We start from the raw sequence: 57,671 nt of genomic DNA, 5'->3' as shown, positions 1-57,671 counted from the left end.
AGATCAGCAGCCTGACCACCACCCAGATCAGTCATTTGGCGGTGACCGAACTGGATGCCCTGACCTCGACGCAGATTGCCACGCTGAGCGATAGCCAGATTGATGCCCTGACCACCACCCAGTTGCAGGCCCTGTCCACCACCGGTCTGTCCGGTCTGACGGCAGCGCAGGTTGCCGAGCTGAGCAACACCCAGTTGGCGGCGTTGAGCACCAGCCAGATTGCCGCCCTGACGGCAACGGCGGTCAGCGGGCTGACAGCGACGCAGATTTCGTCGCTGAGCACCGCCCAGTTCACCAGCCTGTCGGCAACCGGGGTGGCTGGTCTGACCGCGACCCAGATGCAGGCCCTGACCACCACCCAGATCGGCCTGCTGAGCACCACCGAACTGAGCGGTCTGACCGCAACGCAGGTGGCGGCGCTGAGCACCACCCAGTTCTCGGCGCTGAGTGCGACGCAGATTTCGGCCCTGTCCACCTATGGCATTTCGGGTCTGACCACCTCGCAGATTGATGCGATGACCATGACCCAGATGGCCGGTCTGACCTCGACCCAGATCGGCAGCCTGACCACCACCGCCCTGTCTGAACTGGACAGCACGGATATTGCTTCACTGACCGCCACCCAGCTGGCCGGTCTGGTGCGCCTGCAACTGCGCTCGCTGAGTGTGGCTCAGGTGCTGTCGCTGACCACCAGCCAGATGGCGGCGCTGAGCGAAACCCAGATGGGGGCCTTTACCGCCACAGAGCTGAATGCCCTGACCACCAGCCAGTTGTCGGTTCTGACCTCGACGCAGATTGCGGGTCTGAGCCACGCCCAGCTGGACGGACTGTCTGAAACGACGGCCCAGTCCCTGAGCGGCGTGCAACTGAGCGGGATGACCACCACCACCATGGCCGGACTGGGAACCACCTTCCTGTCCAACCTGACTGAAACCCAGCTGGACGCCCTGAGCGCAACGCAGATTGATTATATCTCGTCTGACACGCTGGCCGGGCTGTCTGCTGAAGACCTTGCCGCCCTGCAACGGGCCTATGCCTGATCCACGGGTGCCTGAAGAGAGAGTTCTGGTATGACTGATGTTTTAGCGCCTTCCGTTATTCGTTCCATGGCGCGTGGCTTTAGCGTTTTTGACCTGATCAAGACTGCCGAAACGATGAAGGTGAGTGGTCAGGATGCGTCGGTTGAACTGCTGTATGCCTCGTGGATACAGCAGAACCCCGACAACCCACTGCTGTATGCGGTGCTGTTCAACTATTCGGTGGTGCTGTCGGATCTCGGCAAGCTGCAACCGGCCAGGGAATGCCTCGAACGGGCGATTGTCCTTAATGCCGACTTCATGCCGCCCTACATCAACATGGGGCGTCTGTACGAACGGACCGGTGCCATCGGTATGGCGGTGGTGCAGTGGTCGGCGGTGCTGAGCAAACTGCCGCAGATCAACGGCGGCGGCATCACCTACAAGACCACCGCGCTGAACCAGATTGCCCGTACGCTGGAATCGACCAACGAGGAAGAGTCCGCCGAAGACATGTTGCGCCAGAGTCTGGAAATCGACCCGCGCCAGCGCGAAGTCGCCCAGCACTGGCTGTCGTTGCGTCAACGGCAATGCAAGTGGCCGGTGGTGTCTCCGTGGGACCGGGTTGATCAAAAGACGCTGATGGCGGGCATGTCTCCGCTGTCGGCTGCGGCCTATACCGACGACCCGATGCTGCATCTGGCGATGGCATGGAACTATAACCTGCTGGACGTTGGCACACCGCCGCAGGCGATGGACCAGTGGCCGCTGGTGGAGCAGAAACCGGCCCGCCTGAAGATCGGCTATCTGTGCTCGGATTTCCGTGAACATGCGCTGGGCCACCTGCTGGCCGAAGTGCTGGCCCTGCACGACCGCTCGGCGGTCGAGGTCCATGCCTATTACTGCGGCCCGCAGGCGTCGGAGACCGATCCGCTGCATGGCGGATTCAAGGAGACTGCCGACCACTGGGTCGACGTCAGCCTGATGGACGATGCCACCGCCGCCCAGCGGATCGCCGCCGATGGCATCCACATTCTGGTTGACCTCAACGGTTATACCCGTGAAGGCCGTACCAAGGTGATCGCCAGCCGTCCGGCGCCGGTGATCGTCAACTGGCTGGGCTATCCGGGGACCATGGGCAGCCCCTACCATCATTACATTGTCGCTGACGAGTGGATCATTCCCGCCGACTCCGAAAAATACTATTCCGAACAGGTGGTGCGGGTGCCGTGCTATCAGCCGACCAACCGCAAGCGGAAGATCAGCGAGAAGGCTTATACCCGCGCCGATGCCGGACTGCCGGAGGACAAGGTGGTCTATTGCTGCTTTAACGGCAGTCACAAGATCACCCGCTTCACCTTTGACCGCTGGCTGACCATTCTGGGGATGGTGCCGGACAGCGTGCTGTGGTTGCTGGGCAGCACCGAGATCAACGACAAGCGTCTGATCGACTATGCCGTCCAGCGTGGCATCAGTGCCGACCGGATCATCATTGCCGCCAAGTTGCCGAACCCCGAGCATCTGGCCCGCTATCCGCTGGCCGACCTGTTCCTCGATACCACCCCCTATGGCGCCCATACCACCGCTTCGGATGCCCTGTGGATGGGGGTGCCGGTGCTGACCTACAGTGGCCGCTCGTTTGCCTCGCGGGTGTGCGGCAGCCTGCTGCAGGCCGCAGGCCTGCCCGAGCTGGTGGCAACCACCGAAGACGAGTTCCTCGACAAGGCGGTCGAACTGGGGCGGGACCGGGCGGCGGTGCAGGCCCTGCGCGACCGGCTGAAGGCCAACCGCGACAGCTGTACCCTGTTCAATCCGCAAATCCTGATCGCCGAGCTGGAACAGCACTATCGCCGCATGTGGCAGGCCCATGTCGATGGCACCCTGCCGCAGCCCGACCTGCGCAATCTGGATGTCTATCTGGATGTTGGCAGCAGCGTGAAGCACGAAGAGCTGGAAATCCAGACCCTCGACGATTACGAAGGCTGGTGGCGCGAGCAGTTGCAGAAGCGTCACCGTTTCCGGCCGATTCCGCCGGATAACCGGCTTTTTCAGGGCTAAATTCTGCGGACTGTCCGTTATGGTAGGGGGATACTGTCTCCCCCTGCCATAAGGACGCCCCCGACCATGAAGGCCATTCTCGTCGACTGCACCCCGGAACTGCGTACCGTGATGGCGCGGCGTGGCCTGACCATTCCGACTGGGCTGACGGTCAATGATGGCACGCCATCCGAAGACGAGCTGAAAACGCTCTGTCAGGGGCAAGAGGTTCTGCTGGTCGAACATACGGTGGTGCCGCCCTCGGTGTTCGATGCCTGCCCCAGCCTGCGCCATGTGGTGTACATGGGGACCGGCGTTGGCAGCTATATCGACCTTGCCGACGCTGAACGGCGCGGGGTCAGTATCCGCATTGTTCCCGGCTATGGCGATCAGGCGGTGGCTGAACATGCTTTGGCCCTGCTGTTTTCTGCCGTGCGCAACATCGCCCGCATGGACCGTGACCTGCGTGCAGGCCGCTGGGACCCGATCGGCGGAACGCAGTTGAAAGGCCGCCGGGTGGCGGTGATCGGTCTGGGCGGGATCGGCACCACCTTTGCCGGGCTGGCGCAGGCGTTGGGGATGGAGGTGGTGGGCTGGAACCGCACCCCGCGCGATCTGCCATGGTATCAGCCCGATCTGCGCGCCGCCTTGCGCGGGGCGGATGTGGTGTCGCTGCATCTGTCACTGAACGACCATACCCGCAACCTGCTGACTGCCGAGCATCTGGCCTTGCCACGTGCGGGCTTTGTGCTGGTCAACACCGCCCGCGCCGGGCTGGTGGAGGAGGGCGCCTTGCTGGCGGGCCTCGCCAGCGGGCAGATTGGTCATGCGGCGCTGGATGTGTTCCCGCAGGAACCGTTACAGCCCGGCTCGCCCTATCCGGCGCTGGAAAATGTCACCCTGACCACCCACGCTGCCTATATGACGGAAGATGCCTATGCCGAACTGTGGCTGCGCGGGATGGCGGTGCTGGCCGAGGTGCGGGGGTAGATACGGAGCAGTGAGCGCAAAAGTTACTCCCGGTCCGAAAAGGCACTGCTGTGCAAAATGTGCTCGCCGCCGCTGAGGATGTCGGCCTGAATGGCGGCGGCGGCGGCGGCAGGGTCGCGATTTTTCAGTGCGGTGAGCAGCGGATAATGGGGGTCGATCATCGTCCGCCCCCCGGCGCTGTAGGCGCTGGCCACCAGTGGCCCCATCTGCAGCCACAGGCGGCGCAGGGTGCCGTACAGCACCGGCATTTGGGCGATGGCCGGCAATTCAAAATGAAAGGCCTGATTCAGCTCCAGCCCCAGCGCGGTGTTGCCGCTGCTCAGGGCCTGTTCGTTACGCGCGATCAGGTCTTGCAGGCGGGCGAGATCGGTGTCGGTGACAAGCCGGGCAGCGGTTTCTGCCGCGAGAGACTCCAGCCGCAGGCGGATGGTGCGGATTTCCAGATAACGGGCGCGGCTGATCATCGGTATACGGATATCCCGGGGTGACAGGAAAATCAGCGCCTCGTCATGGGTCAGGCGCAGGATTGCATCGCGCACCGGCGTGACGCTGGTCCCCAGAGTCTGTGCCAGATCGCGGATTTTCAGTCGGTCGCCGGGCTGGAATTGCCCCTTGATGATGGCATCACACAGCGCCCCATAGACTTTGCTCGACAAGTTCTCGTGTTCGATGGTTTGCAGGCCATTGGTCATCGGGGCACCTTGGGCAGAGGAACATATGGGGGCTTGTGTGTTTCGAAATATGATGCATCATATCTCATCTGCTGTCAAAGAGCCTGCTGCAAGGACGCTCCCCCATGGACACATCGCCTTCGTCCGCCTGTCCCGGCCTGCTGTCACTAGCGCGCCCCCTGTTTGAAACGCCACCGCCTGCCGTCAGCCCGGACGATGCGGTGAGGATTGCGCGTGATGTGTACGGGATGGAGGTGTCGGTCAAGCTGCTGTCCGGTGAGCGCGATACCAATTACCGCCTGACGGCCAGCGATGGCTCGCGCTGGGTGCTGAAGCTGATCAACCCGATCGAACCGGATGACGACGCCGACATGCAGGTGCGGGTGCTTGACCATCTGGCACCGCAGTCTTTGGAACTGGCATTGCCACAGCCGCGCCTGACGCTGGACGGGGGGGCGATCTTCCGGCTGACCCTGCCGTCGGGCGAGGCGGTGCGGGGCCGCTGTTACAGCTATGTCGAGGGCGAACCGGCGCTGCTGCATCCGGTCACCGACCGCTTGCGCCGCTCGGTCGGGCGCACGGTGGCGCTGGTCGGCAAGGGGCTGCAAGGCTTTCAGCATCCGGCGATGGGGCGGCTGAACCTGTGGGATTTGTGCAAGATTGGTCATCTCGACGAGTTGATGGCCCACCAGTATGATCCGCAGATCATCGCCATGTTGAGCGCGGTGATGGAACGGTTCCGCAGCGAGGTTCATCCCCGCCTGTCCAGCCTGCGCCAGCAGGTGATCCATAACGATCTGTCCCGTACCAATACGGTGGTCTCGCCGACGGACCCGGAGCAGATTTGCGGCGTGCTGGATTTCGGCGACATGATTTACGGGCCGTTGCTGAGCGAACTGGCGGTGGCGGCGTCCTATCAGCTGGAGCTGGAAGACCCGCTGCGGGCGCTGAAAATTGTGGTGGCTGGCTTTGTGGAGGTGACACAGCTTCTACCCGAAGAGTGCGCCTTGCTGATGGATTTCCTGCTCGCCCGTCTGGTCGGGCGCATCCTGATCAGCCAGTGGCGCGCCGAGCAGTTCCCCGACAACAAGGACTATATCCTGCGCAGCAACAAGGAGGCCCAGGCCCTGCTGACCCGTCTGTTCCCGCTGTGGCAACAGACGCCGGAAGAGGCTTGGCAGGGTTTGCTGCTGTCCGACATTTAATTCCCCCCCAAACAGGAGACCGGGTGATGACGCTGTCCGCAAACACCCAGACCTTGCTCAACCGGCGCGCGGTGTTGGGCGCAGCCTATCGTTTGTTCTATGCCGAGCCGCTGAATCTGGTGCGCGGGCAGGGTGTCGAACTGTTTGATGGCGATGGCCGCCGCTATCTCGATGCCTATAACAACGTGCCAGTGCTGGGCCATGCCCATCCGGCGGTGATCGAGGCCTTTACCCGCCAGGCGTCGCAGATCAACACCCATACCCGCTATCTGCATGATACCATTCTCAGCTATGCCGAAACGCTGGTGGCGACCTTTCCGGCACCGTTGCGGCAGGCGATGTTCACCTGTAGCGGCAGCGAAGCCAACGATCTGGCCTTGCGGATTGCCATGACCGCCACCGGCGGCAGCGGGGTGATTGTCACCAGTAACGCCTATCACGGGGTGACGGCCCTGCTGGCCGGAATGTCGCCGTCGCTGGGGCTGGGGGTGGCTCCGGCGGTGCGCACCGTGCCGCCGCCGGACAGTTACCGCACCAGCGGGGATGTCGGGGCTGCCTTTGGGCAGGCGGTGGCCGAAGCGATCGCCGACCTGCAGCGCGAGGGCATTCAGCCGGCGGCCCTGCTGGTCGACACCACCTTTGCCAGTGATGGCATTTTTGTCGGTCCGCAAGGCTATCTTGATCAGGCGGTGGCGGCCATTCGGGCCGCTGGCGGTCTGTTCATTGCCGATGAAGTGCAGGGGGGCTTTGGGCGCTCCGGCCAGTTGTGGACCTTCCTGCGTCAGCCCGGACTGGTGCCGGACATGGTGACGCTGGGCAAGCCAATGGGCAACGGTCATCCGATTGGCGGGGTGGTCACGCGCCCGGATCTGCTGGATGTGTTCGGCCAGCGGTCGCGCTATTTCAACACCTTTGGCGGCAACACCGTTTCGGCGGCGGTCGGGCTGGCGGTGCTGTCCACCATCCAGCAGCAGGACCTTCCCGGCCATGCGGCTTTGGTCGGGGCCGAACTGGCCGCAGCCCTGAACAGCCTGAAAGACGTCTCGCCACTGGTCGCCGATGTGCGCGGGGTAGGCTTTTATTATGGCGTCGAGCTGGTCACCGATCACCAGCAGAAGACCCCGGCGACCGCCGAGGCCAAGGCGGTGGTCGATGCGCTGGCGCAGGCCGGGGTGCTGGTCGGGGTCTGTGGAGCCGCCTCGAATGTGCTGAAAATCCGTCCGCCACTGGCCTTCCAGAGTGAGCATATCGACGAACTGATGCAGGCGTTGCGCGGGGTTCTGTCGGGGATGCCGGGGCAGTAACCAACAAAACAGGGCAGGCGGGGCGGTTGCATGCTGCCCTGCCTTTTGTGCCTGCGGTGTTACGGGATGATCTGGACGCCGAGCAGGGATAATGCCGGTTTGGTCTCCAGCTCCATGGAAACCCTTGATCGGACCAGCAAGGCAAATGAATCTGCGTGGTAATGGCCAAGGGTCATGTAGAGCAGGCCAAAGCGGAAATCGACGACAAAGCGTGCTTCCTGGGCTAGGTCATCGCCAAAAGTGTATTCCTGAAACTGGCCACGATCTTTCTGATTGGCCTGTTTCTGGTTGTTCGGAAGCTCACCGTACTTGATGGCATCCATATACATATAGGGGGCGGCGCTCTGTCGGCGGGTTGCCGTGCCGCCGGTATAGGGCAGGTATCCATATTCGTTTTGATGGATGGAGCGAATGCTGTTCAATGTGGCCCCGGTATGGTCCATGTCGCCCCTGACCATCTTCCATAGTTTTTTCATCAGGGTATAGCTCTGGGGCTTATCTTCGAGACAATCGTCAAGAAAGATCGGAACCAGACGGGCATTGTGTTTTGCATCCTGAAAAGAAAGGCTGCCACAATAGCTGAGGCGTCCACAGAAATTGTAGAATTGTCTGTTCCGTGTCGGGAAATTTCCCCCGCTACCATGGTCTTCATGTTCGCTGACAGGCTGGAAGGGCATAGTGTTCCTCGCGCATGTTCCACCGCATCGCTGGTGCGGGAACCGGGGAAAGGGGCAGAACGCGGGGCGTGCCCCGAATTCTGCCGTTCATGCTGCGGTAAGCGGAGTGTCTTTACAATGTTTGCGGGAGTGGTGTGTCAGTTCCGACAGATAAAACCGGCCCCTGTTACCGCCTGGGCGTTTCCCTGCTGCCAATATCGGCAATGTCGAACGGCGTGCTCTGATAGATCTCGTTGATCCAGTTGCCGAACAGCATGTGCGCATGGCTGCGCCAGCGGTTTTCCGGCGGCAGGTGCGGGTTGTCGTCGGGGAAATAGTGCTGCGGCAGATAGGTTCCGCCGTCCCGGTGATATTCATCGGCCAGGGTGGTTGAATCATATTCAAAGTGATTGAAGACGTGCAGGGCGCGATGGGTCGGGTCATCGACCACGCAGGGGCCGGTCTGTTCGCTGCTGGCCAGCACCTGCACGGCGCTGGTGGCGTCGAGCGTATCCGGGCAGACCTCGGTCCAGCGGGACACCGGCACGTCGAACACGTCGGAAAAGCCGCGCAGATAGGGCGACGGTGTCAGCACCCGGTGACGGAACACGCCGGTGGCCTTGGCAGGCAGTTCCTGTTTGGGGACACCGTGGAAATAGTACAGCGCCGCCTGTGCTCCCCAGCAGATGGTCAGGCAGCGGTGGACGTGGGTGCGGGTCCAGTCAAGGATCGAACACAGTTCGGGCCAGTAGCGGACCTCCTCGAACGGCATCCGTTCGACTGGTGCGCCGGTGATGATGAAGCCGTCAAAGCGTTCGGCGCTGACATCGCTCCACGGACGATAAAAGGCTTCCATGTGATCGGCCGAGGTATGGCGCGGCACATGGTCGGTGATCCGCACCAGATGCAGTTCGATTTGCAGCGGCGTTGCTCCCAGCAGACGGGCGAGCTGGGTTTCGGTGCTGATCTTGTTCGGCATGAGATTGAGCAGGCCAATACGCAGCGGCCTGATATCCTGACGGATCGCATCGGTTTCGCCCATCACGATCACGCCTTCTTTTTCAAGGGCGAGGCGGGCGGGCAGATCGTCAGGAATTTTGATTGGCATGGTGTGTCGTTCCCTAAACTATGGACCGACGCAGTGTGGCTTGATCCGTCTGATTGCCGGTTCGGCCACATCCCCCGTGCAGGGAGCCACCTTGCCCGGATATGGCAGGTTGGCGTTGGGCGTCGCCCCAACTCTTGATGCGGGGCGGATGATACAGGGGTCTGTCAGACTTGCCAAGCCCGGAATGGAATCATTCGTAACAGAAAACGCCCCGGTTCCGAAGAACGCGGGGCGTTTTCTGAGTGGTCGGAGTGAGAGGATTCGAACCTCCGGCCCCCGCCTCCCGAAGACGGTGCTCTACCAGGCTGAGCTACACTCCGTCACAGGTACAACAGCTTTGAGTGGGAGGCTTTCGGGAGAAGCGTTCCCGCTGTCGTGGGGCGCTTTATAGCGGCTGCCCGAGGGGCTGGCAAGCAAAAAAACGTAGTCTTGTGACGATTCTGTTGCCGCTCTGCCTTTGGGATGCGCGATGGAAAAGGACTGTGATTGTAACGGCTTGGTCGCAGCCCTTTTCTCCGGCAGCAAAACCTGGAGCGTTTTCACACCGAGCGAAAACGCTCTTCCCTTTTAGTGCCGCATTTTCCGAGCCGTTGACCGGAGACGGTCAACTTGAAAATGCTCTAATAGGCGCGCTCGATGCAGAAATCGACCACCTCGGCCAGCGCACGGCGATAAGGGCCGTCAGGGAAGCCGCTCAGCGCCTGATGGGCCCTGGTGCCATATTCGCGGGCGCGAACGCGGGTGGCTTCCAGCGTGTCATAGGCCTTCATCAGGCTCAGGGCATGGGGCAGGTCGTCGTCGGTCTGCTCCAGGTGCTCCATGGTGCGGTTCCAGAATGCCAGCTCGTCGTCCTTGCCGGTCGTCTTGGCGGCAGCAATGGCCAGAATGATCGGCAGGGTCATCTTGCCTTCGCGGAAATCGTCGCCAACGGTCTTGCCGAGGGTTTCCTGATCAGCGGCATAGTCAAGGTAATCATCGACCAGCTGGAAGGCGATGCCGAGGTAGTTACCATAGTCATAGAGCGCCTGCACCTGATCGGCCGGGCTGGCCGAGACTTCGCCGCCGATTTTGCAGGCAGCACCGAACAGCTCGGCGGTCTTGCCCTGAATCACCTGCAGGTAGGCGTCTTCGTCGGTGGTGGTATCGTTGGCGGTCAGCAACTGCAACACTTCGCCCTGGGCAATCACCGACGAGGCGCGGGCCAGAATGCCCAGCGACGGCAGGTGGCCGACTTCGACCATCAGTTCAAAGGCGCGCGAAAACAGGAAGTCACCGACCAGCACCGGGGTCTGGTTGCCCCAAATGGCGTTGGCGCTGGACTTGCCCCGGCGCAGGTCGCTTTCGTCCACCACGTCATCATGCAGCAGGGTGGCGGTGTGCAGGAATTCGATGCAGGTGGCGAGCTTGATGTGATCGCTGCCCTGATAGCCGCACAGGCGGGCGGTGGCCAGCGTCAGCAGGGGACGCAACCGCTTGCCGCCCGCCGAAATCAGGTGGTGGGCAATCTGGGGGATCAGGGCGACCGGGCTTTGCATCCGTTCGATGATGGTTTCGTTGACCTGCTGCAAATCCTGCTTCACCAAAGCCAGCAGGGTCTCCAGCGGGGCGGCTTGCGGAGCGGTGCTTGAAGTGGTGTCGGCGGAGGATTGGCTGTGCGCAGCGTTGGTCACGGTTGCATCCCTAATTGTAACGAGCCAGAAAGGCCGGTGCCGGAAAAGGCAAGTTCAGTCGTGTTTGCAGGAGAGTAAACGCCATCCGGACCCGCAGGGACTACTGAAAAAAAACGCAGTCGTCGGAATCAGGAGCGTTGACACAACCCGAGCCTTGCCCCATGCCTAAACGGTTCGGACAGGCGTCGCGAGCATAGGTGCGGCCCTATCGAATGGTCAAGGCTTCACGCGCCGTTCAGACCGGAATTTGGCGGCTAATTTGACGGCAAGGGCGATCAGGACCACCTGATGGTGAAAAAATAAATGGAAGAAGTTCTGCGGACCAGTGATGGCATCGCGTTGTCCACCTATCGAGCCGTCCTCAAGGCTGCGGGGATCGCCACGTATGTTTTCGAGGTCAAGCCTCCGCTGAACGAAAGCTCGACGGCTGCCAAGGTCTGTCGGGTGATGGTGTCGCCCGCCCATACCGAGCGGGCACGGGCCCTGATCAGCGAATATCACCGCGCCCTTGGTGATTCCTTTGCCGACGTTGATCTGTCCACCGACGTCGAAGACACCCAGCCCGAACCCGAACCTGCTCCGGCCCCTCGTTCGCTGTTGCGCAAGGAACCGGAAACCTTCTGGTGGCAGGAAGAGGACGACGAGGAGGAGAGTGAGGAAGAGGAAGCCTTTGTCTCCTATGGTCAGGAGCATGGCTATCGGGATGATGACCCGGACGAGGATGATCCGGTCGATGAGGAACCGGAGGACACACCCGCCCCCGCCGAACAGCGTCACAGCTTTACCTTGTCGGTCGGGGAAAACCAGGTGGTATCCCGTCCGCCAGCGTTGCCTGCGGTCTATGACGAGCTGTTGTCCGACACCGACGAGGCCGTCGACGAGGACGACCTGCCGCCTGATGAGGAAGAGGAAAGCGACGACTCTCCCGATGATGACCGCAGCCCGGCGATTGATGACGGCGTGCTGCCTGATGGTGTGTCGCTGACCACCCTGCTGGGCGGGCGGGTGCAGTTCCTGCAGCCGGATCACGGCTATCGGGCGGCACTGGATCCGGTGCTGCTGGCGGCGGCGGTCCCGGCCGGGCCGTGGAAAGTCGGGCTGGATGTCGGGGCCGGAACCGGGGCCGCCATGCTGTGCGTGCTGGCCCGCTGCCCGGACAAGCATGTGATCGGGCTGGAGGTGCAGGACGAGCATTCGCATCTGGCCCGTCGCTCGATTGCGCTCAACCGCTGGCAGAAACAGGCCCATGTGGTGGCCGGTGACATTCGCTGGCGACCGTCGCTGACCGCCAACGCCTTTGATCAGGTGTTCAGCAATCCGCCGTTCCATGGTCCGGGCACCCGTCCACCCCATGCTGGCCGGGCAACGGCCCACATGGAAGACGTGCCGCTGGAGGACTGGCTGGGCTTTTGCCTGAAAATGCTCAAGCCACGCGGGACGCTGACCGTCATCCACCGGGCCGATCGTCTTGACGAACTGTTGGCCTGCCTGTTTGGCAAGGCCGGGGCGATCGAGGTCATTCCTCTGTGGCCCAAACGAGGGGTGGCGGCGCGACGGGTGATCGTCCGCGCACGCAAGGGCATGAAAACGCCGATGAGCCTGTTGCCGGGGTTGGTGCTGCACAACCGCGATGGCAGCTTTACCGACACCACCGAGGCCATTCTGCGGCAGGGAATCAGCCTGGATGATGCCCTCGCCGGAACGGCGTACAGCGTATAGTCTGCGGAACGGCGTACAGCGTATAGTCTGCGGAACGGCGTACAGCGTATAGTCTGCGGAACGGCGTACAGCGTATAGTCTGCGGAACGGCGTATAGCGTATAATCTTTTGCCAGGGATCGTGTTGATGTTCGGACTGTCGTTATCCAAAATCCTGCTGACGGCTCTGGTGATCTGGCTGGTGTGGATGCTGTTCAAACGCATTGGTGGCGTGGCGCGTCAGGGGGCTGCCCGTCCGTCACCGGCAGAACGGGCCCGCGCTGCCGCTGAAGAGGTGACCCGGCGGCAGTCTGCGGAAACGGAAAAGGCAGCAGGAGCGGCGCTGGAGCTGCAGGCCTGCCCGACCTGCGGCAGCTATGGCACCCCCGGCAGCACCTGTCATTGCGGCTATAAACATCCCTCTGCCTAGAGCAGTGTGCGAAAAGTGGGAACCGATTTTCGCATAAACAATGCGACATAACAGAAGCTTAGAGCAGCGTGCCTGCGTCAGCCCACAGGACACGACAGTTTGAAAACAAAAGCGGGCTGCCGCCCGGACCGCTCGGGGCCTGAGGCCCCGAACCCCCATTTTTTCTTTGAATTCAAATTAATGGGGTCCGGGGCCTAAAGGCCCCGGCGAGGTTTGGAGCAGCGCTCCATGATCTTTTTGTTTTGTGTCGTGTACTGTGTCATCCGGTTTAATGCACGCTGCTCTACGGATTCTTGGCCGTTGTTCAGCGGGTCCGCTTGAGCACCGGGGGTGTCACGATCCGCCATTCCCCCGGTGCCAGACCGTCAAGGGACAAATCTGCCATCTGCACGCGCACCAGCCGCAGGGTCGGGAAGCCGACGGCGGCGGTCATTTTGCGCACCTGCCGGTTTTTGCCTTCGCACAGGGTCAGGCGCAGCCAGCGGGTTGGAATGGCGGCGCGATAGCGGATTGGGGGCGTCCGCGCGGGCAGGTCCGGGTCTTCCGCCAGCAGCTCGGCTTGACAGGGGCGGGTTCGGTACATGTCCTTGCCAACCCGGATATCGACCCCCGCTTGCAGGGTTGTCAGGGCTTCGGGGGTCGGGATGCCCTCGACCTGTGCCAGATAGGTGCGGGGATGACCATGTTCAGGATCAAGCAGCCGTTTGATCAACGGGCCGTCATTGGTCAGGAACAACAATCCCTCACTGTCCCGGTCCAGTCGTCCGGCGACCGACACGTCGGGGGGCAAGCCGAACTCGGCCAGGGTCCGTTGCCCGGAGTCTTCGGCGGTAAACTGGCTGAGGACATCATAGGGCTTGTAGAGGACGATGGCGCGCCGTTCGAGCGGGGGAGGCTTGCGCGGGCCACGGGCTGGCGCAGGCGTGGAACGGAGGGCGGGACGATGGGGGGGCGATGGTTTTTTCATCGGCTGATGAGAGGGGATCGGCAGAGGGTGGTCAAGGGGTTTGTATAACGGCTATTCTGTCGGGGAGATGTCAGCGGTTTCTGGAAGGATTTTAAAGCTGGTCGAGAAGTATGTCTGATTGGTTAACCTTGTTCGGACATGTATTTTTATGCTGATTTCATGCCACCGTTTCAAGGATATCCAAGGTCTATTGAAGTGTAACTTTAGGATAGGGTCTTGTAAAAAATATCGCTACTTACTGTCTTTTGTCGGGAAAACCTGATCGTATCATTGACTCTGACGGAGGGCCTTTCCTGATAAATCCGATTTCTCTGCCCGTTTTTTATGGTTTCTCCTGCAAAATATGGATATTTTCCTCTGATAATTCTTTTTTCTTGTCGCAAATTCTGCGCTCTGTATCATCGGCTCCGCACAAGAGCAGTGAGCGCAAAAGTGGTTCCGGTTTTGCGCGCTGTCACTGCGACAGATTAAAAGGTTAGACCAGCGTGGCTGTGTCAGGTTTAACGCACGCTGGTCTAGAGGCATTCCGTCTGCGGGCGTCCCGTTTGCCGGGGCAGGTGGTCCTTAAGACTCATCTTCCAGGGAAAGAGCGGTATGGTGTTCTGCTTCAAAACCGAGACCGGGTCTCCGTTGTCCGCCATTCTGATGGCGGAGAGATGAAAGGCTGCCGAGGCTTGATGCGCCGACTTTTGTTGATAGAGCCCAATCCGGTGTATGCCCGCCTGATCGACGCGCTGGTGTCGCGGTGTGGCGGGGCGTTCGTGTTGGAGGTGAGGGACTCTCTTTCTGCCGCCGTACAGGCCCCTGCGGTGTGCGATCTGATCCTGCTCAGCCTGATGCCGCCGGTCGACAGTCTTCTTGCCCTGCTGCCGTCCCTGCGCGCCGCCTATCCCGACCAGCCGTTGATCACGCTGGGCGATGATGATGATGCGGAAATACGGCAGCGGGCCTTGCAGGCAGGCGTTTTTCGGTGTCTGCCCAAGGGGGCGCTGTCGATGGATCAGCTGCAGGATGCCTTGCAGCAGGCCCTGCTGTGCCACCGTCCCCCGGTCAGCGAGAGCTTGTGGCTGGGGGTGCTGAACAACCTGCCGGCCGCAGCCGGGGTCTTGCGCCCTGTGCGGGATCAGGATGGCCTGTGCCATGATTTTCTGTGGCGATGGGGCAATGCGGCCTGTGCCACGGTGCTGGGGCAACGGGCGGAAATCCTGGTCGGACGGGCGCTGTCCGAGACCTTGCCGGTTTTGCTCGGTCCCGACAGTCTGGTCGGTCTGGCGGCCCTGCCGGGAAACGATGCACAAACGGCGGTCAGCCCGTTTGAAACCGAGGTCTGTCGTGCCCATGACGGCGGCGTCCAATGGCTGGCTGTCACCGCCAATCGTCTGGGGGATGACATTACGCTGGTGATCAGCGATGTTTCGGCCAACAAGGCGCAGGAACAGGCCCTGCTGGCCGCCAGACGCCATGCCGAAGCGGCTGACGAGCTGAAAAGCCGGGTCTTGCGGGCGCTCAGTCATGAAATGCGCCAGCCGTTGAATACAATTGTCGGCTTTAGCGACATGATCGACAACGAAGTGTTCGGTCCGCTCGCCCATCCGCACTACAAGGCCTACATCAAGGACATTTGCTCGGCATCACAGCACCTGTCGCAGCTGCTGGAAAACCTGCTGGAACGGTCGCAACTGGACGAGATGGCAAAGTCCGACAGCGGCTATCGCCAGATGTTCGATCTGGCCCCGGACATGATGTGCGTCCTGCGCGACGGGGTGGTCGTGATGATGAACGCCGCCGGTGCGGCGTTGCTGGAAACCAGTGCCGAGGCCTGTGTGGGCAAGCCACTGGAGCTGTTCGTCGCCCCGGAAAGCCTGCCGCTGGTCCATGGTGGTCTGGCGGAACTGGCCAACAGTCAGGGACGAATCCCGCTCAAGCTGTGTACGGCTGACCAGCGGCTGATCGATGTTGAAATGGCGGCGACGCCGTTTTCCCATCAGGATGTCGGGCAGAACGGGGTGATTGTGGTTGCCCGCGATGTGACCCAGCGCCAGACCGCCACCCGGGCCATTTTGCAGCGCGAAGAGCGTCTGCGCAAAATCATGGAAACGATGGTTGATGCCCTGATCATCATCGACCAAAAAGGCTTGATCGAAACCTTTAATCCGGCTGCCGAGCGTATTTTCGGCTATCAGGCCAGCGACGTGATCGGGCAGAACGTCAGTCTGCTGATGCCCCGGTCGCAAGGTGTGGTCCATGACGGCTACATTCATGGCTACATGCAGTCCCGCCACAGCCGGGTGATCGGCATTGGCCGCGAGATCGAGGGCCAGCGCAAGGACGGGACGGTGTTCCCGGTCGAACTGGCCCTGTCGGAAATGCATGTGGGGGACCAGTGCTATTTCATCGGTGTGCTGCGCGACATTGCCGAACGCAAGCAGGCCGAGGAACGGTTACGCTTTCTGGCCACCCGTGACCATCTGACCGGGCTGCCCAATCGGGCGATGTTCCGCGACAGTCTGGAACAGGCCGTGGTGCAGGCGGAAAAAAGTGGCGAGATGGTCGGGGTGCTGTTTGTTGACCTTGACCATTTCAAAAACATCAATGACACGCTGGGGCACCAGATCGGCGACCGGGTGTTGCAGGCTGTCGCCCAGCGGCTGGGGGACAGTCTTCGTCCCCATGACATGGTGTTTCACCTGTCCGGTGACGAATTCACCCTGATCCTGCACGGGCTGGACAGCCCGGAGGATGCCGCCAGAATGTCGCAGGAGGTTCTGGACCGCCTCGCGCTGCCCTTTGATATCGACGGGCGGGAAATCTATACCTCGGGGTCGATCGGGATCGTCATCTATCCGGAAAATGCCGAAAGCATTGGCAACCTGCTGAAAAACGTCGATACCGCTGTACACCATGCCAAGCGGCAGGGACGAAACACCTATTCGTTCTATTCGGAAAACCTGTCGCAAACGATGATCCGCCGTCTACAGGTGGAAAATGGCCTGCGGCGGGCGCTGGAACGGCGAGAGCTGGCGGTGGTCTATCAGCCAAAAATCGACCTTGCCAGCGGGGAATGCACCGGGGCCGAGGCCCTGCTGCGCTGGAATTCCGAGGAACTGGGGTTTGTTTCCCCGGCGGAATTCATTCCGGTGGCCGAGGAAACCGGTCTGATCGTTGCCATTGGCGATTGGGTGTTGCTGCATGTTTGCCAGCAGATCCGCGCGTGGGTGGAGCAAGGGCGGCCCGCAATGCGGATTGCGGTCAACCTGTCGGCCCGCCAGTTCCGCGAGCCCAATCTGGCCCAGCGGATTGTCGAAATCCTGCACCTGACCGGTATTTCTTCCGGCTTGCTGGAGCTGGAACTGACCGAAAGCATGCTGGTGGAGAATGCGGAAGAGGCCATCGCGGCCCTGCGTTCGCTGAAAACCCTAGGGGTCACGCTGTCGATTGACGACTTCGGGACGGGCTATTCCTCGCTCAGTTATCTGAAACGGTTCCCGATTGATGCGCTGAAAATTGATCAGTCCTTCGTCCGGGATATCCCGGAAAGCAGTGATGACATGTCGATTACCAAGGCGATCATCTCGATGGGGCGGTCGCTGGAATTGAAACTGGTGGCCGAGGGGACCGAAACCCTGGAGCAGATCGAGTTCCTGCAGGCCAATGGCTGCCATATTGCGCAGGGGTACTATTTTTCCAAGCCTGTGCTGCCGCACTTGTTCGAAGCCTTTCTTGACCAGCGGCAGAGCCTGGCCCGGTTGACCGGATCGTAGGGCAGGAAGCCTGCGTCGCATCACGATCTGTTGCTGTGTATATGACGCAAATACGGGCGTGGCTGCGCATGAATGCCTGTGGATTGTGCAGCGCAAGGGATGGTTGACAGCGCCGCCCGGCTTGCTCATAACCGCTCGTAACATTCACCACGTCACCCCGCCGCTGGCGAGAGGAGGATTTGATGACCACCCGGAAAACCATTCTGTCTCCCGCTGATGCCCTCGCCATGCTGGACACCGCCCTGTCAACGTCGCGGCAGGCGATGGAAACGGTGACTCGTGCCAGCGCGCACGCCGGGGAAGAGTCTCTGGCACGTTATGGCGAGGTGATGGCCGTCTCGAAAGACGGGGCCGATGCCGTTATGGCCGCTGGCAGCGAGTGGATGAAAGGCATGCAGGGCCTGAGCCGGGCGATGATGGGACTGGCGCACGAGTCCGTTGAAAAGGCGGTTGCCCACGGCAAGGCAACGACGGCCGTCAAGAGCGTGAATCAACTGGTGACGATGAATCGGGCCTTTGCCCGTTCCGGCGTTGATCAGGCCCTGAGCGAGGGGGCTCGTTTGTCTCAACAATCGCTGCACGTTGCCGAAGCGGTGGCCCAGCCGCTGAACCAGCAGGTGGAAAAGACCTTGCGGGTGCTGATGAAGCCATTGTCCCGTTAAGAAAGTCCCTGCGAGCGTCTCACGCCACCATGAAACCCCACATCCATAAATGGTGTGGGGTTTTTCAGTATCATTTTGCCTGAGGCATACCCACTTTTGTGCACTCTGCTCCGCATTTTGCAACGATGGGTCGTTCGGACAGGGCCGGGAGTGGATCAAAAACCACACAGGGCGTGTCGGTTCGGTAACACCTAAGTATATGCCCCTCGCGCTTGCTGCGCTGCGGTCCTATGTTGGTGATAGAATGATTACAAGGTTATGCTTCCCGCTCTCCCTTTCCACGGTTTTCTGGCCACGCTTTTCTGGCATTCGTGCCTGATGGTTGCACGGTCACCGACGGGGCTCTGTCACCGGAACAATCCGGCAAACAGGTGATCTGGCCAAAAAAAGGAGGCGTAAAGATGTGGCACTCTGTTGACGGGCTTTGCGTTCTGACAAGGCAGCCCATAAACTTGGGTCTTCTTTCACGGCCAAGGGGCAGAAATGCCCTGAACGCTTCAGAGGGTCTTTTACAGGTTTAAAGCACAATGAGCGACCACGACAAGGATGATGACCAGAACGGCTTTGGTACCGGGTTGATGACCCGCCCGACCGTCAAAAAGCCGTCGATGTACAAGGTGTTGATGCTGAACGACGACTATACTCCAATGGAGTTTGTCGTGCATGTTCTGGAACGGTTTTTCAGCAAGAACCGTGACGAGGCGACCGAAATCATGATGCATGTTCATCAGCGTGGTGTCGGGGTCTGTGGCGTCTATACCTATGAAGTTGCTGAAACCAAGGTGATGCAGGTGATGGATCTGGCCCGCCAGAATCAGCACCCGCTGCAGTGTACGATCGAAAAAGACTAAAACTGTCCGGGCGTCTCCCCCTGACGCTGTTTTTGAGACAGAAGGGTTGTTTTTCAATCGGTTCGACAGAACTCATCGTCTGAAGAACAGCCCTTGGATGATGTGTGTGGTAATGTGATGTGTACGGTGGCGACCGCACCCGCCGTTTCTGGCTCCAGAGACTGGCACGCACTTTGCTTCAATCGAAACTGTCCCACAAGCGTTGATACACTTGCTTGGCAATAACGGCAGAGGGGTACCGACAGATGTTGTCCCGGAATCTGGAAAAGACGCTCCACAAGGCCCTGTCGCTGGCTGGCGAACGGTCGCACGAGTATGTGACCCTTGAACACCTGCTGCTGGCTCTGGTCGAGGACCCTGACGCTCTGGCGGTCATGCGTGCCTGCGGGGTTGACCTGGAAAAGCTCGGCGCTGACCTGCGCCGCTTCATTGAAACCGAACTTTCCGGCCTGTCGTCACCGACGGCGGGCGATCCGACACCGACCGCTGGTTTCCAGCGGGTGGTGCAGCGTGCGGCGATCCATGTGCAGTCGTCGGGCCGCGAGGAAGTCACCGGTGCCAATATCCTGGTAGCCCTGTTCTCTGAACGGGAGAGCCATGCGGTTTATTTCCTGCGCCAACAGGACATGACGCGTCTGGATGCGGTGAATTTCATTTCACACGGCATCGCAAAACGCCCCGGTTTCACCGAATCCCGCACCGTGCATGGTGCCGAGGAAGGGTCGGCGGAGGAGGAAGTCGTGAAAAAAGGTCAGGAAGCTCTGGACGCCTATTGCGTCAACCTCAACCGCAAGGCCACCGAAGGCAAGATCGACCCGTTGATCGGGCGTGAAGCCGAGGTCGAACGCACCATTCAGGTGCTGTGCCGCCGGTCGAAAAACAATCCGCTGTACGTCGGTGATCCCGGCGTCGGCAAGACCGCGATTGCCGAAGGTCTGGCCCGCCGGATCGTGCAGGGCGAAGTCCCGGAAGTGCTGCTGGATGCGATCATCTATTCGCTCGATATGGGCACCCTGCTGGCCGGAACCCGCTATCGCGGTGACTTTGAAGAACGCCTGAAGCAGGTGATGAAGGAACTGGAGGCGATGCCGAACGCCGTCCTGTTCATCGACGAAATCCATACGGTGATCGGTGCCGGGGCGACCTCGGGCGGATCAATGGATGCCTCGAACCTGCTGAAACCGGCGCTGGCGTCGGGGGCCATCCGTTGCATCGGCTCGACCACCTACAAGGAATTCCGCAGCCACTTTGAAAAGGACCGCGCGCTGGTGCGCCGGTTCCAGAAAATCGACGTCCCCGAACCGTCGATCGAAGATACCGTCAAAATCCTGCGCGGCCTGAAGCCCTATTACGAAGAACACCACAACGTCAAATACACCGCCGAAGCCATCCGTTCGGCTGTCGAGCTGTCGGCCAAGTACATCGGCGACCGCAAGCTGCCTGACAAGGCCATCGACGTGATCGACGAAGTCGGCGCGGCCCGGATGCTGTTGCCGGAAAGCAAGCGGCGGAAGACCGTCACGGTCAAGGATATCGAAGACGTGGTGGCCAAGATCGCCCGCATCCCGCCAAAGTCGGTGTCCACCGACGACCGCGAGGCGCTGCGCAACCTGGAACGCGACCTCAAGACAATGGTGTTCGGGCAGGACGAAGCCATTGTGGCCCTGTCCAGTGCCATCAAGCTGGCTCGCGCCGGGCTGCGGACTGGCGACAAGCCGATCGGGTCGTACCTGTTCTCCGGCCCGACCGGGGTGGGCAAAACCGAAGTGGCCCGCCAGATGGCGCGCTCGCTGGGGGTGGAACTGCTGCGCTTTGACATGTCGGAATACATGGAACGGCACACCGTTTCCCGCCTGATCGGTGCCCCGCCGGGCTATGTCGGCTTTGATCAGGGGGGCCTGCTGACCGATGGCATTGACCAGCATCCGCACTGCGTGTTGCTGCTCGACGAAATCGAAAAGGCCCACCCGGACCTGTTCAACATCCTGTTGCAGGTGATGGACCACGGCAAGCTGACCGACCACAACGGCAAGCAGGTCGATTTCCGTAACGTGATCCTGATCATGACCACCAACGCCGGTGCGTCGGAAATGAGCAAGAACGCCATCGGCTTCATGCGGGAAAACCGGACTGGCGAAGATCGTGCGGCGATCGAGCGCCTGTTTACCCCGGAATTCCGCAACCGTCTGGATGCGATCATCCCGTTCGGCCCGCTGCCGATCGAAGTGGTCGAAAAGGTGGTCGACAAGTTCGTGATGGAACTGGAAGTCCAGCTCAACGAACGCCATGTCACCGTCGAGCTGACCCCGGAAGCCCGCCAGTGGCTGGCCGAAAAGGGCTACGACAAGCTGATGGGCGCTCGGCCGCTGGGGCGGGTGATCCAGGAAAACATCAAGCGCCCGTTGGCCGAGGAACTGTTGTTCGGCAAGCTGATCAACGGCGGCCACGTCGAAATCACCATCAAGGATGGTGCGCTCGACTTCGTGATCTCCCCGGCTGGCAAGTCTTCGTCAGCGGCCAAGGAAACCGAAGCCGAACCGGCGTAAGGCGTTTGTTTCTCTCTGTGATACTGCTGTGGGGCCGCTTTGGCCCCACAGTCATGTCTGCCGGGTTTCCTTCCGGTCGTATCCTGTGGCGTCCTGTTTCGCAGGACACCACAGTTTGAAAACAAGAACGGGCTGCCGCCCGGACCTGCTCGGGGCCTGAGGCCCCGAACCCCCATTTTTTCTTTTATGATCAAAGGAATGGGGTCTGGGGCCGGTCGGCCCCAGCGAGGTTTGGAGCAGCGCTCCATAATCTTGTTTTCTGTTTGCCCTGTACTGTGGTCATATTTGACCCACACTTCTCTAGAGCATTTCTCGGTCTCCAAGGATCACGACAAATGCTCTAATGACTTGCTATTTAAGCAAATACGTCGTCGCAGATGTGTCCATCTGCTCGGGATTTGCTCTAGAACGGGCGGAGACAGGGAAACGACAGGACTTCCCGCTGGTTGTCCCGCAGGCGAATGCCACTGAGCGGGCTGCCGGAGTAGGCGCCGGTGTCCAGACCGATCCGCCACGGCAAAACCGTCGGCTGGGCCTCGATGGTGTGCCCGTGTACGACGCACTTGCCGTGCCAATAGGGCTGTTCGAGAAAATCCCCCCGAATCCACTGCATGTCTTCCTGGCTTTGGCGATCCAGCGGGATGCCGGGGCGCAGGCCGGCATGGACGAACAGATAGTCTCCGGCCAGATGCCGAATCGGCATTGATTGCAAAAAGGCCAGGTGCGCAGGCGGCAGGGCACGCGCAAAGGCGTCGCGGGCGACCATCAGGTCGCGGTGGGCGTTGCTGGCTGGCGGGGCAACGCCATAGCTGGCCAATGTTTCACAGCCGCCATACTCCAGCCATAGCAAATGGTCCTGTGGAGCCGTCAGAAACCCCTGCATGACCACCTCATGATTGCCAGCCAGAAAAATCCAGTCAATCTGTGGGTGAATGGTCGGCAAGCGCATCAGGCCATCAAGGACGGCGCGGCTGTCTTCTCCACGGTCCACGTAATCCCCTAGAAAGACAACCTTTGATCTGTAGTGCGCAGAGCGATCGTCTTCCGCGTATTTCACTATGGAATCAATAGCTTGTTGCAGTTGTCTGATTTGCCCGTGAATGTCCCCAAAGGCGTAGAGGGTGGTCTTGCGCGGGGCGTAGACCTGATGGGACTCTGGAATGGTTGCAGGGTCGGCGGATGCCGAAGGTGACAGGAACCGTTTTAAAAAGGACAACATGGCGTGCTGGCACAGCTTCTCAGGATCGGGGGATGCCGATATAGTGGCACGAAATGCTTCGGCAATGAACCTTTAGGAACGAACAGCTCATGCGTTATTTTGCTACTCTGGCGTTAATGGTTCTGATGCTTGCTGGCTGCAGTGGTCGCCCTCTGCCGTCGGTGAACGCTCCTGACAGCGTGGGGGATTTTATCCAGCGCTATCAGCTGGAGCCGGGCAACCGGGTGCGCGTGGTGGTGTTTAACGAACAGAACCTGTCCAGCGAGTACCTGATTGACTCGGCGGGCAACATCAACATGCCGTTGGCCGGAACGGTCCGCGCGGCTGGCGGAACCGCCGCCGCCCTGACGGAAAAAATTCAGGACGCCCTGATCCGCAGCAATTATCTGCGCGATCCCAAGGTGACGGTCGAAGTCCAGACCTATCGGCCGTTCTATGTGCTGGGTGAGGTCAAGCAGCCGGGCGAGTATACCTTTACGGTGGGGATGAGCGTTCTGTCCGCCATTGCCCGCGCTGGTGGCTATGATTACCGTGCCCGCGAGGAGGAAGTCATTCTGTTGCGCATCGTTGATGGCCGCGAGCAGGAATTCCGCGCCATCGAGCGGACGCCGATTCTGCCGGGGGACATCATTCGTGTTACCGAACGCCACTTCTGATCACGCTCCGGTTCTGATCACCGGCGGGGCGGGGTTCGTCGGGACGCCGCTGGCCAGCCTGATCCAGCAGGTCAGGCCGGTGGTGGTGGTGGACGACCTGTCCGTTGCCCGCACCTTGCCAGAGGCGTCGGACAGGTGCGTGCCCTGTCAGGCTGATATCCGTGACCGTCAGGCGATGAAGGACATTCTGCTCCGTCATCGCCCGGCAACGGTGATCCATCTGGCCGCGATCCACCACATTCCGACCTGTGAGACCAATCCGTTTCTGGCCACCGAAGTCAATGTGATGGGCTTTCAGTCGGTACTGGATGCCTGCGCCGAGGCTGGATGCAGGCATGTGGTGCTGGCGTCCAGCGGGGCGGTCTATGACTGGCACGATGGTCCGCTGGACGAAAACAGCCGTCTGGGGCCGTGCGATGTCTATGCTGCCTCCAAGGCAGCCAATGAACACCAGTTGACCGCCTGGGTACGGGCGGGCAAGGGCCATGGCTCGATTGCCCGCATGTTCAACGTGATCGGTCCGAATGATCCGAATGGTCATTTGATCCCCGATATTCTGCGCCGTCTGGATGCGGCACAGGGCAACGATCTGGTGCTGACGATGGGCAATCTTGATCGTCGCCGTGATTTTGTCGATGTGCGGGACATGGCGGCGGGGTTGCAGGCGCTGGCCAACCGGTCCTTGGGAGCGGAGCTGTCGCTGGAGGTGGTCAATCTTTGCCGGGGGCAGGATTACACCGCCGAAGATATTGCCCTGCGTCTGGCTGCCCATCGCGGGCTGCGGGCGACGGTGACCAGTGACCCTGCGCTGCGGCGGGCGGTCGACCGTCCGAGCCAGTTGGGCAACCCGGCCAAGGCTGAAAGGCTGCTGGGCTGGAAGGCAGAACGCGATCTGGACGACAGCATCGCAGCGATTGTTGCTTCGTGGCGCACCCGGCTCGCCGCCTGATCCGCCGTTTGGGGCGTCGCCGCTTTTTGCGACTGCTGGCCGCAACCGCAGCCGGGGGGCTTGCCGGGGGTGGGGTGGCGCGCCTGCTGTTGCCGTCTGATAACGGGCAGGGGGCTTCTGTCCGGGCCTTTGGGGCCAAAGGTGACGGCGAACACGATGATACGGCGGCTTTACAGCGGGCGATCGAGTCCGGGGCGGCACGGCTGGTGTTCCCTGCCGGGCAATATCGCCTGACGGCTCCGCTGGTGGCACGGTCGGGGCAATGCTGGCAGGGGGACGGGGCAGCGCGCTCGGTCCTGATTGCCGATGGTCCGGGAACCGAAAAGCCCTTTAATCTGGTCAATGCCGACCCGTCCGGGATTTTGCAGGATCTGGCCGTGCAGGATTTGGGATTTCGCGGCAACCGGGGACGGCAACTGGTGGTGTCGCGTTCGGGGCAGGAAGGCTTTCTTTTGCACCTGCGGACGGCCTTGCGCACTGTCGCCCTCCGGCGCTGCCGTTTTGAGCATGGCGGCGACGGGCATAGCGGTGGCGGTGGGGTGATGCTCGGCCCGCGTCCCGAGGTTTCCGGGGGGCAGAGCGTGCAGGACCTGCTGATCGAAGACTGCGTTTTTGCCGATAACAGCAATGTCCCCGGACTGTATATCGCCAGCGCCACCAGCAGTCAGGAGCCTGCCATGGGGGGCGGTATCCGGGTGGTCGGCAACAGCTTTTCCGGTGTGGTCGGCTCGGTGAAGGTGCAGAACGCCATCTATATTCTGGGCGGTAGCCCGCATACCGTGTTGCGTCATGTCGAGATCAGCGGCAACCGCTTTGAGTTCGCAACGCTGGTTGATGCGGCGATTGAGCTGAACTGGGTCGAGGATTTTGTCATCGCCAACAACACCGTGCATTTTGATGCCGCGATTGCCAACAGCTCGGGCATTTTGCTGCGCGATGGCAGCCGTCATGGCGTTGTGCAGGGCAACGTGTTGAGCAGCACCAGCCGCGAGCCGACTCTGAGTGGCATTGTCCTGCTGAATTTTGCCCACCCGCAGACCATCGACGCGGTGATCATCAGCGACAACATCGTGCAGGGTATGGCACGGGCGATTGCGGTGGACCGGGGAAGCCGGGCGATCACCGTGCAGGGCAACCGGCTGGATGGCGGTGATGGCGGCGACATGCGGCGCACCGGTGTGCGGGTGGTTGATGCCAGTGCCGTGCGGGTGCGGGATAACGTCTTCAGCGGACTGGCAAAGCCGTTGGAGCTGGCGGTGGGGGACCGTCCGCAGTCGGTTTTGCGCGGCCTTGAAATCGACCGGAACCGTTTTGAACGCTGTGGTGAAGACGGCCAGCCCTTGATCCGGGCCATTCTGCCGCCAGCACTCCAGCGGTTGCAGGTCGAGGATCTGTTGATCCGCGATAACAGCTTTGACCGGGTTTCGGCAAACCATCTGGTGCTGGACCCGGTGATTGAAGGAACATCATGAACAGGGCAGGAGATCAGGCCGGGCTGATGGGGGGGCTGTGTCGGCTGTGTGGTACCAGCACCGGGCAAGCCGGTCAGGGCTGGGTGACCTGTGGCACCTGTGGTGCTGTCTATCGTGACCCTGTTCCGCTGGCTCAACCGGGGCAGCCAAGGGCGGAGAATGAACAGCGGTTGCCGCAAAGGGCATGGCGGCGGGCGCTGGCGCTGGCGGCCGACCTGCCTGCAAAGCCCCGGATTCTGGATGCGGCTCCGGCAGGGGGGGCATTGTTGGCCGCGCTGGCGACCCTCTGCCCGCAGGCAATCCTGATTCGCGGCGATGCCTTGCCGTGGGCCGAGGTGGTTGCCGCCGGGCCTTTTGATCTGATCCTGCTGATGGACAGCCTCGACGTTGTGCCTGAACCGCTGTCTTTGGTGCGCCAACTGGCGCGCGTGCTGGCACCACAGGGGCGGCTGGTGATCGAGGTGAGCGACGGTGAGGCTGATAGCCTGCTGCGCTTGACGTCGGCATCGTTAGGCTGGGCCCTGAACGCCGCCGGGCTGCGGGGAATCCCGGCCAAAGCCGGGCAGGCCAGACTGGCGGGGCATCTGTGGCAAGAAGCTGTTCGTGACGCTGAGTCTCACGACAGCTCTCAGGGCGGGCGTTCTCTGGTCGATCTGCCGCACCGGCTGCCGTCAAGGCCGGGAGTCGAATGGGACCGCTTGCTGTCCAGCGAGGATCAGCGGGCCTTTTATTGGGGAATTCCGTTTGAAACCCATTGGACGATGGCGTCGTTGGTCGCGGCCGGGGTGGAGGCGATGCGAACCCGCCGCTTTTTCCGTGTCGCTGATCTGAATGTCGCCAAAGTGGTGGAAGCATGGGGGGATGCGGATTTCCGGCACGCTCTCCTGACCGCCGATGCGGCGGTGGTCGACGGGATGGGTGTGTTGTGGGGACTGCAATGGTTAGGCAACGAGGTGCGCGAGCGCACCACCGGCGTTGACCTGCTGACGGTGGTGATGGCTCGCTGTGCAGAACAGGGATGGCGGCCCTATCTGATCGGAGCCCGTGCCGAGGTCATGGAGCGGGCGGTGCAGTGTTTGCGCTTGCGCCATCCGGCCTTGCAGATTGCCGGGTGGCACGATGGCTATTTTTCCGCCGGGCAGGATCAGGAGGTCGCGCAGCAAGCGGCAGCCAGCGGAGCCGACTGTCTGATTGTGGCTTTACCCTATCCCCGGCAGGATCTGTTTCTGGAGAAAATCCACCGCCAGACCGGCATCCCGTTCGCGTTTGGGGTGGGGGGCTCACTGGATGTGCTGGTGGGGGATCGACGGCGGGCACCGCTGTGGGTGCAAAAATGCGGGATGGAGTGGTTCTATCGCTTGATGCAGGAACCTGCCCGGCTGGGGCCGCGCTATGTCTCTACCAACTCACGGTTCCTGTGGGCGCTGTGTCGGCTCAGGCTGGCGCGGAGGACGGGGTAAGGGCACGGAAGCTGCGCCGCATCTGTAGTGCAACCAGTGTCACGACCAGCAGCCGTAATGTCAGCATGGCTTCCAGCGGCAGCACACCACTGAGCGAGACCTGAACGATGGTTGACAGCGGGACCACAACCAGCATCAGGTGGGTGACCGGGCGTTCTGCCGCGCGGGCAAACAAAAAGGCAAAGACGGCCCCTTCGCCGACGCCGAAAACCCATTCACAGGCAAAAATCACCACCGCTGCCCGGTGATCCGGCAGCCAGACGATGGCCGTGAGCATGATGGTCAGTGCGATGGCTCCGCTGAGAAACAGCAGTTTGTGCAACAGGGGAACGAATGCTGCCGGGGGCATGTCGCCGGTGCGGGCTGTCGCTGGGATCAACAGGCGATCAAGCTGGCTGAGGATACCGGATAACGTCTGCAGGACCTGCACGCCCAGCAGTACAACGGCGAGCAAATCCGGGCGGATGGTGCTGACGATGAACGGCAGGGAGCGGTCGTGCAAGGTGCCAACCAGCGACAGGGCCCACAGACGCATGGCGGCGGGGGGCGGCAAGGATCGCGGACGGCGGGGGCACAGGGTCGCTGGTGGCAATCCTGCCCACTGTCCGATGATCACCTGCAGGATCAACCCGGCAGAAAAGGCCAGCCCGATGCCCATCGCGCTGTGGAGGGGGAGCACTGCCGCAATCAGCAGGCAGAGCAGACTTTGCAGCACAAAGCGGCTGAAGAGGGCAAAGGATGCCGTGCGGATGTGCCCCAGCCCGAACAGGATTGGCAAGGGATTGGCCACCGAGGCCAGCAGTCCGGGAATACCCCACAGCAGGACGCTATGGGCGGTGGTCGGCGCGGGGGCAGCCCACGCAATGGCCACCCATGCCAGTACGAAGGCGATCAACACGCCGACAAGGCGGCTGCCGGTCGCCATTTGCCAGCGTGGCAGCCAGTCGTCACGGGTGGCGCTTTCGCGCAGGAAATAGGTGCCGAGGCCGATCTCACCCAGGAAAACAACACTGTTGGCGGCCATCAGGCCCAGCCCGAGCGAAACGAACGCCTCTTTGCCCAGCAAGGCGATCAGGGCCAACTGGCAGGCAAAATTACAGGCTTGCCCAAGACCCTGTGCTCCCACTGGTCCCAGAGGATGGAGAGCCCGTCGCCATATCGTATGAAAAGCCGGAGTCGACAGAGTGCCTCAGCCCCGCTCAGGAGGCTGTGCCGCGGGCAACGATGCTGTCCTGAACCGAGGCCGGCAGCGGTTGTTTGGTCAGAATGGCGGTGATGACCTGACCACTTTCGGCCATGGCTGCCGCGATTTGCGGGTTCGCCGAGGCCTGGGTCAACGAGGCGGTCACACTTTGGACGGCATTGGGGGCGGCGGCGGCGATCGCTGGCGAGGACACCGAGTTGTAGGCGTCCGACATCACTTGCAGGGCCGCCGTCGGGGCCACCTGAAAGACCTGCGGATTGCTGGCAACCTGGGTGGCGGACACGGAAATGGCGGCGCTGACCGCCGGGGCCACCTGCTGGACCACCGGATTGATCGCAATACGGTTGGCGCTGACCACCAGCGACAGGGCGCTTTGCGGTGCGGCGGCGATAACGGCGGGTTGGGCGGCAATCGTGCTGGCGCTGGCTGCCGCTGCTGCTGCCGCTGTGGGGTTGGTGGCGACCATGCCTTCGGCCGCGGTCATCACCTGACCCGCCAGCGAGGCCATGGCGGCGGGATTGCCCTGTGACAGGGTGGTGATTGCCCGCTGGATGGCGGCACTGTTGCCACTGAGGACCGCAGCCTGCAGGGCAGGGGGCATGGCCTGTGCCGCAGCCCGGCTCTGGCCGGCGGCCTGTTGGGCATGGGCGGGCAGGCTGACCACGGCGAGAGCCAGGGCGCTGGTGAGGCAAAGGATGAGCGGGCGCATAAAACCTCCGGCTGCGTTCGTGGGATCAGCAAGTCTGGCGATCATATAGCACGCTGTACGATGCACGCAAGAATAGGCTCTGGTTATAGGGTACAAAATTTCAGGGTATTTTTCCCCGACAGGATGAACATCCGCCTTTGTATCTTGATGGTTCTGTCGTCATCCCCGCAGGATTGGTGGCATATCTGCGTGGCGAGAAAGCTGTTGATGATTTTTCTGCCCCGGATATGGCGATCAATAGCCCTTCAATCTATCTGTTTCATGCTCATCTTGATGGAAAAGAATGGCATCCCGCACCCGTTCTTATCGTCAAGGTTGTTGTTGTCCTTGACAGAAAAACTCAAGAAGCTATACCTCGATGAGATTTTTCTGGAATGCAGGGGCTTGGGTCTGACGGACCTGAAAGGGCGGACAATGTCATTGATTCGGTATATGGCGCTGACCAGTGTGGTTGCTCTTGTCGGGGTGGCTGGTGCGCCTGCATGGGCAGCAGGGGACGAACGTGCGTCGGAAGTAAATGCCGCCGGACAGAAAAAGGAAGACGTCCGCAAGCAGAAAGACGGCTTGCTGCCGCCGAAAGAGGCCCTGGATCAAAAAGATACCGACATTGCGCCGGATGCCTATCAGCCCCACGGCTATGAGATGGGCTCGTTCCTGTTGTTCCCGAAGATGGAAATTGACGTCACCGGGAACAGCAATATTTATGCGACCAGCACCGATGGCAAATACGACACCATCACCACCTATCGTCCGGAAATGATGCTGAAGTCCCGTTTTGATCAGCATGAAATCGCGGCCACCGTGCGGGGTGAGCGGAAAGAATACAACATTCATGACCGCGAAAGTGTCACCAACAGTTTTGCGTCGCTGTCTGGCCGCTATGATTTCAACAAGGCCGACAATGCCAGCATCCTGTTATCCTATGTGAAGGATCACGAAAATCGTGGCAGTCTGGATGATGCCGGTGGTTTGCGCCCGACAGAATACCAGTATTTGACCGCCAATCCGTCGGTGACGGTCAATTTGGGTGACCTGAAATCAACGGTTGCCCTGTTGGCGGTGAATCGTAACATCGATGACACCCCGACCAGCGCCGGTATCGAGCCATCCCACTTCCGTAACCGCAATGAGTATGAACTGTCCCTGCGGGAGAGCTATGAATTCATTCCGGGCTATTCGTGGGTTGGCGAAGGAACGTATCAACAGCGGCGCTATCGCCATGAGCAGGACCAGCATGGTCGCCAGCGTGACAGCGACGGCTATCGGGTTTCCACCGGGATCGGGCTGGATGTGTCCGAGCTGATTCGCGGTGACTTCCAGTTGGGCTACATGGAGCGGGATTACGAAGACCGCACCTTCTCGGACCCGTCGGGCTACTATGCCCGGGCGCAGTTCAACTGGATGCCGACCAAGCTGACCACCGTCCTGCCTACTGTTGAGCGCAGCATTGACGAAACGACCGCTGTCGGGGCGTCGTCGGTGATCCGCACGGCGTTCAGCACGGAAATCCGCCACGAGTTGCAACGCAACGTGATCCTGGGCAGCAACCTCAGCTACGAAATCAATGATCAGCAGGGGGGAACCAACCTGGAGTCGCAGATTTTCGCGGCCTCGGTGCGGGGGACCTATCTGTTCAACGAAAACCTCTATTCCTCGGTCGAGCTGGGTCAAAAGCGCAAGATTGCCAGTCTGCCCAGCAGCGGCTTTAATCAGACCACCGGTATGGTGCGGTTGGGGATTCAGTACTGATCCAGAGCAGTGAGCGCAAAAGTGGGAACCGGTTTTGCGCAGAATCACTGCGGCACTATAATCAGAGCAGTGAGCGCAAAAACGGGAACTGGTTTTGCGCATCATCACTGCGGCACGACAAAAGGTTAGACCAGGGTGCGTCAGATTTGACGCACCCTGGTTCAGGGCTGGGAACAGGAGTGCTGCGCAGCATTCCGGCTGATGTGGTTTGACAGCGGAGACAACGGCATTGGCCGGATTGCTGGGTGAGAAAAGTGTGAGTCCCGACCTGTTCCGGCGACGTGCCCGGTGGGCGCTGGGCGTTGTCAGCCGTGGGCGCTGGGTTATCGTTGCCGTCTTCCTGCTGATGCTGGCTCCGGCGATAACCTATCTGTACAAGGCCGAACGCCTGTATACGGCACGGGTCAGCGTTCTGATCGAAGCCCCGGATATTGGCGATAACCTGCTGGAACGCTCTTACGGCAAAAGCCGTCTGAACGAAGCCGCCGTCCAGACCGAAGCCGACATCATGCAGTCGCGGGCTCTGGCTGAGAAAGTCATCGGCAAGCTCGATCTGGATCAGGACCCCGAATTCAATACCACGTTGCGCCCCCCCTCCCTGATCGGGGAAATCTTTTCGGCCATCAACCCGCTGCCTTATCTGGTCGGGCAGACCAGCGGCGAGCAGGCTCTGTCCCCGGAGGGCAAGGACCGTGTTCTGCGCTCCCGTATCGAAGGTATGTTCCTGTCCCGGCTGCTGGTGACCACCTCGCGGCGTTCGTATGTGGTGACGATTGATTTCACTGCCAATAATGGTGAAAAGGCGGCCCGCATCGCCAACACTCTGGCTGACATGTACATCGTGGACCGGCTGGATGTCAGTCTGGAAGAAACGCGGCGGGCCAACCAGTGGCTGAGCCAGCGTCTGGAAGAGCTGCGCCATGATGTGGCGATTGCCGAGCAGGCAGCCGAAGGATTCCGCAGCAAACATAATCTGGCCTCTGTCCGCAAAGGCGACCGCCAGCAGAGCGTGCTGGACCAGCAACTGGTCGAGTTGAACAGCCGGTTGGTGCTGGCGCGTTCGGACTATGCCCAGCGACAGGCCCGTTCGGCACAGTTGCGGGCGGGCGGAGCGGTGGAAACCTCGTCGGATGTGCTGCAATCCTCGCTGATCCAACGACTGCGGGAACAGGAAGCCTCCACCCAGCGGGAACTGTCCGAGGCGCTCAAAAGCTATGGTGAACAGCATCCGCGCATCATCGGCCTGCGGGCTGATCTGCAGGAGCTGCGGTCCAAGATCGGGCAGGAAATTTCAAAGGTCGGCGTTTCGTTGACGGCGGATACCGAAGCCAGCCGGGCGGCGGTTCAGTCGCTGGAACAGCAGATCAAAGACCTGCAAAAGGGTTCGAATACCGCCGGGGAATACGAACTGCAACTGCGGGAACTGGAACGGCAGGCCGAGACCAGCCGCAGCCTGTATGAATCGTTCCTCGGCCGTTACAAGCGTGATGCCGAGCAGGAAAACATCCAGCGCGCCAATGCCCGTGTTCTGTCCGAAGCGGCAATCCCTGTGCGTCCCTCGTCGCCGCGCCAGATGCGGGTTATCGCGCTGGCCTTCATGATGTCGTTTTTTGGCGGCGTCGGGCTGGTGTTCCTGCTTGACCGCCTGAACGGGCGCATTCGTTCGGCGGAGGAAGTCGAACAAATCACCGGTTTGCCGCTGTTGGCCAGCATTCCGCGGGTGAAAAGCGCGAAAAAAGAGGCGCTGACCCATGCGATTCTGGATGCTCCCCGCTCTGGTCTGGCCAATGCGTTCCGTTCCCTGCGCGCCGTTCTGGATACCCCGCAAGGGAGTACGGGCAGGCAGGGGGGCAAGGTAACGCTGGTGACGTCTTCGGTGCCGGGCGAAGGCAAGAGCTTTGTGTCGCGTAATCTGGCCATGGCGTTGGCGGCGGTTGGGCGGCGGGTGCTGGTGATTGATGGCGATTTGCTCCGTCCGACACAGCATCTCCTGTGTGGAGTTACCCCCGAGAGGGGCTTGACGCAGGCTTTGCTGGACCCGGCACTGGACCCGTTGTCCCTGCTGATCCGGGATGAACGGGGCGGATTTGACCTGTTACCGGCGGGGAAGATCGAGGTCTTTTCCGGCAATGCGCTGGCCAGCGGGCATTTCGAGACTGTTCTGGCCGCGCTGGCATCGCACTATGACCGCATCGTGATTGATGCCTCGCCCTGCCTTGCGACCACCGATGCACAGGCTCTGTGTGCCGTTTCTGATAGCGTGGTCTTTGTGGTGAAGTGGAATGAGACGCCACGGGATGCCGTGCTGGCTGCACTGGCCTATCTCGATAAGGTTGGGGCTCGGGTGAACGGGATTGCCCTGTCGCAAGTGAAATTGCCCGCCAATGGCCGGGGCGGCTATGGTTCCTACGGCTACTATGGCAGCTATGGTGCCTATGATGGCTACGTTAAAAACTGAGCTGAGAGCATTGTGCGAAAAGTGGGAGCCGGTTTTCGCAGCACCAATGCAGCAGAACAAAAATTTAAATCAGCGTGCCTGCGTCAGACTTAACGCGCGCTGGTCTAAGCCTATACTTGGGGAACGGCTGGTCCTGGGGGCCATTGCCGTTCTCGCCGTGGGCATTTTGCTGGTGGCGACGCCCCGGTTGATTGCCGGTGGTCTGTTGGCACTGGCGCCGGGGGTGCACAGTTCTCTGGCCTATCCCTCGGCTGAAGAGCGTCCGAAGACGAGAGTTTGGCTGGATGCGGCGGCTGATATTGCTCCGCTGCCCGACATTGCCTTTTATCAAACCCTGATTGCCCGTCTTGATCATGACGCAGACGAAGCACAAGCCCTCGAACGCCTGCTGAAGGTCTCGCCGCTGCGCCCGGACGAGTGGAACCGTCTGGCGCGTCTGCGGTTGTCCTCCAACCCGCAGCAGGCGTTGCAGGCATGGAAAGTGTCTGTGTTCAGTGGGCGGGTGTATCCACCGATCATGGCTGATCGTCTGGAGGTTGGCTTACAGCTTTCTGCGCTGATGTCTGCTGATGAGCAGAGTATTCTGCGCGACCAGATCCGCCTCGCCTATGTACTCCGCCCAGCCCATGTGCAGCAAATGCTGGCCAGGTCGGCGAACAAGGGCTTTGCTCCCTTGGTGACCGAGGTTATAGCCGGGCTGTCCGAGGCTGATATTGCCGCGATGGTGCGGATTCACGCCCTGCATTAGAGCATTTTCAAGTTGACCGTCTCCGGTCAACGGCTCGGAAAATGCGGCACTAAAAGGAAAGAGCGTTTTCGCTCGGTGTGAAAACGCTCTAAATATCAAATCAATGGGATCCGGGGCCTAGACCACCATCCGCACCGACAACACGATCAGCGCGATCCCCATCAGCCAGCGCTGGCAGACCAGCCAGACGGGCCGCCCGGACAGCCCGCGGGACAGCGGTCCAGCTGACAGAACCAGCGACAGGTTCACCGATACACTGATCAGAATCTGCACCGTCCCCAGCAGCAAACTTTGCTGCAACACGCTGCCGCGCGCTGGGTCAATGAATTGCGGCAATAGCGAGACATACAGCACGGCAATTTTCGGATTGAGCAGATTGGTCAACAGCCCGGTGATGAACAACCGGAGCGGCGTTTCAGCCTGCACATCCTGCCGCACCGCCAGCACGTTGCGCCCACCGGGCTTCAATGCCCCCCAGGCCAGATACAGCAAATAGGCGGCCCCGGCGAGTTGAACCGCCCGGTAGGCATGGGGAACGGCCAACAGCAGTGCGCTGACCCCAAACGACGCCGCCAGCATGTAGACGACAAAGCCGGTCGCCACCCCCAACAGGGAGACCACCCCCGCCGCTCGGCCCTGACAGAGCGAGCGGGTCAGCAGATAAATCATGTTCGGGCCGGGCGTCAGCACCATACCAAGGGCAAGGGCCGCAAAGGCACTCAGGGAAGCAAGCGGAACCATCATCGTTCTCCGGGGGAATGGATATGGCTCATCGCGATGGCCCATGCAGGGTGCCTTCTGTTATCCTCTCGGTGCAATATGAACATTGCTCTCGGTGCAATATATGATCGCTGACTACCTGACCCTTGCCGATTCACTGGCCGCAGAGATTGCCAGCGGCCAGCTCGCCCCCGGTGACCGTTTGCCGCCACAGCGCGACTTTGCCTATCAACGTGGTATTGCCGCCTCGACCGCCAGCCGGGTCTATGCCGAGCTGCGCCGTCGGGGTCTGGTCACCGGCGAGGTTGGTCGCGGCACCTATGTGCGCTCGGCTCTGGCGCAGTCGCATCCGGCGCTGACCGAACCCAGTCCGGCCGCGCTGGATCTGGAACTGAATTTTCCCCTGCTGCCGCATCAGGGGCACACCATTGCCGCCGCCCTGCACCGCGCCCTGCGCCCCGATACCATCCACCATGCCCTGAAGCCAATCGGAGCCACCGCCACCCCACAGGCGCGCACCATCGCCAGCCGCTTTCTGGCGCGGGGAGGCTGGCAGCCCGCAGCGGACTCCCTCGCCTTTACCGGCAATGGTCGCCAAGCCATCGCTGCCGCACTGGCCGCCATCGCCAACCCCGGCGAGCGCATTGGGGCGGAAGCCCTGACCTATCCGGCCCTGCAAAGCATTGCGACCCAACTGGGGATCACTGTGGTTCCCTTGGCAATGGACCAGTACGGCGTCCTGCCCGAAGCCATCGCTCAGCACCAGCAGACAGCACCGCTCAAAGGGCTGTATCTGCAACCCTGCCTGCACAATCCACTGGGAATCAGTATGGACCCGGCGCGCAAACAGGCCATCGCCAACCTGTTGCACGCGACCGGCTTGCCAGCCATTGAGGACGCCACCTATGGCTTCCTGACCGATGATCCGCCGCTGGCCGCCTTCGCCCCGCAGCAGGTGATCTATGTGGAAAGCTTTTCCAAGCGGATTGCCCCCGGATTGACCCTCGGGATTGTCTCGGCTCCGGCGGCGATTGCTCCCCGCCTCCATCACAGCATCCGCGCTGGCGGCTGGTCCGCTGCCGGAGTTCCATTGGCGGTGGCCTTGCAGGTGATCGGCGATGGCACCGCAGAGAGCATCAGCCGGGAAAAACGGCAGGATGCCCGTGACCGTCAAGCGATCGCCCGGCACTGTCTGGCAGGCTTGTCATGGCAGGCCGATCCTCGGGCCTATCATCTGTGGCTGCACCTGCCTCCGGGCTGGCGAGCAGAGGCACTGGTCGAAACCGCTGCCCGGCACGGGATGGCGCTGCTGCCCGCCAGCGCCTTCACCCTCAGCAACCACCATGCGCCCCCTGCGGTGCGGCTGGCACTGTCGGCCCCGCCGCAGGATCAGTTGCGGGCGGGGCTGGAAACACTGCGCCGTCTGATTGCGACGGCTACAGACTGCCCATCAGGATCAACACCATCACCTGCGGGGCAATGATGCGCAGGCACATCACCAGCGGATAGACGGTGGCATAGGCCAGCGACGGCGCTTCGGACGGAGCCACCGCATTGGCAAAGGCCAATGCCGGAGGATCGGTCATCGACCCGGCCAGCAAACCGCAGATGGTCAGATAATTCTGCTTGCCAAACAGCCGGGCGCACAACCCCACCACCAGCAAGGGCAACAGGGTGATCAGCGCCGCCCACATCATCCAGTGCAGTCCTTCGCCGTGGACCAGCACCTCAACGAAATGTTCGCCGGAATTCAATCCAACCACAGCAAGGAACAGCACAATCCCGATTTCACGCAAGACGTGGTTGGCACTGGGCGGCATGAACCAGACCAGCGGCCCCAGATGCCCCACCCGCGACAGAATCAGCGCCGCCAGCAACGGCCCGCCCGCCAGCCCCAGCTTCAGGGCTGCCGGCATACCGGGAATGGCCAGCGGGATGGAGCCCAGCAGCACGCCCAGCGCGATGCCGATGAAAATCGGCATGATCTGGGCCTGTTGCAGCAGTTTTTCCGAATTTCCCAGCACACTGGTAACGTGCCGGATGTTGGGCGGGCTCCCGATGACGGTCAGGATATCCCCAAACTGCAAATGCAGATGCGGGCCGGGAACCAGTTCGATCCCGGAACGAACTAGCCGGGATATAACGATATCGTATCGAGTCAGCAGGTCCAGTTCCCCCACCGACTTGCCGAGAACGTGCGAATTGGTCACCACCATCCGTTCCCAGCGCACGTCTTCATCCATCGCCTTCAGGTCGGCATCAGCGGCTTCTTCGCCCAGAATCAGCCGGGCAGCCCGCAGCTTTTCCGGCGTCCCGACCACCAGCACCACATCGCCGGTGTGCAACAAGGTGTCAGGGTGCGGGATTTCGACATGGCCCTCGGTGCCTTGCCGCAACACCCGGCTGACCACCACCCCCAACTGCTCGACCCCCGGCATGTCCGACAGCCGCAGGCCGTCCAGATTGGGATTGGTCAGGCGCACGTTCAGGGTGTCGATCCGGGCCGTTTTTGACCGTCGGGCCTGCTCAAAGGCCTCGGCCTCGGCCTCGGGATTGGCGCGAAAGACCAATTTTACCACCGCCATCGAAATCAGGATACCGGCGATGCCAAACGGATAGGCCACCGCATAGCCCATCCCCGGCAGGGTCAGGTCTTCGCCGGTTACGCCAATCTGCCCCAACATCTGCTGTCCGGCCGCCAGTGACGGGGTGTTGGTCACCGCCCCGGAAAACAACCCCAACACCACCGGCACCGGAATGTCGGCCAGCCAGTGAACGCCCAGCGCGGTCAGAACCCCCAGCACCACAATCAGCGCCGCCCAGCCATTGAGGGCAATCCCTGCCTTGCGCAGACTGGAAAAGAACCCCGGCCCGACCTGTACGCCAATGGTATAAACGAACAGGATCAGGCCGAATTCCTTCAGGAAGTCCATCACCTCATGGTTGCCGCGCATGCCCAGCGATCCCAGAAAGATGCCGGCAAACAGCACCCCGCCGATCCCCAGTCCGACGCCCTTAATCTTCAGATTTCCCAACGCCAGCCCCAGCGTTGCGGCTAGACACAAGGCCAGCAACGCCTGAACGATGGGATTAAAGCCGGTCAACAGCTGTCCGAGCACGCGTCTTCCCCCCTAGAGCATTGTGCGAAAAGTGAGAACCGGTTTTCGCAAAAACAATGCGGCACGAAAAACCTGCATTGTGCGAAAAGTGGGAACCGGTTTTCGCAAAAACAATGCGACATAACAAAAGCTTAGACCAGCGTGCCTGCATCAGGTCACAGTAGACGACAGTAAGAAAACAAGGACGTGGAGCGCTGCTCCACACCTCGCTGGGGCCAGTCGGCCCCAGACCCCATTCCTTTGATCATAAAAGAGAAAATGGGGGTTCGGGGCCTCAGGCCCCGAGAGGTTCGGGCGGCAGCCCGCTCTTGTTTTCAAACTGTCGTGTACTGTGGCATCAGGTTCAACGCACGCCAAGCCCCCGAAAGGCATTACATGCTGCAGTGCAGAATGCAAGCTTTACCCCAGACCGACAAGAGAGCAACCAAAAGGGTAACCATCTTGTCATCTTGAAACCGTCGGCTTTTTTCCGGGGGCCGCTATCAGGCCACGGGGCGCTCCGGCCGCTCCGCCCACATTGTTTCCGCCATCGCTTGCGCTTCTGACTGACTGGCCGCGCGCCCGGTCAGGTGCAGCACAATGGCCATGGTGCCGGTGATGGTCGCTTCGGCATGGGGATCGCTCTGCCCCTGCCAGACGGCCAGCAGGCGGCCAAGGTCCATCACCTCATCCTTGGGGGGAGTGATAGCGGTCAGGGCGGGCCATTCGTCCTCACAGGCCAGCTCGCCATCAACACGATAGACCGTACAGGGCTTGTGCGGACGACGCTCGACCTCGCCGCCCTCGCCCTTGAAAATCGCCACTTTGGGCTGTCCCAGCAGATGGGCGGCCTGCTGGTGAACCGGCAGATAGGGGGGATGGGTCACCGCCAGAATCTGCGCCGGAGCATCAAAGATGTTCAGCTTGCGCCCGACGGTGTGCAGCGGCGAGCGCACGCCCAAAATCTGGCGCAACTCCATGATCTCGTGCAGGCGGGGACTGATCGCAGGCAAGGTGACATAGGCGAAATTGTGCTGTTCCAGCGCGGCAGCGGCCTGTTCCAGACTGCCTGCCGTCGCCACTCCCAGCGCCACCAGAGCCTCGCTGGTATAGACCCGGCCAGCGGTATGGTGTTCCGCCCCGTGCATGAAAATCCGCACCCCCTGCGCCGCCAGCGCCAACGCCGCCAGCAGGAACCACGGCAGTTGCCGCGCCTTGCCCGCCCAACTCGACCAGTCGAGATCAACCGGCGGGCGCTGTGTCGGCACGCTCAGCTCGGCCCGGATGCCCCGCACGAACCCGGCCACTTCCTCCGGCGTTTCGGTCTTCACCCGCATCAGGCACAGAAAGGCCCCCAGTTGCTCGGGGCGAACCTCGCCCCGCATGATCATCCGCACCGCCGTTTCGGTTTCTTCGCTGGTCATGGCCCGCGACAGGTTCGGTCCTTTGCCCAGAATACGGACAAAAGCCGCAAAGGGATGCTCGGCAGGGGTGGTTCCGCTCATCGGCAGGATATCCTTACACAGTATCTGGATCAGGTTTCAGGCTGGCCAGCGCGGCCAGCGCACGGTCACGGGCGGCCCCATGGTCCAGCATCGGCAGGGGATAGCGGCGGCGGGTGCTGGCGGCGGCAAACAGGTCATCGCCCGGTGCGGCGGACTCTGGCACCCAGCGCCGTTGATAAAGGCCATCGGAGTCAAACTTTGCCGCCTGCAATGACGGATTGAACACCCGGAAATAGGGAGCGGCATCGGCCCCACAGCCGGATACCCACTGCCAGTTTCCCGGATTGTTGGCCGGACAGGCATCAACCAGCGTGTCCCACATCCATTCTTCGCCCCATTGCCACGGCAACAGCAGGTCCTTGACCAGAAACGAGGCGACGATCATCCGGACGCGGTTGTGCATCCAGCCGGTCTGCCACAGCTCGCGCTGACCGGCATCGACAATGGGAAAGCCGGTCAGTCCGCGGCACCAGCGCTGAAACTCCCGCTGGTCATCGCGCCACGGAAAGCGGGTAAATTCGGGCTTCAGCGGCACGGTTGCCATCTCGGGCCACTGGAACAGCAGATGATGGTTGAACTCCCGCCAGCCGACTTCCCGCAAAAACGGCATGCCGTCGGCCCCATGCAGGGCGATCACCGCATCCCACAGGCGGCGGGGAGACAGTTCTCCAAAGCGCAAGTGCGGCGACAGGCGCGAGGTCGCCGGTTGCGCCGGAAAATCGCGCTGACTGCCATAGCGGGCGACCGATCCCTGTAAAAAGGCATCAAGGCAGCGCCGTGCCCCGGCCTGCCCCGGCTGCCAGCTCTTCCGCAGCCCCCCGGCCCAGTCGGGCGTGCTCGGCAAAAGGGCCAGACTGGCCAGCGTCAGCCCACTGATCACCGGGGCAACACCGGGCCCCAGCGCCTCTGGCTCGGGCAGCGGGGCTTTTGGTTGGTGATGCTGAGACAACGCCTTCCAGAACGGCGTGAACACCCGGTACGGCTGACCACTGCCAGTCAGGATTTTGTCCGGCTCGACCATCAGTTCACCGCCACCGGCCAGCAGGGGGCAGCCCAGCGGCTCCAAAGCCTCGCGCGCGGCGGCCTCACAGCGGCGCAGGAACGGCGTCTGGCCACGGTTGCACAGCACTGCCTGCACGCTGCCTTGCCGCACCACATCGGCCAACTGCTGCCGCAGGTCGCCTTGCCGCAGGACCAACGGGACTCCCAACCGCTGCAAATCATCGGCCAATGCCGCCAGACTGTGATGCAGCCACCAGCGGCTGGCCCCGCCCAGAGGGCGCGACCACAGGGCTTCGTCCAGAATGTAGACCGCCGTCACCCGGCCATTGTGCTGGCGAGCCAGCCGGATGGCTTCGGTCAAGGCCGGATGGTCATCGGTGCGCAGATCATCCCGCAACCAGACCAGCGCGTGATAGGGGGCAAGGGACGTTGACATGGCGTGTGCTCGTACAAAAAGAGAAAGCAGGCCTATTTCCCGGCCACCGGCTTCAGACTGTTCAGGATGCCTTCGGCTTCGTCCAGAGTCTGCGGAAATTCGACGCTGGTTGCGGTGTACTGCCACAGGTGCAACACCGGGGCAAACGGGCTGGGCAGGAACACCGCCCATTGCTGCAACGGCAAGCCGTCGCGCATGAACTCGGTGACGATCTGCCGCCCCATGATCACCCCGGTTCCCACATCCCAGCGGAACGGCTTGTCGCGCAGGACTTTCGAGCCGGGGGCCTGCGCTTTCAGTTCGGACAGATAGCGGTCGGCCAGCATGGTGACTGCCTTTTCTCCGCTGACCGGCTGCGGCTTTGCCGCAGCCTTGCCCGCAGGCTTGCCGCTCGCCGGAGTGGTCGGAAAGGGCAGGTTCAGAATGAATACCGAGGTCAGCGCCGAAGCCCGGTCTGAGGGAGGCGTCAGCGACACCCCATAGGCCTGCGGCGTTCCGCGTGTCCATGCAGACGGGTAATCAAGGCGATAGCCGTAATGGGGCTCGCCAAAGCTGCTCCAGCCCTGCTGCACAGGATTCACCGGATCAGCCGACAGCGGGGCGCTTTCCAGTTTGGTGTTGCTTTCTTCCGGTGTCACCAGACGCCCGGCCAGCGCCGGAGCACTCCCCCCGATCGGGGCCGCGATCAGGGCCGCCCCCCAGCACAGGGCAACCAGGGAACGAAACGCTCGCATGACCGTCCCCTTACGGCTTGTGGACCGGCGGGCGCGGCGGGGTCATTGCATCACGCAACATCCGCAGGGTATGAGACAGGGTTGCCTGATCATAAGGCTCCGCCGGGGCATGCCCCCACACCGGGTTCGGCCACGCCGGATCGGTCTTGAACCGGGCAATCACATGGATATGCAGTTGGGGGACCATGTTCCCCAAGGCCGCCGTGTTGATCTTGTCGGCGTTGGTGGCATGACTGAGCAAACGCCCGGCCAACGCCATTTCATGCATCACCCGCGTGCGGTCATCCGGGGCCAGCTGGTGCAGTTCGCTGAGATCCGCCCGCTGCGGCACCAAAATCAGCCAGGGATAGGTCCGGTCATTCATCAGGCGCACCTGACACAACGGCCAGACGGCAACTTCGATGGTATCGGCAGCAAGACGGGGATGAAGGGTGAACATGCACAGGCTCCGGAAAATCCTCGGGAATGCGGTGCAGTGTGGCCGAGGCGGGCCCGATTGTCACGCAGGACCAGCGCAGCACCGGGGGAAAGAAACAGATTCAGACTCCCCATAAAACAGCAAACCGCTATAGTTCCATTGCGTTTTATCGCCGTTCCCGCGACGTTTTCCATTGCCCTGTGTCGCGGGAACGGCGACACAGGGGACATGAAAGACCGCTTTCGCAGAAAGCCGGAAGAGGTCTGTTGTCTGTGTGCGTATTGATGCCTGAGCAGGGGCCTGAGTAGGGGTTTGGTATGAGTCAGTGGATGACGGCCAGTTTGTCGCGCAAGGTGGTCGCCGTGGTGGCGGCCGTTCTGGCTGGCGCCTCGCTCGTCTTTTTGTTGTTGTTCGTCAGCCTGTATCGCGCAGAACTGGAAGTCGAACGCAGCATGGCGTCGGAACGGATCAACCGCCTGCTCCAGGCATCACTGGAAAATGCGATGGTCAAGCGCGATCTGGATGGTCTGCGGGCGATCATCTCGCATCTGGGGGAGCTGGACGGAATTTCCGGGGTGATGATTCTCAACCCGGACAAGGAAGTTCGCTTTGCCTCGGACCCGACCCTGCTGGGGCAGGTGATGGGCGAAGAAACGCTCGACGCCCATACCCGCTTTACCAGCAACGAACATGGCCGCGAAGTCCTGCGCAGCGTCAACCCGGTGCACAACAAGGAAGTCTGCCAGCAATGCCACGGCGACATTGCCGATAATCCGGTCAACGGTGTTCTGTTTGTCGATTACGACGCCGACGCCCTGCGCGGTAAAGCGATGAGCACGGCGCTGACGCTCGGCGCATCCGGGGTGGCAGTCCTGATGCTGGTGCTGGCCCTGCTGACCTGGAGCCTGCGCCGGATGGTGGTCGCCCCGGTCAGCCGCCTCAGTCAGGCCAGCACCCGGCTGACCGCAGGAGATCTGACCGTCCGCGTCCCGGTCCACGGTGAGGATGAACTGGCCGAGCTTGGCCGTTCCTTTAACAAAATGGCTGCAACGCTGGAACAGTCGATGGCAGCCCTGCGCCAGCGCGAAGAATTCCAGCAAGCCCTGATCGACGCCATTCCCGATGGTGTGCGGGTGATTGACAGCGGCTATCAGGTGGTGGCGGCGAATGCCGCCTATGCCCAGCAGGTCGGGGCCAGCCGGGGCAGCGACGTGGTGGGATTGCCGTGTTATGCGTCCAGCCATCACCGCGACGGTCCGTGCCCGATCACTCTGGTCACCTGTCCACTGCATGAGATCAATGCCAACGGCGACGCGATCAAGACCGTTCACCAGCACATCCGCGCCAACGGTGAACCGTTCTTTGTTGAAATCTCGGCCGCCCCGATGACCATCCGGGATGATACCGGCCAGCCCCGTACACTGATCGTCGAAGCCATTCGCGACATGAGCGCCGATGCCGAAATCAGCCATGGGCAACGGCTGTCTGAAATCGCCCAACTGGCGACCGGCGTGGCGCATGAAATCAGGAATCCGCTGGTGGCCATCCGCATGGCGCTGGAAGGCATCCTGCGCAAGGGCGGACTGGTTGATGGCGGCACTGTACACGAACCGGCAACGCTGGCGCGCTACCTGTCGCTGGTTCTGGGGCAGATCGAAAGCTGTATCGGCGTTTCCGAACGCCTGCTGAACCTGACTCACTTCCCCGCCGAAGGACCGGAAGTGGTCGATGTGCGGGCGGCGCTGGAAGACGCCATTGCCCTGCTGACCTACGAAGCCTCGGTTGACGGTATCACCGTCATCGCCGACCTGCCCGACAGCGGAACTGCGGTGCTCGCCACCGGCTCGGAAATCCGCATGCTGGCGGTCAACATGATGCAGAACGCCTTCCACGCCATGCCGAACGGCGGCAGCCTGACGGTTTCGGCAACGGTTTCCAACCGACAGGTCACCCTGTCCTTCAAGGACACCGGGGTCGGTATTCCGCCCGACGTCATGAGCCGGATCTTTGATCCTTACTTCACTCGCCGTGCCGATGGCGTCGAAGGCACCGGGATGGGGCTGACCATCTGCAAGAACATCGTGGAATCCTATGAAGGAACGATTTCGGCAGACAGCGAGCCTGGCAAGGGCACAACCTTTACCATCACCTTCCCCGAGGCCTGACGCCGGTCAGGTATATAGTCAATGGATCAGATGCAGACCTTCAGGACCATTGCTGATGGTCAGCGTCTGATCAAGGCCGATCTGCTTCATCAGCAACAGCGGGCCGGGTTGCGGGCAGTTCAGCCGCAGTTCCAGCCCCTGCCGGGCCAGCCGGTCGCGCAGGGCCAGCAACAGACCGGCGCCAGCGGTATCGAGGGATTCGACCCCGGTCATGTCGAGAATGACATCATTCCAGCCTTGCAGGGACAGTTCGACAAAAGCAGGCAGATAATCATTCATGGTGGCCATGGTCAGATCGCCGACCATGATGGCAATCACTTCGGCTCCGTTGGGAACGATCTGGATGCTCATCGGTAACCTCGCCTGATAAGTTGTTTTGCCAACGAACAAAGCAAGGGCCATACCAGAATTATTTGTTGATATATTTCAACATGTTGAAGAAATAGCATTCCTGACAACAGGCAGGATGTCATGCAAAACGCATTTTTGCAGCGAGTCCGGAACTCCGTTGATGCATTTTGCAAATCGGCAAAGTCTCCCTTGCCGAGCCGCTGAAAATATGGCTCTGCTCGCTCGTCCCTGACCGGTTCAGCGGGCAAGGCGCACCCCCGCCAGAGTCAACACACGGTGCGAGCGGGGATAAAATGGCAAAAAAATATCAGAAAGGGTGATCACATGACTTCCATTCCCTCTCCGTCCCCGCTCCGTCGTCGCCTGCTGGAAGCCTTGCTGGTGCTGGTCCTGCTGGGTGTGGTGTCGGCTGCAACGCTGGCCGTACTGGACGAGCGGCTGAGTCAGGCGGTTGTTTCCTTGTTCCATAAGGAAGCCGTCACGGAAACCGCCCCGGCCGCCCCGGCAAAACCATAAAAAGACATGTGATCATATTGTCTTTTTCCGCCGGTTCGGAGGCCGGAAAGAGGCAAAAATTTCATTTGCGCTCCCCGTCGATTGGGACTAAATCAGCCGCAGACCGTATTCGCACGTGCCCGTGGTCACCACGCAAATGGCTCTTCCGGCAAGGAAGGCAGGTGGCTTAAAGCAACGACGTAACGCGGCTTTTTTGGTCTCTGTCGGCGTTCCAACCGTTGGCGTTACTGAAGAGGCAACTTTACTTCTTTGCCAAGCGTGCGGGCGGGCTCTCCGTCCCGAAAAACCACGCGCTTCCCTTTGCCGGATGTCCGGCACGGCAGGCGTGGCCACGAACAGCAAGCACTTCAGCCTGTACCTGTCGGCATCGGAGCCGATGGGGTCCGGGACGGCAGCAACGCCTCCACCGGTTGCTGTGTCGTCTCTGGATGGCATCTCCGCTTGACCCGAACACACTCAAGCCAAGGGACTGTGCAGCCATGACGGACCGTATCCGCGAATTCCTCGACACCCGCCACACCGAAGGCCCCTGTCTGGTGGTCGATCTCGATGTCGTTCGCAGCAACTACCTCGCTTTTGCCAACGCGCTGCCGGACACCCGCGTGTTCTATGCCGTGAAGGCCAATCCGGCTCCGCAAGTGCTGTCCCTGCTGGCTCAACTCGGTTCCTGCTTTGATACCGCTTCGGTGCCGGAAATCGACATGGTGCTGGCCGCCGGTGCCACCCCGGACCGCATTTCGTTCGGCAACACCATCAAAAAGGAACGCGACATCGAACGCGCCTGGATGATGGGTGTCACTCTGTTCGCCTTTGACTCCGAAGCCGAGCTGCTGAAGATCGCCCGCAGCGCGCCGGGATCGAAAGTGTTCTGCCGCATCCTGTTCGACTGCGAAGGCGCTGAGTGGCCGCTGTCGCGCAAGTTCGGCTGCGTGCCGGAGATGGCCGTTGACCTGCTGGAAAAGGCCCAGCGTCTGGGCCTGAAGCCGCATGGTGTGTCGTTCCACGTCGGTTCGCAGCAGCGCAACCCGCAGGTCTATGACCGGGCGCTGACCCTTGTCGCCGGTATTTTCCGTGATCTGGCCGAGCGTGGCATCACCCTGAAGATGGTCAATCTGGGCGGCGGCTTCCCGGCCCGCTACCTGAAGGACATCCCGGCGGTGCAGACCTATGGCGAAGCCATCTCGACCTCGCTGCGCAAGCATTTTGGCAACGACCTGCCGGAAACCATCATCGAGCCGGGCCGGGGCATGGTCGGCAACGCTGGCATGCTGCAGGCCGAAGTGGTGCTGATTTCCCGCAAGGCCGAAGACGAAGCCGTGCGCTGGGTTTACCTCGATATCGGCAAGTTCGGCGGTCTGGCGGAAACGATGGACGAAGCCATTCGCTATCCGATCCACACCAGCCGCGATCACGATGAAAAGGCCGCCTGCATTCTGGCTGGCCCGACCTGTGATTCGGCGGACGTGCTGTACGAAAAAGAACCCTATTTCCTGCCGCTGTCGCTGGAAATCGGCGACAAGGTGCTGATCGAAGCCACCGGAGCCTATACCACCACCTATTCGGCGGTGGCCTTTAACGGCTTTGCTCCGCTGCAGGCGTTCTTCATCTGATTTTCCGGTCATCCTGAGGCCAGCCCCGGCTGGCCCTTGCAGGGAGCGGGGATAGCCCCCGAAAACCCATGATCACTCTCGGCCATGAAACCGAAACCGATGTCGCCCAGATCGAAGCCCTGCTTGATCTGGTGTTTGGTGCCGAAGAACGCCTGCGCAAGACCTGTCAGCGCCTGCGTGACGGTCAGAAACCTGCCGACGGGCTGGCGCTGGTCCTGCGCGATGGGGATCGTATCGTCGGCACCCTGCGCTTCTGGGACCTGCTGATCGGTGGGCAGACCCGCGCCCTGTTGCTGGGGCCGCTGGCGGTTGATCCGTCGTTGCAGGGCACCGGACTGGGCAGCAAGCTGATGCGCCACGGCCTGAATCTGGCCGCGGCCCGCCATCATCAGGCGGTCATTCTGGTCGGTGACGAGCCTTATTACCGGCGCTTTGGCTTCCAGACCCACTATATGGGCAACGTCGATCTGCCCGGCCCGGTCAATCGGGACCGCTTCCTTGGTCTCGAACTGGTCGAAGGCGCTTTGGCCGATGTCTCCGGCATGGTCGCCCCGCTCGAACCGACCCTCGGTCTGCCCTGTGGCATGCTGTTTGACCCGGAATTCGATCCGGCGCTGGGGCTGGGCTGGACCCTCGCCTGACGCTTTTCCATTCGATCGTTACCAAAAGGGCGTCCGGTCACCGACGCCCTTTTTTGCTGCCAACAGTCCGCCAAATACGAGCGAATACGGGCAAAATGACCGAAAATGTCTTCCCGATACCGCAGGCTGCGACTATGCTCCGGCAATTGTAGCGTTTATGGAAGAAAGACAGTGAAGGTTATCCAGATTTCTTGGCGGCGTTACATGGTGCCGCCCCTGCACGAAGAAGGTCCGCGTTTTCTGGCCATCTTTTTGGTGCTGACTGTCCTGCTGGCCTGGATCTGGTTGCCGCTGGTGGTGGTTGGCGCCCTGCTGACCGTCTGGTGCTTCTTCTTTTTCCGCGACCCGGTCCGCTATGTCCCGACCCGCCCCGGTCTGGTGGTGACCCCGGCCAGTGGTGTGGTGCAGATGATCGGCCCGTCGGTTCCGCCGCCGGAACTGGAGATGGGCGAGCAGCCGCTGACCCGTATTTCGGTGTTCATGTCGGTATTTGATTGCCACGTCAACCGCATTCCGGTCGGCGGCGAAATCGTCAAGGAAGTCTATCGTCCGGGCAAATTCCTCGACGCCAGCCTCGACAAGGCCAGCGAACAGAACGAACGCCAGTCGGTGCGCCTGCGCACCGATGATGGCCGCGAGATCGCCTTTGTCCAGATTGCCGGGCTGCTGGCCCGTCGCATCCGCTGTGACATCAAGGCCGGGCAACGTCTGGCCACCGGCGACCGCTTTGGCCTAATCCGCTTTGGCTCGCGCGTTGACATCTATCTGCCGCCGGGAACCAACCCGCTGGTGGTGCTGGGACAGAACTGCGTTTCCGGGGAAACGATCCTTGCCGACCTGACCAGCGACGAAGCCGAGCGCGACGGAAAAGGGATCTGATACACCATGCCAATGATGCTTCCCGGCCAACGCGGGCTCAAAACGCTGTCCTTCAACAAGATGATCCCCAACATGGTCACCTTGTTGGCGCTGTCGGCGGGGTTGACCTCGATCCGTTACGGGCTGCGCGACGAATGGGAACGGGCGGTGATCGCCATTTTCCTCGCTGCGCTGTTCGATGCCATGGATGGCCGGGTAGCGCGCATGCTGAAGGCAACCAGCAAGTTCGGTGCCGAGCTGGACTCCCTGTCCGACTTCATCAGCTTCGGGGTTGCTCCGGCGGTGTTGCTGTACATGTGGACCCTCAGCGATGCCGGCGGCTTTGGCTGGGCCCTGTCGCTGTTGCTGGCCATCTGCTGCGCCCTGCGGCTGGCCCGGTTCAACACCATGCTGGGCGAACCGGACCTGCCCGGCTGGGCCCACAACTATTTCACCGGCGTTCCAGCCCCGGCCGCCGCCGGGCTGGCGCTGTTGCCGATGGTCCTGTCGTTTGAATTTGACGGCGGGTTCTTTGAAAAGCCCGCCGTGGTGGCCTTTTTTGTGCTGCTGGTGTCGTTCCTGATGGTCAGCCGGTTGCCGACCTATTCCTTTAAACGGGTCCGTATCCCTGCCTTGTGGGTTCTGCCCACCCTGATCTGTGTCGGTATTCTGGCAGCCTTTCTGGTCACCGAACCGTGGGCAACACTGGGCGTAATCGGGCTGGTCTATATCGGGACATTCCCGTTGTCCTTCCGCTCGTTCCATCGCCTGTCTGCCCGTGCCCGTCAGGAAGCCGCCGGCACGGACACGACCGATCAGCCTGCCACCGGGGCCTGATCCTGACCGCTTTCATCCTGGGTGCCTTCATCGTGACCTATCTGGGGATGGCCGTTGGCCGGTTCCCCGGGTTGCGTCTGGACCGCACCGGCATTGCGCTGGTGGCGGCGGTTGCGCTGGTCGGCCTTGGTGCCATTTCGCCGCCGGCAGCGCTTGCCGCCATCGACTTTCCCACCCTGTTGATCCTGTTCGGGCTGATGATCCTGTCCGCCCAGATCGCTGAAGCCGGTTTTTATGACTGGTGCGCCGACCGGATGGCAAAAGTCCACGGATCACCAGCAGCCGTTCTGGCTTTGGTGGTTGCGATTGGGGGTGTTCTGGCCGCCCTGCTGTCCAACGACGTGGTGGTGTTTGCCATGACGCCGCTGCTGTGCCTTGGCATTCAACGCCGGGGACTGGACGCCCGCCCGTTTGTGCTGGCACTGGCCGCCGCCGCCAATGCGGGGTCTGCGGCAACCGCGATTGGCAATCCACAAAACATCCTGATTGCGCAGGCCGGGTCTCTGGAGTTCGGCCCCTTTATCGCCGTTTGTGGCCCGCCGACCGTGCTGGCGCTGGCTGGGGTCTGGCTGGTCATCTGGCTGGGGTGGAAAAACCGCTGGCACACTCCCTGTGTTGCTGAGGGCCATGCCATCGGCACGCCGCAGCTTGATCGCTCGATGATGATCAAGGCGACAGTGGCAACCATAGTGCTGCTGGGCCTGTTTCTGACTCCGGTTCCGCAGGCGATCAGTTGCACCCTGATTGCCGCCGCCCTGCTGATCAGCCGCCGCCTGTCCAGCCATCGCGCGCTGGCGCTGGTGGACTGGCATCTGCTGGTGCTGTTTGCGGCCCTGTTCATTGTTACTGGTGCCCTTGGGCAAACTCCGGTCCCCGGCCAGATTGTCCAGGCAGCCCAAGCCATCGGACTGGATTTGCAAACCCTGCCCGGACTGGCCGTTGTCTCCCTGATTGGCTCTAACACCATTGGCAACGTACCGGCAGACATGATGCTGCTGGCCCTGTTTCCACAGGCTCCGACGACATGGCTACACGGTCTGGCGCTGCTGTCCACGTTAGCGGGCAACCTGCTGCTGACCGGCAGCATGGCCAATCTGATTGCGGTTGAACGTGCCGCATCCTGCGGGATCACGGTCAGCTTTACCGACCACGCGCGTAGCGGTGTGCCCCTGACCTTGCTGTCGTTTGCAGTTGCCCTCGGCTGGCTGGCGATGGTTTAAAAAGGACGCCGAGCGCTGCCCCATGACTCTGTTTTCCGTCTGTCATTATCGTGATACGAACCATGCCCATGTCTCTAGACCAGCGTGCGTTAAATCAGACGCCACGGTACACGACAAAAACAAAAAGCTCATGGAGCGCTGCTCCAAATCTCGCCGGGGCCTTTAGGCCCCGGACCTCATTAATTTGATATTGAAAGAGAAAATGGGGTTTTGGGGGCATCGCACCCAAACGGGTATGGGCGGTAGCCCATCTCCCTGCAATGAACAACGGGCGACTGTTGCCAGTCGCCCGTATGTTTTTTAATCCACGTAAGGGTTCTTCGGCTTGCGCAGGTGAATGCGCAGCGGCACCCCGTCCAGACCAAACACATCGCGCAGCCCGTTGACCAGATAGCGCATATAGCTTTCCGGCAGTTCGTCGGGCTTGGAGACAAAAATGGCAAAGGTCGGCGGACGGGCCTTTACCTGGGTCATGTAGCGCAGCTTGATCCGGCGCTTTTGCTTGGACAGCGGCGGCGGATGGCGGGTGATCATTTCGTCCAGCCAGCGGTTCAGGCGCGAGGTCGGCACGCGCGCGTTCCACAGGCTGTGAATTTCAAACACCGCTTCCATCAGGTCATCGACGCCCTGATTGCGCAGGGCCGACAGGGTGACGGTCGGAATACCACGCACCTGCGGCAACGAGGTTTGCAGGCGGTCGCCCAGACGTTGCAGCGATTCCGCCCGGTCGATGGCGGCATCCCACTTGTTGACGGCGATCACCAGAGCGCGGCCTTCTTCCAGCACCAGTCGGGCGATGGTCAGGTCCTGCTTGTCGAGCACCATGTTGGCGTCGAGCATCAGCACCACCACTTCGGCCATGCGGATCGAGTTCAGCGTATCGGCCACCGACAGCTTTTCGAGGCTTTCCTCGACCCGCGAGCGGCGACGAATCCCGGCGGTATCAACGATCTTGATCGGGCGGCCACGCCATTCGTATTTCACGGTGATGGAGTCACGCGTCACCCCGGCTTCGGGGCCGGTCAGCATGCGGTCTTCACCAAGCAGGCAGTTGACCAGTGTTGACTTGCCGGTATTCGGACGACCGACGATGGCGACATGCAGCGGACGGTCCGGCGGCGGCGGGATCACCACTTCATCGCCTTCGTCGATGTCGGGGATTTCTTCCGGCTCGGGGGTAAAGCCGAACTCGTCGTCTTCGTCGTACGGCAGTTCCTTCGAATAGGGCAGCAGGGCGGCCAGCAGGTCGCCCAGACCCAGCCCGTGTTCGGCGGACAGCGGGATCGGATCCCCCAGGCCCAGCCCATAGGACTCGTACATCCCCTGATCACCGGCTTTGCCTTCGCACTTGTTGGCAACCAGAATCACCGGGGTCTTTTGACGGCGCAGCAACTGGGCGAAATGTTCGTCCATCGGGGTCAGGCCCGCGCGCCCGTCAATCAGGAACAGTGCCACGTCGGCTTCGGCCAGGGCGCGTTCCGTCTGCTGGCGCATGCGGCCTTCGAGGGTCTCGGGGCCGGAAACTTCCAGACCGGCGGTGTCGATGACCTCGAACTCCAGCCCCAGCAGCGAGGCCGGAGCCGACCGCCGGTCGCGGGTCACGCCGGGCATATCGTGGACGATAGCCAGCTTGCGCCCGATCAGGCGGTTGAACAGGGTCGATTTCCCGACATTGGGGCGGCCAATAATGGCGACGGTAAAGCTCATGGCACTCTATCTAGGGGAAACGAGGGAAACGGGGGTGAGGCGGCGATGCCTTACCGGAAAGCGAGGATATCGGCTGCATCGTTCAGGAAGTAAAGGGTGTTGTTGGCCACCGCAGGCGGCAGGGTGATGCCGTCCGATACGGAAACCTTGCCCAGAACAGAGCCATCATAGGGTGACAGGGCAAACAATTCACCGTTCGAGCCGGTCACGATCAGGCGGTCAGAGGCAAGGGTCGGGCCGGTCCACAGGATGCGGCCGGTGTGCTCTTCGGGGTCTTTCCACTGGGCAAGCTGATGAACCCACAGGATTTTACCGTTGGTCGTGTCGATGCAGACCACCTCGGCATCGGTGGTGACCGCATAGAGGAATTTCCCGGCGAGCCATGGCTGTGACAGGCTGGACAGCTCGACTTCCCAGGCGCGGTCGCCGGTGCGCAGGTCGATGCTGACCATTAGACCGGAATGGCCGATGACATAGACCCGATTGTTGTCGATGACTGGACGGGCGCTGATGTCAGACAGATTGGCCGCCGAATCGGTGCGACGGGCGGCAATCACGGTATCTGACCACAAGGGCAGACCGTTATCGACGCGCAGGGCGGCGATTTCACCGGAGGTGTAGGGCATCAGCACCACGCCGTTATCGACCGCCGGAGCCGGGCCGGTCAGCAGGGTGGTTGCTTCTTCGACCCCGGCATGGGTCCACAGGATGCGGCCATCGGAGGCGGCCAGTGCCAGACCCTTGTTATCGACGGTGACGACGAACACCCGGCCACCGTTGACCGCCGGAGCGGCGCGCATCGGCGACGGAACGGTCGTCTGCCACAGGGTCTTGCCGGTCTTGGGATCAAGGGCAAACACCTCGGCAAAACCGGTGGTGACGTACAGGCGGCCATTATCAATGGCGACCCCACCACCCAGAATGGACTCGTCCTCGTCGTAATCGGGGGCGAGGTCAACGGACCACAAGGTTTTTCCGGTTTGGGCATCAAGAGCCGAGACTTCGGCCGAGGAGTCGATGACGTACAGCACGTTATCGGCCACGACCGGTTCGCTCATCAGGCGGTTCCGTTTGGCCGTTCCATTGCCGACGTTGGTGCTCCAGACCTTCTTCGGCACGGCATTGACGACCATGTGCTGCATGGCATGGTGGCTATACCCTCCGGCCTGCGGCCAGGAATCGTTCGGTTCGGGCGCGGGCAGGTGGATGGCATCGGTGCTGGCGTCATTGGCCGGCTTCAGGTTGCGGTCATGTTCCAGAATCGAGACGCGGGTGCCGGGCAGCGGCGGGTCTTCCTTGCCACCGAACCACTCCCCGCCACCACAGGCGCTGAGAGCGGTAATCATCGCCAGGGCCGATGCGAGGCGAACCACCCGACCGGATGCACGGCGGGACGAGGAAACCACAGGCGGGAAAACGAACGGAGAGGTCATGGTCGAAAGATACCCCTGAGTGGGCCTCAGCCCTCGGCAAGACGGTCGGTGTCAGCAGGGTTGCGGCGTTACTTCGCCGCCGGCGTGCTGTCCAGGCTTTGCAGCAGGATGTTGGCACGCGAGCGGATACCCTGCGGCGTGCTGGCATCATCCACCAGATCCTGCAACAGCTTGCGGGCATCGTCGCTCCGGCCTTCCTTCAGGGCGAGCAAGGCCTGCACCTGACGGGCGGAGTGGTCAAACGGCAATCCCGGAGCGGCCAGCGGGGTGATCAGGGTATTGATGTCATCGCTGCTGACGCCGTTGTCCATCCCCAGCAAGGCATAGCGCAGGGCGGCAACAGACCGCAGGATGGTATCACCCTTACCGGTCGCAATGCCTTTATAAATGGCCAGAGCGTCGCTGGTCTTGCCGTCCTTTTGCAGAAGGACGGCCCGCTGGATCTGGGCCAGAGCAACCGCGCCGTCATTGCCCTTGCTGGCGAGGGCGGTCAGGGCAGTCAGGGCATCGGCATCCTTACCGGCATCGGCCAGGGTCAATGCCTGCTCATAGGTCTGGGCATCGGCCATGTGCTGGTGCGATTGCCATGCTTTCCAGCCCTGATACCCGGCAACAACCGCGACCACCAGCACGGAAACAGCAATGGCAACAGGCCCATACTGTTTCCAGAGCTTGTGCATTTGCTCATGGCGGAGCTCTTCATCGACCTCGCGGAAGAGGGCTTGCTGCTGGGGATCAGGAATGTTGTCAGCCACGGGAAACCTCTGTGGTTTAGGACGCATGTCGGATCGCAAAGGCATACGGACGGCCCTGCGAAGCCGCTAACCATAGAGCCAGGCGCTTCGCAAGGCAACCTCAAGAGAAAGGCCAGGAAAATACAGTCTGTTAATGCCAGAATGGCTCTTGCTTCTGGAACTGCTTCCAGCTTTTCCCGCAGTCCTTGATGGTGTCTTCCATCCGGGCCTGATGCCATCCGATCACCGCCCCACAGGCCAGCGTCAGGTCAGCCGGGCCTTCCTGCGCGATGGCTGACAGTTTCTGGCGGGCGACGGCGGCGTCATTGATGGCTCCCAGATGCTCCTGCAGATCGGACAAGGTAGCGTTGAAGTCCGCTTGTTTCTTTTCACTGAACAGGGAGGAAAAGAACTCGCAGGTGTAGCGCAGTTTTTTGACTTCGATCCGGACCGCATGGCGGGCCAGACTGTCCAGCGTGCCAAAATGCTGACCCGCCCGCAGAACGCTTTTCAGGCGATGGTCCAGCAATTGGCGGGCAAAGGGACGCAGGGAGCCATTGAGGATGGCCTGCTGTTCCGGGGCGTCCGGGGTGAGCCAGTCGCCATTTTCCAGCCAGGCGGCCGCATGCAACAGGGTCTGGCCGCTGCGCGGGGACTCCAGCGCCTCAAGGGCCCGCTGATAGGCCAGCTCGCGGCGGTGGCTGATCAGGCTCTGGAGGGGGGAAAGATCGATGCCATCCCCCAGCGCGACCGCCGCCGGGGCTAGAATTTCATCGGAAAAGACATCCAGATCGCGGGCATCGCCCAGCTCTCCGGCCAGCCAGCGCAGGTCGTCCTTCACCCGCAGGCTGTGCGGGGAGCCCAGAACCGGCTTGAACACACTGAGCGCCGAGCGGAAGCGGCGGAGGGCAACCCGCATCTGATGAACGGCCTCGGGGTGACGCAATCGCCGCAACAGGGGCTCGTTCAACAGGGCGTGGCCCAGACAGGCCTGTCCGATGGACTGCAGGGCCTCGGCCACCGTGTCGTTTTTTTTCAGGGCAGGAGCACTGCCTTTCTGGGCGCGGGACGGGCGAGGCCGGGCCAGGGCATATCCCCGCTCAGCCTTGCTGAGCACGGAAATTCGGACCGGCAAACCTTCGGTCAAAGTCAGGGCGGCGTGGTACAGGTCGCGGGGTTCACCGTGCTTGAGCTCCAGTTCCACTTCGCAAATGGCCTCGCTGTCGGTCGAGGTGGTGCCGTGGGGGCGGATTTCGCCCTGATCAATGGTCAGCTCGATTTGCCACGAGGGGGATTCTTCCGGGGCACTCAGCAGCCAGACCGTGCGCTTGAAATCAGTGGTGAACAGCGGCCGGACAGCGGCAAGAACCGGTGCCGACAACGAGGCCAGCGGCGTTTCTGCCAGCAGGGAAACATCCAGTGCTTCCCCGGCCACCGGCCATTCCCATTCCGGGCGGGAGAAATGAGCGCCCTGATGATCACCTTTGGTTTTGACCGTCTGGAAAAACTGCGTTCCGTTCCGGCGCAGGCGCAAGGCTGCCTTTTGACGGGCCAGATCACAGTCAGGGGTATCGTAATAGGTATTATAGAGGTGCAAGGATTGGGCGCGCCCCTGCTTGTGGGTTCGCACAAAGGGGTGACGACGAAGACGTTCCAGAGCAGCAAGGGGAAGCTCCAGCTTGAGTTCGACTTCGACATGCATATCAGGCTCTCCTGTGCGTTTGCGCCTTTTGGCAGTAGGGGCATTGTAGCGGGCAGTGCGCAAAACAAGTGTGACAATTGCGGCTAAGGCGCTAAATTCTAGCAAGTTCTTAACTCTTGGAACGCCAGACTATGCTGTGACCCTTGTGGGGCAGTTGATGGAAAAGGGACCGGAAGAATGCGGCAGGATCGGTTGGTAAAGCCCATGCGGGCAGCGTTCACGGCATCGTTGTTGATGGCCGGGACGGTGATGCTGAGTGGCTGCCTGCAAACCTTGCCGATTCTGGAAGCCGGGCAGGGCCTGCAGAGCACCCAGCCGAACGGGCAATACTATATCAATCAGGCGATGGCCGGGCTGGCGTTGGGCGACTACCGCTATGCCGAGCAAATGAGCGATCAGGCTCTCGCCGCCGAACCAGCCAATCCGGTCGCCTTGCTGGCCGCCGGGGCGATCTATCAAAAGACCAATCGGCAGGGGGAAGCCCGCAGTGCCTATCAGGCGGCGGCGTCGGTGCCCAATGGTGTTTCCATCCCTGGCGATCTGTGGGGGTTGAACGGGACCTATCCGGTACGGGATATCGCGCGGCATGCTTTGGCTCAGATTGATGGGCAAAGCCTGAATACCAGCACGCCGGTGGCTGTTCCGCTGGCTCCGATGGCGGTTGGGAATGCCATGGGACGCCATGCGATCCTCAAGGCGTTGCGCGATCGCAACCTGATTACCCCCGAAGAATATGAACCCCGCCGTTCGGCGCCGGTGCCGTCAACGATGCGGGGGCCTGTCCCCAGCGTGGACGAAGTGGCCGACCGCCTCGAGCAATTGTCGCAAGCCTATGCAACCCGCAACATGTCGGCAGAACAGCATGCGGCAGAGCGTGAGGTTATCCTCGACAGTCTGGTCCCTGATCCGTCGGGGCATACGGATGACGGGTTGGGTGTGACCAGCCGCAAGGCTGTACCCACGCCGCCCAAGCCCCCCGAGGCTGCCAAGCCGCCAGCCGAGAACAAACCCGCCGAGGCCAAAAAGCCCGAACCTCCCAGCGGGAGCGATGTGGGGGTGCAGAATCCAAATGCGGTTCTGCGTTCCGGGCGCGACCCGCTGCAGATCATTCCTTATGACGGAAAGACGGTGAATGGAGGCGGGGCGTCGGTGCAATTGGCGACTTTCCATTCGCGTGACGGGGCCATGAAGGGTTGGGAGAACCTGAAAAACAAGTTTCCTGACCTGAAGTCCCTGCAACCGCGCATTTCGACGGATAGCGATGGCGAACAAGGAACCATTTTCCGTCTGAATGCCGGACCTCTTCCCGATATGGAGGCTGCCAAGGCCTTGTGCGGAAAGCTGAAAGAGCAATTCTGCGAGGCGGTGATGCTGGGGGGATGAGCAAAAAAGTGACAAGACCATGAAAAAAAGTCTTGCGCTGTCCCGGATGTCTGGATAGGTTCTGTTCCTCGGCGGCGTTCGCTGCCTCTTCGATCTTCCTCTGATCGGTATCGCCATCCAAAACGCTTCGGCGTCGGCGACTGGTCGTCTCTGGTTTCTGCCTATTGGCGGTGCTGAAGAAAAAAGAAAGATTGATGAAAAAAAACCGGTTGACAAACTGCTGATGCAGCGGTAGAAACCACCTCCCGCTGACGGGGAGCTTCGAGAGAGGCAAACGGTCAAGGAATTCAGGGCCTTCGGGGCTCGCCGGCAACGGTTCGCTGTTTGACATCGTAAAGAGACGGAAGGGATGCGTGGGCGGTTGCTCGATCAGTTGAGCAGTTGTCGCACACATCCTTAAGCCAAG

47 protein-coding genes, 1 tRNA gene and 1 riboswitch (1 of these 49 running past the window's edge) are annotated in these 57,671 nt (G+C 61.4%); of the genes, 28 read left to right on the top strand and 20 right to left on the bottom strand.

What is annotated here, in order from left to right; all coding sequences use genetic code 11:
- The 3 genes from BW995_RS19205 to BW995_RS19195 form a co-directional block, all read left to right on the top strand.
- Positions 1-1,040, top strand: partial view of a beta strand repeat-containing protein gene (locus BW995_RS19205; protein WP_076402052.1) — the 3' end only. The gene continues 8,074 nt to the left of window position 1, outside the view; the window shows 1,040 of its 9,114 coding nt (coding positions 8,075-9,114); its start codon lies beyond the left edge, outside the window; it ends in the stop codon at positions 1,038-1,040.
- Between the two features lie 30 nt (positions 1,041-1,070).
- Positions 1,071-3,074 carry an O-linked N-acetylglucosamine transferase, SPINDLY family protein gene (locus BW995_RS19200; RefSeq protein WP_076402051.1) on the top strand — a complete coding sequence of 668 codons (2,004 nt, stop codon included), beginning with the start codon at positions 1,071-1,073 and terminating at the stop codon, positions 3,072-3,074.
- Positions 3,075-3,140: 66 nt separating this feature from the next.
- Complete coding sequence (locus BW995_RS19195) at positions 3,141-4,043, top strand: NAD(P)-dependent oxidoreductase (RefSeq protein ID WP_076402050.1); 903 nt, start codon at positions 3,141-3,143, stop codon at positions 4,041-4,043.
- Positions 4,044-4,066: 23 nt separating this feature from the next.
- Here the strand turns inward: BW995_RS19195 and BW995_RS19190 are convergent, their stop codons facing one another.
- Entirely contained in the window at positions 4,067-4,735 is a 669-nt protein-coding gene (locus BW995_RS19190) for a GntR family transcriptional regulator (RefSeq protein WP_076402049.1), read from the bottom strand.
- Between the two features lie 104 nt (positions 4,736-4,839).
- On the opposite strand from BW995_RS19190, the gene BW995_RS19185 reads away from it, so the two are divergent.
- Positions 4,840-5,919: a phosphotransferase gene (locus BW995_RS19185; protein ID WP_076402048.1), complete on the top strand. Its 1,080-nt coding sequence runs from the start codon at positions 4,840-4,842 to the stop codon at positions 5,917-5,919.
- 26 nt (positions 5,920-5,945) lie between these two features.
- Entirely contained in the window at positions 5,946-7,223 is a 1,278-nt protein-coding gene (locus tag BW995_RS19180) for an aspartate aminotransferase family protein (RefSeq protein ID WP_084195007.1), read from the top strand.
- 59 nt (positions 7,224-7,282) lie between these two features.
- Here BW995_RS19180 and BW995_RS19175 read toward each other — a convergent pair whose 3' ends face one another.
- The 4 genes from BW995_RS19175 to BW995_RS19160 all read right to left on the bottom strand — a co-directional run bounded on the left by BW995_RS19175 (position 7,283) and on the right by BW995_RS19160 (position 10,657).
- Positions 7,283-7,900, bottom strand: a complete 618-nt coding sequence (locus BW995_RS19175; RefSeq protein ID WP_076402046.1) for a hypothetical protein — start codon at positions 7,898-7,900, stop codon at positions 7,283-7,285.
- A gap of 166 nt (positions 7,901-8,066) precedes the next feature.
- Positions 8,067-8,987: a homoserine O-succinyltransferase gene (locus BW995_RS19170; protein ID WP_076402045.1), complete on the bottom strand. Its 921-nt coding sequence runs from the start codon at positions 8,985-8,987 to the stop codon at positions 8,067-8,069.
- A gap of 39 nt (positions 8,988-9,026) precedes the next feature.
- Positions 9,027-9,133, bottom strand: a riboswitch (SAM-I-IV-variant riboswitch).
- A 97-nt stretch (positions 9,134-9,230) separates the two neighbouring features.
- A tRNA-Pro gene (locus BW995_RS19165) sits at positions 9,231-9,307 on the bottom strand.
- Between the two features lie 300 nt (positions 9,308-9,607).
- On the bottom strand, positions 9,608-10,657 hold the full coding sequence (locus BW995_RS19160) for a polyprenyl synthetase family protein (protein ID WP_076402044.1): 1,050 nt from the start codon (positions 10,655-10,657) through the stop codon (positions 9,608-9,610).
- A 303-nt stretch (positions 10,658-10,960) separates the two neighbouring features.
- On the opposite strand from BW995_RS19160, the gene BW995_RS20340 reads away from it, so the two are divergent.
- Both BW995_RS20340 and BW995_RS19145 read left to right on the top strand, forming a co-directional pair.
- Entirely contained in the window at positions 10,961-12,376 is a 1,416-nt protein-coding gene (locus BW995_RS20340; protein WP_245821545.1) for a methyltransferase, read from the top strand.
- A gap of 126 nt (positions 12,377-12,502) precedes the next feature.
- Positions 12,503-12,784 (top strand): hypothetical protein, encoded by a 282-nt coding sequence (locus tag BW995_RS19145; RefSeq protein WP_076402043.1) that lies wholly within the window; start codon positions 12,503-12,505, stop codon positions 12,782-12,784.
- A gap of 304 nt (positions 12,785-13,088) precedes the next feature.
- Here the strand turns inward: BW995_RS19145 and BW995_RS19140 are convergent, their stop codons facing one another.
- Positions 13,089-13,751: a pseudouridine synthase gene (locus BW995_RS19140; RefSeq protein WP_084195006.1), complete on the bottom strand. Its 663-nt coding sequence runs from the start codon at positions 13,749-13,751 to the stop codon at positions 13,089-13,091.
- A 677-nt stretch (positions 13,752-14,428) separates the two neighbouring features.
- On the opposite strand from BW995_RS19140, the gene BW995_RS19135 reads away from it, so the two are divergent.
- The 4 genes from BW995_RS19135 (at position 14,429) to clpA (ending at position 21,571) form a co-directional block, all read left to right on the top strand.
- A complete protein-coding gene (locus BW995_RS19135; protein ID WP_175617134.1) occupies positions 14,429-17,512 on the top strand; it encodes an EAL domain-containing protein in 3,084 nt (1,027 codons plus the stop codon).
- A gap of 182 nt (positions 17,513-17,694) precedes the next feature.
- Positions 17,695-18,174, top strand: coding sequence for a phasin family protein (locus tag BW995_RS19130; RefSeq protein WP_076402041.1), 480 nt, complete (start codon positions 17,695-17,697; stop codon positions 18,172-18,174).
- Between the two features lie 527 nt (positions 18,175-18,701).
- On the top strand, positions 18,702-19,025 hold the full coding sequence (clpS, locus tag BW995_RS19125; RefSeq protein ID WP_076402040.1) for an ATP-dependent Clp protease adapter ClpS: 324 nt from the start codon (positions 18,702-18,704) through the stop codon (positions 19,023-19,025).
- Between the two features lie 245 nt (positions 19,026-19,270).
- Complete coding sequence (clpA, locus tag BW995_RS19120) at positions 19,271-21,571, top strand: ATP-dependent Clp protease ATP-binding subunit ClpA (protein WP_076402039.1); 2,301 nt, start codon at positions 19,271-19,273, stop codon at positions 21,569-21,571.
- A gap of 403 nt (positions 21,572-21,974) precedes the next feature.
- Here the strand turns inward: clpA and BW995_RS19115 are convergent, their stop codons facing one another.
- A complete protein-coding gene (locus BW995_RS19115; RefSeq protein WP_076402038.1) occupies positions 21,975-22,790 on the bottom strand; it encodes a metallophosphoesterase family protein in 816 nt (271 codons plus the stop codon).
- Between the two features lie 89 nt (positions 22,791-22,879).
- On the opposite strand from BW995_RS19115, the gene BW995_RS19110 reads away from it, so the two are divergent.
- From BW995_RS19110 to BW995_RS19095, 4 genes are read left to right on the top strand one after another with little or no spacing between them, the layout of a single operon-like run.
- Positions 22,880-23,446, top strand: coding sequence for a polysaccharide biosynthesis/export family protein (locus BW995_RS19110; RefSeq protein WP_076402037.1), 567 nt, complete (start codon positions 22,880-22,882; stop codon positions 23,444-23,446).
- A complete protein-coding gene (locus BW995_RS19105; RefSeq protein WP_076402036.1) occupies positions 23,424-24,395 on the top strand; it encodes an NAD-dependent epimerase/dehydratase family protein in 972 nt (323 codons plus the stop codon). The genes BW995_RS19110 and BW995_RS19105 overlap by 23 nt, the downstream gene beginning before the upstream one ends.
- Positions 24,371-25,867 carry a right-handed parallel beta-helix repeat-containing protein gene (locus tag BW995_RS21180; RefSeq protein ID WP_076402035.1) on the top strand — a complete coding sequence of 499 codons (1,497 nt, stop codon included), beginning with the start codon at positions 24,371-24,373 and terminating at the stop codon, positions 25,865-25,867. Before BW995_RS19105 ends, BW995_RS21180 begins: the two co-directional genes overlap by 25 nt.
- Positions 25,864-27,327, top strand: a complete 1,464-nt coding sequence (locus tag BW995_RS19095; RefSeq protein WP_076402034.1) for a WecB/TagA/CpsF family glycosyltransferase — start codon at positions 25,864-25,866, stop codon at positions 27,325-27,327. Before BW995_RS21180 ends, BW995_RS19095 begins: the two co-directional genes overlap by 4 nt.
- Here BW995_RS19095 and BW995_RS19090 read toward each other — a convergent pair.
- Both BW995_RS19090 and BW995_RS19085 read right to left on the bottom strand, forming a co-directional pair.
- A complete protein-coding gene (locus tag BW995_RS19090; protein WP_139333011.1) occupies positions 27,302-28,453 on the bottom strand; it encodes a hypothetical protein in 1,152 nt (383 codons plus the stop codon). The two genes, BW995_RS19095 and BW995_RS19090, sit on opposite strands and share 26 nt — an antisense overlap.
- Before the next feature lie 73 nt (positions 28,454-28,526).
- Complete coding sequence (locus tag BW995_RS19085; RefSeq protein WP_076402032.1) at positions 28,527-29,240, bottom strand: hypothetical protein; 714 nt, start codon at positions 29,238-29,240, stop codon at positions 28,527-28,529.
- A 176-nt stretch (positions 29,241-29,416) separates the two neighbouring features.
- Between BW995_RS19085 and BW995_RS20900 the strand changes: the two genes are divergently transcribed.
- The 4 genes from BW995_RS20900 to BW995_RS19070 all read left to right on the top strand — a co-directional run bounded on the left by BW995_RS20900 (position 29,417) and on the right by BW995_RS19070 (position 34,195).
- A complete protein-coding gene (locus BW995_RS20900; RefSeq protein ID WP_175617133.1) occupies positions 29,417-29,602 on the top strand; it encodes a hypothetical protein in 186 nt (61 codons plus the stop codon).
- A gap of 52 nt (positions 29,603-29,654) precedes the next feature.
- Complete coding sequence (locus BW995_RS19080) at positions 29,655-30,989, top strand: outer membrane beta-barrel protein (protein WP_076402031.1); 1,335 nt, start codon at positions 29,655-29,657, stop codon at positions 30,987-30,989.
- Between the two features lie 256 nt (positions 30,990-31,245).
- Positions 31,246-33,447: a GumC family protein gene (locus tag BW995_RS19075; protein WP_175617132.1), complete on the top strand. Its 2,202-nt coding sequence runs from the start codon at positions 31,246-31,248 to the stop codon at positions 33,445-33,447.
- Between the two features lie 157 nt (positions 33,448-33,604).
- The gene (locus tag BW995_RS19070) at positions 33,605-34,195 is read left to right on the top strand and encodes a hypothetical protein (protein WP_076402030.1); all 591 of its coding nucleotides are present in this window, start codon (positions 33,605-33,607) and stop codon (positions 34,193-34,195) included.
- 117 nt (positions 34,196-34,312) lie between these two features.
- Here BW995_RS19070 and BW995_RS19065 read toward each other — a convergent pair whose 3' ends face one another.
- Complete coding sequence (locus BW995_RS19065; RefSeq protein ID WP_217696148.1) at positions 34,313-34,939, bottom strand: LysE family translocator; 627 nt, start codon at positions 34,937-34,939, stop codon at positions 34,313-34,315.
- A gap of 100 nt (positions 34,940-35,039) precedes the next feature.
- Between BW995_RS19065 and BW995_RS19060 the strand changes: the two genes are divergently transcribed.
- The gene (locus BW995_RS19060; RefSeq protein ID WP_076402028.1) at positions 35,040-36,398 is read left to right on the top strand and encodes an aminotransferase-like domain-containing protein; all 1,359 of its coding nucleotides are present in this window, start codon (positions 35,040-35,042) and stop codon (positions 36,396-36,398) included.
- Here BW995_RS19060 and BW995_RS19055 read toward each other — a convergent pair.
- The 5 genes from BW995_RS19055 to BW995_RS19035 form a co-directional block, all read right to left on the bottom strand.
- Positions 36,352-38,034, bottom strand: coding sequence for a putative transporter (locus BW995_RS19055; RefSeq protein WP_084195001.1), 1,683 nt, complete (start codon positions 38,032-38,034; stop codon positions 36,352-36,354). The two genes, BW995_RS19060 and BW995_RS19055, sit on opposite strands and share 47 nt — an antisense overlap.
- Before the next feature lie 482 nt (positions 38,035-38,516).
- On the bottom strand, positions 38,517-39,518 hold the full coding sequence (locus tag BW995_RS19050; protein WP_076402027.1) for a glycosyl transferase family protein: 1,002 nt from the start codon (positions 39,516-39,518) through the stop codon (positions 38,517-38,519).
- A 13-nt stretch (positions 39,519-39,531) separates the two neighbouring features.
- Positions 39,532-40,956, bottom strand: coding sequence for a cryptochrome/photolyase family protein (locus tag BW995_RS19045; RefSeq protein ID WP_076402026.1), 1,425 nt, complete (start codon positions 40,954-40,956; stop codon positions 39,532-39,534).
- 32 nt (positions 40,957-40,988) lie between these two features.
- The gene (locus BW995_RS19040) at positions 40,989-41,690 is read right to left on the bottom strand and encodes a hypothetical protein (RefSeq protein WP_076402025.1); all 702 of its coding nucleotides are present in this window, start codon (positions 41,688-41,690) and stop codon (positions 40,989-40,991) included.
- A gap of 10 nt (positions 41,691-41,700) precedes the next feature.
- Positions 41,701-42,129, bottom strand: coding sequence for an HIT domain-containing protein (locus BW995_RS19035; RefSeq protein WP_076402024.1), 429 nt, complete (start codon positions 42,127-42,129; stop codon positions 41,701-41,703).
- Positions 42,130-42,425: 296 nt separating this feature from the next.
- On the opposite strand from BW995_RS19035, the gene BW995_RS19030 reads away from it, so the two are divergent.
- Complete coding sequence (locus BW995_RS19030; protein ID WP_076402023.1) at positions 42,426-44,273, top strand: HAMP domain-containing histidine kinase; 1,848 nt, start codon at positions 42,426-42,428, stop codon at positions 44,271-44,273.
- A gap of 18 nt (positions 44,274-44,291) precedes the next feature.
- Here the strand turns inward: BW995_RS19030 and BW995_RS19025 are convergent, their stop codons facing one another.
- Complete coding sequence (locus tag BW995_RS19025) at positions 44,292-44,624, bottom strand: STAS domain-containing protein (RefSeq protein WP_076402022.1); 333 nt, start codon at positions 44,622-44,624, stop codon at positions 44,292-44,294.
- Between the two features lie 324 nt (positions 44,625-44,948).
- Between BW995_RS19025 and BW995_RS19020 the strand changes: the two genes are divergently transcribed.
- The 6 genes from BW995_RS19020 (at position 44,949) to BW995_RS18995 (ending at position 50,306) form a co-directional block, all read left to right on the top strand.
- Positions 44,949-45,140: a hypothetical protein gene (locus BW995_RS19020; RefSeq protein ID WP_076402021.1), complete on the top strand. Its 192-nt coding sequence runs from the start codon at positions 44,949-44,951 to the stop codon at positions 45,138-45,140.
- A gap of 479 nt (positions 45,141-45,619) precedes the next feature.
- On the top strand, positions 45,620-46,750 hold the full coding sequence (locus BW995_RS19015) for a type III PLP-dependent enzyme (protein ID WP_076402020.1): 1,131 nt from the start codon (positions 45,620-45,622) through the stop codon (positions 46,748-46,750).
- A gap of 68 nt (positions 46,751-46,818) precedes the next feature.
- Positions 46,819-47,391, top strand: a complete 573-nt coding sequence (locus tag BW995_RS19010; protein WP_076402019.1) for a GNAT family N-acetyltransferase — start codon at positions 46,819-46,821, stop codon at positions 47,389-47,391.
- 171 nt (positions 47,392-47,562) lie between these two features.
- On the top strand, positions 47,563-48,270 hold the full coding sequence (locus BW995_RS19005) for a phosphatidylserine decarboxylase (RefSeq protein WP_217696147.1): 708 nt from the start codon (positions 47,563-47,565) through the stop codon (positions 48,268-48,270).
- Between the two features lie 6 nt (positions 48,271-48,276).
- The gene (pssA, locus tag BW995_RS19000) at positions 48,277-49,086 is read left to right on the top strand and encodes a CDP-diacylglycerol--serine O-phosphatidyltransferase (protein ID WP_076402018.1); all 810 of its coding nucleotides are present in this window, start codon (positions 48,277-48,279) and stop codon (positions 49,084-49,086) included.
- Positions 49,087-49,118: 32 nt separating this feature from the next.
- Positions 49,119-50,306 (top strand): ArsB/NhaD family transporter, encoded by a 1,188-nt coding sequence (locus BW995_RS18995; protein ID WP_322099134.1) that lies wholly within the window; start codon positions 49,119-49,121, stop codon positions 50,304-50,306.
- Between the two features lie 300 nt (positions 50,307-50,606).
- Here BW995_RS18995 and der read toward each other — a convergent pair whose 3' ends face one another.
- The 4 genes from der to BW995_RS18975 all read right to left on the bottom strand — a co-directional run bounded on the left by der (position 50,607) and on the right by BW995_RS18975 (position 55,882).
- The gene (der, locus tag BW995_RS18990) at positions 50,607-52,013 is read right to left on the bottom strand and encodes a ribosome biogenesis GTPase Der (RefSeq protein WP_076402017.1); all 1,407 of its coding nucleotides are present in this window, start codon (positions 52,011-52,013) and stop codon (positions 50,607-50,609) included.
- A gap of 50 nt (positions 52,014-52,063) precedes the next feature.
- The gene (locus tag BW995_RS18985) at positions 52,064-53,446 is read right to left on the bottom strand and encodes an outer membrane protein assembly factor BamB family protein (protein WP_084194999.1); all 1,383 of its coding nucleotides are present in this window, start codon (positions 53,444-53,446) and stop codon (positions 52,064-52,066) included.
- Positions 53,447-53,514: 68 nt separating this feature from the next.
- Positions 53,515-54,201, bottom strand: coding sequence for a DUF2659 family protein (locus BW995_RS18980; RefSeq protein WP_175617131.1), 687 nt, complete (start codon positions 54,199-54,201; stop codon positions 53,515-53,517).
- A gap of 130 nt (positions 54,202-54,331) precedes the next feature.
- Positions 54,332-55,882, bottom strand: a complete 1,551-nt coding sequence (locus tag BW995_RS18975; protein ID WP_076402015.1) for a CYTH and CHAD domain-containing protein — start codon at positions 55,880-55,882, stop codon at positions 54,332-54,334.
- Between the two features lie 204 nt (positions 55,883-56,086).
- On the opposite strand from BW995_RS18975, the gene BW995_RS18970 reads away from it, so the two are divergent.
- Positions 56,087-57,265 (top strand): SPOR domain-containing protein, encoded by a 1,179-nt coding sequence (locus BW995_RS18970; protein WP_175617130.1) that lies wholly within the window; start codon positions 56,087-56,089, stop codon positions 57,263-57,265.
- The last annotated feature ends 406 nt before the right edge of the window (positions 57,266-57,671 follow it).

Origin of the sequence: Insolitispirillum peregrinum (genome assembly GCF_900156605.1) — a bacterium.
Classification (GTDB): domain Bacteria; phylum Pseudomonadota; class Alphaproteobacteria; order Rhodospirillales; family Rhodospirillaceae; genus Insolitispirillum; species Insolitispirillum peregrinum.
The sequence above is the reverse complement of the archived record's forward strand: the minus strand, read 5'-3'. Positions and strand labels throughout refer to the sequence as shown.

Excerpts from the sequence above, each read along its gene's own strand:
- BW995_RS19095 (WP_076402034.1), top strand. The coding sequence starts at position 25,864 with ATGAACAGGGCAGGAGATCAGGCCGGGCTGATGGGGGGGCTGTGTCGG.
- clpS (WP_076402040.1), top strand. The coding sequence starts at position 18,702 with ATGAGCGACCACGACAAGGATGATGACCAGAACGGCTTTGGTACCGGG.
- BW995_RS19080 (WP_076402031.1), top strand. The coding sequence starts at position 29,655 with ATGTCATTGATTCGGTATATGGCGCTGACCAGTGTGGTTGCTCTTGTC.
- BW995_RS19030 (WP_076402023.1), top strand. The coding sequence starts at position 42,426 with ATGAGTCAGTGGATGACGGCCAGTTTGTCGCGCAAGGTGGTCGCCGTG.
- BW995_RS19140 (WP_084195006.1), bottom strand. The coding sequence starts at position 13,751 with ATGAAAAAACCATCGCCCCCCCATCGTCCCGCCCTCCGTTCCACGCCT.
- BW995_RS19145 (WP_076402043.1), top strand. The coding sequence starts at position 12,503 with ATGTTCGGACTGTCGTTATCCAAAATCCTGCTGACGGCTCTGGTGATC.
- der (WP_076402017.1), bottom strand. The coding sequence starts at position 52,013 with ATGAGCTTTACCGTCGCCATTATTGGCCGCCCCAATGTCGGGAAATCG.
- BW995_RS20340 (WP_245821545.1), top strand. The coding sequence starts at position 10,961 with ATGGAAGAAGTTCTGCGGACCAGTGATGGCATCGCGTTGTCCACCTAT.
- BW995_RS19200 (WP_076402051.1), top strand. The coding sequence starts at position 1,071 with ATGACTGATGTTTTAGCGCCTTCCGTTATTCGTTCCATGGCGCGTGGC.
- BW995_RS19065 (WP_217696148.1), bottom strand. The coding sequence starts at position 34,939 with ATGATGGTTCCGCTTGCTTCCCTGAGTGCCTTTGCGGCCCTTGCCCTT.
- BW995_RS19045 (WP_076402026.1), bottom strand. The coding sequence starts at position 40,956 with ATGTCAACGTCCCTTGCCCCCTATCACGCGCTGGTCTGGTTGCGGGAT.
- BW995_RS19050 (WP_076402027.1), bottom strand. The coding sequence starts at position 39,518 with ATGAGCGGAACCACCCCTGCCGAGCATCCCTTTGCGGCTTTTGTCCGT.
- BW995_RS19190 (WP_076402049.1), bottom strand. The coding sequence starts at position 4,735 with ATGACCAATGGCCTGCAAACCATCGAACACGAGAACTTGTCGAGCAAA.
- BW995_RS19020 (WP_076402021.1), top strand. The coding sequence starts at position 44,949 with ATGACTTCCATTCCCTCTCCGTCCCCGCTCCGTCGTCGCCTGCTGGAA.
- BW995_RS19185 (WP_076402048.1), top strand. The coding sequence starts at position 4,840 with ATGGACACATCGCCTTCGTCCGCCTGTCCCGGCCTGCTGTCACTAGCG.
- BW995_RS19040 (WP_076402025.1), bottom strand. The coding sequence starts at position 41,690 with ATGCGAGCGTTTCGTTCCCTGGTTGCCCTGTGCTGGGGGGCGGCCCTG.
- BW995_RS19180 (WP_084195007.1), top strand. The coding sequence starts at position 5,946 with ATGACGCTGTCCGCAAACACCCAGACCTTGCTCAACCGGCGCGCGGTG.
- BW995_RS19130 (WP_076402041.1), top strand. The coding sequence starts at position 17,695 with ATGACCACCCGGAAAACCATTCTGTCTCCCGCTGATGCCCTCGCCATG.
- BW995_RS19025 (WP_076402022.1), bottom strand. The coding sequence starts at position 44,624 with ATGAGCATCCAGATCGTTCCCAACGGAGCCGAAGTGATTGCCATCATG.
- clpA (WP_076402039.1), top strand. The coding sequence starts at position 19,271 with ATGTTGTCCCGGAATCTGGAAAAGACGCTCCACAAGGCCCTGTCGCTG.
- BW995_RS19060 (WP_076402028.1), top strand. The coding sequence starts at position 35,040 with ATGATCGCTGACTACCTGACCCTTGCCGATTCACTGGCCGCAGAGATT.
- BW995_RS18985 (WP_084194999.1), bottom strand. The coding sequence starts at position 53,446 with ATGACCTCTCCGTTCGTTTTCCCGCCTGTGGTTTCCTCGTCCCGCCGT.
- BW995_RS19010 (WP_076402019.1), top strand. The coding sequence starts at position 46,819 with ATGATCACTCTCGGCCATGAAACCGAAACCGATGTCGCCCAGATCGAA.
- BW995_RS19015 (WP_076402020.1), top strand. The coding sequence starts at position 45,620 with ATGACGGACCGTATCCGCGAATTCCTCGACACCCGCCACACCGAAGGC.
- BW995_RS19110 (WP_076402037.1), top strand. The coding sequence starts at position 22,880 with ATGCGTTATTTTGCTACTCTGGCGTTAATGGTTCTGATGCTTGCTGGC.
- BW995_RS19085 (WP_076402032.1), bottom strand. The coding sequence starts at position 29,240 with ATGCGCCCGCTCATCCTTTGCCTCACCAGCGCCCTGGCTCTCGCCGTG.
- BW995_RS19175 (WP_076402046.1), bottom strand. The coding sequence starts at position 7,900 with ATGCCCTTCCAGCCTGTCAGCGAACATGAAGACCATGGTAGCGGGGGA.
- BW995_RS19195 (WP_076402050.1), top strand. The coding sequence starts at position 3,141 with ATGAAGGCCATTCTCGTCGACTGCACCCCGGAACTGCGTACCGTGATG.
- BW995_RS18975 (WP_076402015.1), bottom strand. The coding sequence starts at position 55,882 with ATGCATGTCGAAGTCGAACTCAAGCTGGAGCTTCCCCTTGCTGCTCTG.
- pssA (WP_076402018.1), top strand. The coding sequence starts at position 48,277 with ATGCCAATGATGCTTCCCGGCCAACGCGGGCTCAAAACGCTGTCCTTC.
- BW995_RS19170 (WP_076402045.1), bottom strand. The coding sequence starts at position 8,987 with ATGCCAATCAAAATTCCTGACGATCTGCCCGCCCGCCTCGCCCTTGAA.
- BW995_RS19135 (WP_175617134.1), top strand. The coding sequence starts at position 14,429 with ATGCGCCGACTTTTGTTGATAGAGCCCAATCCGGTGTATGCCCGCCTG.
- BW995_RS18970 (WP_175617130.1), top strand. The coding sequence starts at position 56,087 with ATGCGGGCAGCGTTCACGGCATCGTTGTTGATGGCCGGGACGGTGATG.
- BW995_RS19115 (WP_076402038.1), bottom strand. The coding sequence starts at position 22,790 with ATGTTGTCCTTTTTAAAACGGTTCCTGTCACCTTCGGCATCCGCCGAC.
- BW995_RS19035 (WP_076402024.1), bottom strand. The coding sequence starts at position 42,129 with ATGTTCACCCTTCATCCCCGTCTTGCTGCCGATACCATCGAAGTTGCC.